Below are 57671 nucleotides of genomic sequence, written 5' to 3' on the forward strand. Positions count from 1 at the left end.
GACCAGGACGTCGTCGCGGTGGTGATCACCGGCTCAGGGCAGAAATCCTTCGTGGCCGGAGCCGATGTGAAGGAGATCCTGGACGCAGGGGAGGAGCGCACCGCCTTGATTACAAAGGGGCAGCATATTTTCTCGCGCATAAGGAATTCGAGTAAAGTGGTAATTGCGGCAATCAATGGCTATGCGCTCGGCGGGGGGCTGGAGCTCGCCCTTGCCTGCGATATAAGGATTGCTTCTCAGAATGCAAAGTTCGGCCTTCCTGAAGCGAAGCTCGGCCTTATGCCGGGCTATGGTGGAACACAGATGCTTTCACGGATCTGCGGTGTCGGCATGGCCAAGTGGATGATGTTCACGGGCACTATGCTGGGTGCCGCCGAAGCAGAGCAGTGCGGGCTTGTGCAGAAGGTGTGTGGTATGGAGTCTCTTGCAGAGGAGGCTGACGGTATAGCCAAGAAGATTGCACTTAACGGGCCATTTGCTCTGAAAGCCATCAAGAGGGCTGTCAATAGAGGGAGCGAGCTGGACATTGAAGAGGCAATGAAAGTGGAACTTGAGGAATACGACAAGGTGGCGCACTCGCAGGATGCGATCGCAGGGATTGAAGCCTTCTTTGCCAAGAAGAGTCCGGTTTTCAATGGCAAATGACTTCTTTCCGGCTATTGACGTCGTATTGGAAAGAACTCGAAATGAAACCTATTCTGAAATGTTCCTACAATCCCTCTGGGAGCAAAGAAGATTGTGGCAATCGTAATGGTGCCCAGAATCATGAGATTGAATCCGACGTAGTCGGAAAGGAATTGTTGAAGAAGCACAAAAATAATGCCTCCTACAACGGGCCCTTCCACCGTCCCCATACCGCCGATAATAACGATGAAGAGTAGCTTGACGGTCCAGCCGATACCGAACGCTTCAAAGGGTTGGATAAAGATTGTGTTAAGGTAGAGGACGCCCGCCGCGAGGCCCGTGACAAAGGCGCTGATCAGGAAACAGGCCAGTTTGCAGCGAAAGATATTGACGCCCACGGCCTCGGACGCACCATCGTCATCTCTAATAGCCATGAGTGCTAGACCAAGGTTAGAACGGAGGAGAAGATAGACAAGAAGGACAGAACAGACTCCGAGAATCACGGCGGCATAATAGATCGAGGGTATGGAAAGTTTATAGGCAGGTTGAATAAACAGCCCCATTCCGTATCTCACATACCCCCAGTTACTAAAGGTAATCCCAAGTGTCTCTGCAATGATCCATGTCCCAACCGCGAAATAGACCCCTCTCATTCTAGAGACCGGCCTCGAGATGACGAGAGCGAGGATGACAGAGACAACTCCCCCGGCAAGAACACTGAGAGAAATTGGAAATCCGTAATACATCGAAGATACAGCCAGCGTATATCCGCCAATGCCGATGAACATTTGCTGCCCTAGAGATATAAGCCCTGAATAACCGGCCAAAAGATTCCACATGGAGGCGATCGTCACATGGAGGCAAATGAGCATGACGACGGACACTACATAACGGGAACCCCATAAGGGAAGTGTAATCAACGCTATCAGAAATAACGTCAAAACTAAAAGACGCATCTGGCCGGTCGACATTTTATTTTCTCCCCAACAAGCCCTGAGGTCTTATGGTCAATACAATGAGAAGAATGAGGTAGCCCGAAAGAAGCTGAAATCCCGGTCCGAGGAATTGCCCGCCCATGAGCTGAGCAACGCCTAGGATGAGACCCCCGAGGAACGTACCCCAAAGACTCCCCATGCCACCGATAATCACGACGCCAAAGGCAACGATCAGATATTGAGTGCCGGAATGAGGATAAAAGGTGAACGTCATGCCGACGAGAACTCCAGACATCGCAGCCGTAACGGCCGCAATGCCCATTGCTATGGCATAAACCCTGGCGGTGTTGACACCCATGAGCTTGGATGTGGACAAGTCATCACCTGAAGCGCGGATCGCCCATCCAAGATAGCTCTTTTTCATGAAGAAGTGGAGAAGGCCGATCAGCACAATGCCTCCTGTGAAGTCGACGAGATAGATCACTGGCACGTGAAAAAGGCCGTACACATCAAGGCTCTGAATCGCAAGACTCGTCTTGAGCGAGCGAGCGTCCGGAGTGAATACTTTAAGCATGGCGTTTTGCAGAATGATGGATAGCCCAAAAGAGACCATGAGATAAGGCTCCATCCCCCTTCCAAGAACCCGGTTGAAAAGGTAAGTCTGGATCAGGTATCCGATGATAAAGAGGGATGGAAAAACAAGGCACAGCGTGAGCAACGGATGAAGGCCGAGTAGGCTGATGAAGACCAGGCTAAGGTAACTGGAAAGAATCATCAGCTCGCCATGCGCCAGGTTCACCTGTCTCATGATTCCGAAGGTCAGGGCGAGCCCTATACCTATGACCGCGTAAAGGCCCCCCAGAAGGATTCCATTGAGCAAAGGCTCCAGGGAAGTTAACATTGTGCAGTCCCTTCTCTCATCTATAGCCCGAAATAGGCCTCTTTCACCTCATTGTCTGTAAACCGTTTCGGATCTCCTTTCAGGCTCACCCTTCCCTCCTGCAGAATATACGCCAGCGAAGCAGCCTCGAGACTTCTTTTAACATCCTGCTCCACCAGGATGACGGTGACTCCCTCCCGGCCGATTTTCCTGATCGCTTCGTAAAGCATGGTCACCACCAAGGGACTCAGCCCGAGAGAAATCTCGTCGAAAATAATCAGACGGGGTTGTGACATTAGCGCTCGGCCTATGGCCAGCATCTGCTGTTCTCCCCCGCTCAAATTTGTTCCTATTACTTTTCGTCTCTCCTTGAGAGGCGGGAAAAGTTGGAAGATAGTATCGAGGATCTCTCTCCTGTGAGGGCGGGCCTTCGGGGTATAGGAGCCAATGAGAAGGTTTTCCAGGACGGTTAGGCTGGAAAAAATCCTACGGCCTTCTGGGACCAGAGAGATTCCCAGATTGACTATTTCATGGGGCTCGAGATGATTGATCTGCTGTCCGTCGAAGCGAATGGAACCAGAGCTGGCTTTCATGAGACCGACAATCGTTTTGAGCAGCGTCGACTTTCCTGCGCCATTGGCGCCGAGTATAGATACGATCTGCCCCTTCTCCACGTCCACGGTGACGTCCCAGAGTGCCTGGAACATCCCGTAGAAAACGTCTAGACTTTTTACTGACAGCATGAGGATCAGTTCTTCTCGGTCCCGAGATAGACCCTTTGAACTTCTTCTGACTCGAAAGCTTCTTCAGGCTTTCCAGAGAAGATTTCATGGCCAAGGTTCATCACGAGTAAACGGTCAGGTCCCTTCTTCATAGCCATCATGATGTGCTCCACCCACAAAATAGTCACCCCGTTCTTCCGCAACGCGTGGATAATCGAGAGAACCTCCTCCACCTCATGCTCGGTAAGGCCTCCTGCAACCTCGTCGATCAACAGAAGCGCGGGATTAGTCGACAGGGCCTTTGCCAGTTCCAGTCTCTTCCTGTCCAGGAGTGTCAAAGACCCCGCGAGCGCATTCCTCTTTGCTAACATGCCGGTCGTCGTCAAGACTTCTTCACATCTCAATCTTGCCTTCTTCCTGCCCAATCCCGCGCCGTATACTGCACCAACCAAAAGGTTCTCCAGAACCGTCATGTTTGAGAAGGGTCTCGGAATCTGGTAGGTGCGAGCCATCCCCATGCGGCATTTTTCATGGGTTCCGGCGTACGTTACATCCGTGTTGTTGAACATAATCCTTCCCCGGTGAGGTTTGATCTGACCAGCAATGAGGTTGAAAAGGGTGGTTTTTCCCGCACCATTTGGGCCGATGACGCCGAGTATCTCTTCACGATGCAGTTCAAGGCTGAGATCGTGAACAGCCATGAGATTTCCGAAGAATCTCGTTAATCTCTCGACGGTTAGGATGGACGGGGCCATAGTCTCTGGTGTCCTCAGGGGAGGAGCGAACCCATAAAAGGCAGGGTTCCTCCTCCGAGGCCTTGCTCTTTGGAGCTTGGCTGATTTACGATTTTGGGATCGGGAAGAGCATCTTCCCCGTCGTCGGGATCTTGGTGGCCTCTTTGTTGTAAACAACCTGGAGTTCCCAGGGCCACTTCTTACCTTTTACCCATTGTCCCCCCACGAGAGGGGTGAGGGAAAAATTCTTTTCATTAAATTTGATTGGGCCGACCACGGTGTCCAGATTCGTGCTGGCCAGGGCATCCCTGATCTTTTTCTTGTCCAGGGAACCTGCCCGCTTCAGCACATCAGCGGCAATCTCAAAGGCCGCATAATCAAAACCCATTGGTTGCGTCCATTGCCTCTTTGTCTTCGCGGTCCAGGAATCGGCCAGTTGCTGGCACGTTGCCCCTGTCAGGGATGATTTGAATGGATGCAGGGGCGTCCACCAGACCTCTGTTGTCAGGCCATTGGGTAAATTCCCGCCAAGAGCTTCGACGGCGGCCGGGAAAAGAAGCGCCTTTCCGACTGTTGCAAACTTGGGAACAAAGCCCTGCTGGTAACACTGCCGCCAGCACGTGGCCCAATCGGGCGGAACCGGTACGCCGGTAAGAATATCAACCTTTTCTTTTTTCCATGTGCTTATAAAAGCGCCGAAATCCTGCATGCCATAGGGAAACCTTCCCACATCCACCACGCGATATCCCATGGAACTCAACTTTTTCCCAAACTCCTGAGCCCACACTGTGCCGTCAGGATCATTCGGCCAGAAGCCTCCCACCACCTTCGTTGTCTGGTCTGCGAATTGATTCCACATGCCTGTGAAGACGGTGATGATCTGGTCGAGGTTCCAAAAGTAGTGAAAGGTCCATTTGTACGGACCGCCTGTTAACCACGGCTCGATGGGCGCCACTGAGGAGATGCACGGGACCTCATACCTTTCGCACGTGGCCCCTACCGGGTTGACGGTATCCGGAGTGTGCAGCACCACCATGAGATCAACCTTATCCTGTAGGATCAGCTTTGAAGCCACCTCGGCAGCCTTGGTGGGATTGCTTTCGGTGTCCACGGCCTTGATCCTGACAGGCAGTTTCCTGTTCAGCTCCTTAATGAAGATGCCGCCATCTTTGTTGATTTCTGCCGTAGCACGATCGTCCGCCCACGCAGAGGTTTCCCCAAAAGGCGCAATGGGCCCGGTGGCCGGCGTAGGGTGGCCGATCAGAATGTGATCCCTGGCTGCCCGAGAAGGTCTGGATAAGAACGAACTACCTGTAGCGGCGATGCCTGCAGCCCCAACCAGCTTGATAAAGTTTCGCCTCGTCACGCCATCCTGTCTGTCCTCTTTTTCCATAGTTCCTCCCCTTTTTGGTTTTAGCCCTCTTCGTCGGAGACCTGTTTCGTATTGGCAGCAACAACTCCTCTTGTTATCATAGCGTTGCAATTAATGAAACAAGTATCCGTTTAGTGAAATTGTAACAGAAAGTGCACTTTGATTGTCAAGAAAAAAATGTACGTGAAAAAATACACTATGTATGCCTGGGCTGTGGACTCAGCGTTTTCATTTTTTTCTTGACAAGGGAACGGGTATGTTTGCTAAAATTTCGATAAATGAATATGTATTTCGATAAATGAAATACATGACCACTCAATAAGCTGGAAGGTTGAACTGCCATGCTTTACAACAACAAGTCTCTTGAAAGGTCACTCCAGATTCTGAGCGCGTTTAACGCTGAACAGCCGAAGTTTAGCCTCGCCGAGCTGTCCGAGGCTGTACATCTACCGAAGGCTACGGTGCTGCGGCTCTGCTCGACCCTCGTACACTACGACTTCCTCATGCTCAACAAAGAGACGAGACAATACTCACTCGGACTTAAGCTCTTCGAGCTGGGCAGTGTCGTCTTCGCCTCGTTTTCACTCAGGAGGATTGCCGCTCCTTATCTGATTAATCTGCAGGCAAAACTGGGCAAGACGGTTTTTCTGGGAATACTCCAGGAAGGACAACTTGTCTATCTGGACAAAAAGGAGAACCCTTTAAACCTTATCAGATTTGGGTCACAAATAGGAACCAGGCGACCGCCTTTCTTCGGCATGCTGGGAAATGTCCTCATGGCGCACCTCTCGAGCGAAAAGGTGACTGAACTCTTGAAAAGGCATCCTCTCTCGCCACTCACGAAGAAGTCAATCACCAACGAGAGACGTTACAAGGAGAGGCTGGCCGTTATCCGATCGGAAGGGTATTGCGTGGATGAGGGAGAGGTTATCGAGGGCGTCACCGGTGTTGGTGCGCCAATCCGTGATTCTTCGAAAGAGGTGGTAGCAGCGGTTGGGGTCAGTTTTGTTTCCTCCTCGGAAGACGAGAAAGGCGTCGACAAGGTTATACGGGAGACTCGAAAAACAGCCGCCCTCATTTCCAAAGCCATGGGTTATAGAGACAATGGAGCTGGTCGTAATCCTGGCCTGTTCACCTGAAGAAATGGGTTGGGAATCTTGCAAAGGAGGGCTGGTGGTGAATGGGAGGAAAAAGGGGGTGATGGAAACAAGAGGCTCGCAAATAAATGCGGGCACATACATTGCGTTTCCGCAAGCTTTGTAGACAATCGATTAGCAAAAACAAATAAGAGAGGAGGAATTCATGGGACAAAGAACGGTCGATGTACATTGTCATTGGTATCCGATGGAGTATATGGAGTATCTCATCTCAAGAGGCAAGGACAAAACGCCTTACTGCATCCATGACAGCGGCACGCATTACCGCATGTATTTTAAGGGCGTGCCCGTGGCGCATATTGACAGGGCCGGCCATTATGATTTGGAGGCCAGAATACGTGACCTTGATGCAGCCGGCCTCGATACGCAGCTTCTGACTGTTACTATCCCCGGGCCGGAATCTCTTGAAAGGGATGCGGGTATTTACTGGGCCAAGAAGTGTAATGACCATCTTGCTGAGGCCGCGAGGAAATATCCGGGACGGTTCTATCACATGGCATCCCTGCCGTACCAGGATCCGGACGCAGCATGTGAAGAATTGGAGCGCTGCAAGAAAATGGGTGCTGTGGGCATCCAGATGTTCTCGAACGTGAATGGGGAGCCTGTTTTTCTGGAAAAGTTTCATCCCATCTACGAGATTGCCAATAAGTATGACATGCCTTTTCTGGTTCACCCTGCCGTTCCTCTCACAGCATCCGTCATGGATATGATGCGGCTGCCCTACCAGCTCTGGGGCTATACGCTAGACACGAGCATGGCGGTTATGAGCCTGATCTTCCAGGGTGTGTTTGCGAAATACCCAAAGCTCACCCTTGTCCATGGGCATCTGGGCGGCACGGTCCCCTATTTCGTGCGCCGGATACAGGATGCATATAAAGGCTATGGCAAGGAGTGGGGCATCGAGCTTAAGGAGCCGCCGGACGTTACGTACAAGAACAGGGTCTATCCTGATACCACCTCCTTTTACAAGCCGGCGATGAAATGCTGCCTCGAGTGGGTCGGTCCGCAGCAAATGATCATCGGGACAGACTATGCGCACCGGGTCGGTGATCCGGAAGGCGCTATCAGGGCGGTCAAGGAAGTGGGAGCTGAATATGGTCTTAAGTCGGATGAAGTAGATATGATTCTGGGTAAGAACGCAGAGAGGATCTTCCATCTGCCGCCTATGAAGAAATAGACAGAGAGTGTTACGAAGACGCGTGCCCGGTGCGGATGGCTCTCCTTCAACCATCCCACCGGGATCGTGTGCTTCACAGACGGCCCAGATCCCGTGAGGCAGTGATGCCTTCGATCGCGGGGCACCGAAACAGGCAACGAAGAGGGGTACTCGTGTCCAGCACGAGTTTATGCAGGAGGGCAGCCTGGCAGATCCGTAAAAAGAGAGGGAATGAATAAGGAGGTTACCATGTCCGACGAATGTAGCCTTGACGCCCATGATCGCAGCATTTCAAGTTTGAGGACGTTGCGTATGCCTGAGGACGGGGATATCTTCTGGTTCCGGGATGATCTCCACCAGCCCTACCCCATCTGTCCTTTGGGCATGACCACCATCCAGAAGCACCATGCCTGGGGCTACCACGTGGGTGCCGAGGTCACCAGGCTCCCTCCCTCCAAGGGTGGCCACGTAAAGATCTACAAGGGAAGAACCATGCTCGGGTTCGAAGCCCTTACCGACCCGGCCGAAGTCGCGCAACGGGCAGTCGAGTTTACGAAGCTCCTCGACTACGCGAGGCCCAACTGGGATACCTTCTACAATGGCTATATCGATGAGGTGAAACAGGGCCTTATCTATATGGCATCAGTCCATGACGGGTTTGCCGATACCGACCTCCACCAGGCCCTTCGCAGGAGTGAAGCCATCAACCGGAGGAACTGGGAGATCCACTTCATCCTCATGTATGTGGCAGATATGCTCTACTTCGGGTTTGAAGCCTTCTGCAAAGAACGCGGCCTTGCCGAAAAAGAGTTCGCGGTCATGCTGAAAGGCCTTGACACCATGGCCACGAGGACCGATACCGGCGTCTTTGAACTGGCCAAGCTTGCCGACACCTTGGGCATTGCCGATACTATCCTCTCCTCGGACGCCAAGGCCCTCCTCCCGGTCCTCGAGAAGGAACCAAAGGCTGTGCCCTGGCTCAGCGCCCTGCATGCCTTCCTTGATGCCTACGGTCACCGGATCACCGCCGGCCACCTGGATATCATCTTCCCCACCTGGATCGAGGAGCCCTCCCCTGTGCTGGATACGGTGAAGACCTACATCCCCAAAGTCCGCCAGGGCTGGGACATCAAGACTGAACGCCATGCTGCCCTCAAAGAAGCAGACCAGGCAGCCCAAGCCTTTATGGCGACCCTCACCCCCTCGGATCAGGACGCATTCACCAAGCAGCTCGCCATCGGCAGGAAGATCTACCGGTTTCAGGAGGACCACGGGTTCTATATCGACGGTGCCTCCACCGCAGGCCTCCACGATGTGGCCATGGCACTAGGCAGAAGGCTCACGCACTATGGCCTTTTTTCTGCTCCTGATGATGTTTTCTTCTTGAACTACTACGAGCTGGAAGAGACCCTTGCCCTGCTTGCCGAGAACAGAATCCCTGCCCTCTACCACTTCCACCGGCTCATACCTCCTCTTGTCAAAGAGCGGAGAAAGGGATGGGAATTGACTGCTACCCTCAAGGAAGCGCCTCTTACCCTGGGTAAGATCCCCGAGAAAGCAGAAGACCCTATTCTTGTCAAGGTCTTCGGCATGGTGGACGAGGTGCTCAAGGCCGGCAAGGTGGACGAGCTTCAGATGATGGATACCTTTGAAGGTTACCCCGGCTCGCCGGGTGTCGCCGAAGGGCTCGCCCGGGTGGTCACGAGCTTCGAAGCCTTCCCCACCCTCCAACCCGGGGAGATCCTCGTTTGCCCCTATACCGCCACTGCCTGGACCCCCCTCTTTCCCAAGATCAAGGCGGTCGTGACTGATACCGGCGGCATGCTCACCCACGCGGCCATCACCGCACGGGAATACCGCATCCCTGCGGTGGTGGGTACCTGGCGGGCAACCCGGTCGATCAAGGATGGGGACTACATACGGGTTGATGGGAACAGAGGGGTTGTGGAAGTGATGAAAAAAGCCTAAAATGTCTGTGTCTGTTTCGCAGTGCAAGTAAGGGGAGGCGAGCACTCCGGAAACAGGTTGCTGATCCGAGGGCATCGCCTCCTCTTTTCTCCGGTTTTTCAGGGACGACCAAGAGGAGATACTACTTTAGAGAAGGAGAAGAATGATGAAGTACGAGAAGCTTTTTCAACCGGTGACGATGCGAGGAGTGGTTTTTCCCAACCGGCTGCACCGCACGTCGATGGTCTCCGGATTGACAACGGAAAATGGTGATGTCACAGAGGATTTGATCACGCGATATCAGAGAGAGGCAAAAGGCGGTGTCGGGGCCATTGTTGTCGAGGCTGCAGTTATCATCCCGTCCAAGAGTCCTTACAACCTGCGAATCAGCGATGATAGCTTTGTGCCGGGCCTGACAAAGCTCGTCAAGGCCATTCGGGAAGTGAACAAGGAAACGAAAATAGGCGTGCAGATCATGCAGCACCTCAAGCTGGCCAGGTCAGGCTGGAGGCAGAAAGTGGAGGATTTCAAGCCTGAAGAGCTGCCCAAAATAGTCGAAGACCACGTTGCGGCGGCGAAGCGCGCACTCACGGCGGGCTTTGATTTTATAGAGGTCCACATGGCCCATGCCTATGTGCTCTCCTCTTTTCTTTCACGCTCCAACAAGCGCACAGACGGGTATGGTTCGACTTTACAGAACAGAATGAAACTGCCCATTGAAGTATTTCAAGCCGTGCGGAAGCTCGTCGGCGAGAACTACCCATTAGGAGTCAGGATAAACGGAGAAGATTTTGTTGTACAGGGAAACACCTCGGCCCAGAGCGGACGCATTGCTGCAAAATTCGCTGAACTCGGCGCTGATTACATCAGCGTTTCGGCAGGAAGCCGCTTTGAAGATGCCCTTACCCCTGCGGAAGGATACCCGCCGGATCCTATGTCTGGTTACAGCGGTCATCGCATGAGCCCATGGTTCTGGTGGCCGGACGGGTGCCACGTCTATCTGTCGGAGGCGATCAGGAAGAGTGTGCGTGGGGCAGGATTTCAGACGCCGGTCATCATAGCCGGCAAGATACGCGAGCCTGAGCACGCTGAAGAGATACTACGCGAGGAGAAGGCCGACATCATAGGACTTTGCAGGGCTCTTCTCTGCGACCCTGACTGGCCGATCAAGGCCAAAGAAGGAAGGGATAAAGAGATCGTACGCTGCGTAGCCTGCAACTGGTGCCTGGAGGCTGACTCGCGCTACGAAAAAGTGAACTGCGATCGGTGGCCGAAGCCGAGCATCGTTGCACCAGAGCCGTTCCTGCCGAGCACGGCAGGCGCCGGCACGTTCAAGAAAGAATACTTGTAAGAACAGGGCCCAAGGGGCCACGATTTCCGGGGCCTAACTGAAACAGTTAGATTGACAGTCACTATTGGCATTTGAACCCTCGTTGCCCTGAAGCGTCGGGCCCTCGAAACCTGGAACCCTGATTGGAGCAAAATAGGGCTAGCAAGCAACACCCCGCGAAAGGAGATAAGCATGAATCCTGCTGACATTCCAAACCACAACGAAAAAGATGCCGCACTCTACACGAAGTACCGCTGGTGGATGGAGTTGCCACTGGGAGATCTCGTGGACAGGGCTGCAGATGTATTTCCTCGAAAAGAAGCAGTCGTAGATGACAGAGTGCGCATCACCTACAGTGCGCTTCGGGAGGGCGTAGATAGACTGGCCGTGGCTCTCATGAAACTCGGGATCGACAAGGGCGATGCAGTGCTGCTACAGCTTCCCAACTGGGCAGAGTATGTGTACGCATATTTTGCTCTGCAGAAGATCGGTGGAATTCCCGTTGTTCTGATCTCCGGGTATAAACAGCTGGAGGTCGGCCATCTTGGGCTTCTCACCCAGGCAAAGGCGTGGATCGTGCCGAAGGTTTATCGCAAGATGGAGTACACGACGTTTATAGGTGACGTCAGGGAGAAGAATCCGCAACTGGCTCACGTGATCTCGGTGCGCTCTGACAAGGAAGGAGCCCCCTTCACGGCAAGTCTGGAGAAACTGATGGCGCAACCGATAAGCCCGGCCGACAGAGAGGCGCTTGCGGCCCGGAGGCCTGACCCGGGCGCGGTCGCTCACATCATTCCTTCCGGCGGCACAACCGGGCTTCCGAAGGGCATTCCCAGAACGCACAACGACTACCTCTGCAACGTGGAATATATGCACAAGGGATGGGAGATGAATACCGCGGATACGGCATTGATCGTCGTTCCTGTCGGTCACAATCTTGCGGTGCTCAACGTCGTTGGTTCGGTAATGTTCGGATTCAAGCTTGTTCTTCTTGACTCCACGCGGCCTGAAGATATCTGCGATGCTATTCAGACAGAAAAAGTGACGTACACGCCAATGGTGCCGAGCCTGACCAGAAGGATTCTCGAATCGGAGAAATTCGGCAGCTACGATTTGCACTCCCTGAAGAAAGTGTTGGGAGGCGGTGAACCGAGCACACCAGAGCTCGTGAGGGAGGTTTACAAAAAAATAGGTTGTACATACATAAACGAATTCGGCATGACGGAGGGGCTTGTCACCCGTACAGCGCTTGATGACGCCGTAGAAGTGATCTGCAACACCGTGGGAAGGCCGACCTGTCCTTACAACGACGTGAAGATTCTCGACGGCCACGGTAAGGAGTTGCCAAGAAACGTAGACGGCGAAATGGTCGTCAAAGGGCCAACGATCTTCGCCGGTTACGTCAAGAATCCGGAAGAAAACAAGAAGAGTTTCACTGCCGATGGTTATTTCAAGACGGGCGACATGGCACGGATCGACGATCAGGGAAACCTCAAGATCACGGGCCGCATAAAGGATCTCATCATCAGGGGAGGTGAGAACGTGAGCCCCGGGCAGGTAGAGGAACTGGTGGAGACGCATCCCTATGTCGCGGATGTCGCAGTTATCGGCATGCCCGATAAGGCCCTGGGCGAGAGAGTCTGCGCCTACGTGCGTTCCGTAACCGGTCAGACGCTGACCGAGAAGGAACTCCAGGCATTCATGGAGAGCAAGGGTGCCTCCAAGCTGCTTATTCCTGAGAAATTCGTTTTTGTTGACACGCTGCCCATGACTGAAGCGGGGAAGCACGACAAGAAAGCGTTGCGCGAGGACATAAAACGGAGAATAGCAGCCGGAGAGTAGAAGAGAAAAAGATTATAATGTAATTGTATAGAGGCCCTTTAACTATTAGAACAGAAGCAGCGGTTGTCCGGGCCGGAGTGGGAGGAAAACTATGTCAGGGCTGGCGCTCAAGAAGGGTAAATTATCATCCGCACTGCGGAAGAGATTAGATGAATATTACGCAAAGTGTACCGGTGTTGGCCCGTCATATATGGATGCGAAATGGCGACACTGGGCAGAGAGCCCAGACGTAATCGTATATCAGGTAAAGAACAGAGACAGCCTTGAGGGATGGATCGTGTACAACACGACCGCCAGCGCTGTGCTTGATATCGTCGCGGACATGGAGCAGCAGCCGACGCACGTGCTCTCAAACCTGATGGATGTGCTTGTGCGAGCTCAAACGCTTGTTTCCGCGGAAGTGCTCGTGTCTGACCAAGAGAAGTACGGGTGGCTCGTAGAGTATGGATTCCGTCCAACACGAACCCTCAGGACCGATGGATTCTCCTCTTTCAGAATGGATCTGAGCATACGCGTGCTCGCGGAAAAATTGAAAGGCCAGAAGCCGGTGAAGGCCTATCGAAAAAAGGAGAAGGTAGCTATCCAGCAGGTACCGCCTTCCCAGTGCTATGAAGAAATCAAAGCCGGACTGCAAGGTCTTCTGGACAAGCTTGGCGGCTTGAGGAAATTTGTCGCACCGGGGCAGCGGGTGGTCATCAAGCCCAACCTCGTGGCCGATCATGGGCTGATGAACGGTATCTACAAAGGTGGAGTTGTGACGGATGTACGGCTTGTCCGCGCGCTTATCGAACTTCTTCTTCCTGTTGCCGGCAAAGTGATCATTGCCGAAGGCTCTTCCATTAACCGCAGCGCGACTATGAAGATGTTTAACCTGTACGGATACGACAAATTAATAGACCTGGACCCGAAAAAGGTGAGTATCGTCGATCTGAACACTGATGACGCTGTCGCAAAAGCAGTGCCGGGCGGCAAGCGGATGCTCTCGAGAAGGGTGCCCGTCACCCTTGAGCAGGCGGATGTTATTATCAATATCCCGGTAATGAAGCTCCATTTCGCAGCGGTTGTCTCCCTCGCGGTCAAAAGCCTTCAGGGAACCATGCCTCCCCTTGAAAAATATATGAGCCATTTCTTTGGCCTGTGGCAGAACCTGATCAACATCCATCACCTGGTGAAACCAAGCCTGCACATCATAGACGGGCTTATTGCGCAGGAGGATTTCGGGCCGGTCTCAGGCATAGCCAAGCCGATGAACCTGTTGATCGCAGGGGCAAACCCCGTGGCTGTGGACGCCGTTACGATGCGCATTATGGGACTGGAGCCCTTAACTTCGCCACCGGTCTGGTTGGCCTACATGCAGGGCTTGGGGCCTGTGGAGCCGGAAAAGATAGAAACGGTGGGACCCCCGATCGATGGCCTGGTGAGCCCGTTCAAACAGCCGGAAATAAATCTTGCCAGCGGTCGGGATTTTGTTATCCATGCAGGCACGGCCTGTCCCGGTTGCGCGGGATACTTGCACTTTGCCGTTGCGAAACTGAGACGGCCTGACCCTGCTGACCCTTCGAGGCTGCTCATCGATCGTCCGTTCGAGCGCAAGGTGAATATCTACCTGGGTCCGACCACAGAGGATGGGATGAACCCGGATGAAACAAATGTCTTCCTCGGCATTTGCCAGCAGCACCATGCGCAGGACGGCAAGCATTTACCCGGGTGTCCGCCGCACGCGGAAGTGCTGCTCAATGGTATATTCAGCCTTTTTCCCGATGTAGAGCGGCCCAAGTATGCGGACAAGACCGAGGAGGCGAAGCTGGAGGAGATGCTAAAGGAAGTGCTCGCCTTACTCTAGGCGCAAATTCTGATGTCTAATTTCTAAATTCTAAACAATTTTCAAACATCGAATGCTCAAACCAGACCGGACCCCGATTACTTCTTGGAGGTCGATCATTTGGTTTTGTTTAGAGCTTAGACATTAGGATTTCGAATTTCTCCTCTTGTTTCAGGTTATGCAGAGGTCGGCCGGGAAGCACTCGGATGGTTCCTGGGGCGCGCATTCCTCTCCTTCTTTCTGAGCTTTTTGCCTTTTTCTTCTCACGGTGAGAGATTCGCCCGCCACGCCCCAATTATCGGTATCCACCTCGTCAATGACCACTGAGGTCATCTGAGGATCTTTTCCCAGGACATCAAAGAGTAATTTTGTCACTCCCTGGATCAAGGCCGCCTTCTGCTCGGCCGTAACGCCGTCTTTTGTTACTTTGATGTTGACATACGGCATGTTTCTCCTCCCTCACTTCAAGTTTCGTCAACGCTGACGCGCATAGAGAACTTAATGCTTCGATGCCTCTTTTGCAACCGTGCTCTGTGCACGTCTGCGCTTTGGCTCTGCTTCAAAAAGAAACCGCCGCTTGCGGGCGGCGGTTTCCCTATAGCATCAGGTTTGTCATGTCAATTCGAATTCAAGATGTAGACCGAGGCGGCAGCGAGGAGCCGACGCAGCGATAGCACAGCATCCTGTAAGGGCAACGAAAGTATACGCTTGAAGACGAATTGACATCTATGCTGCTTTGGAAATACGGCATAACAATGCCTTCATCTCTGTGTAGCCGGTGACGGGATCGCGCGGCTCAAGCTCGGTCAGAATGTTCGCATTTGCTTTCGACCAGCCGTGAGGAATGCTCAGTACACCGCGTGCCAGAGCTTCGGTAGTCTTTGCCTTTATGGTGATCTTGCCTTTCGTGGTCTCTACGGTCATCATGTCGCCATCGGCAACGCCATACTTTGCGGCGGTGTCCGGATGGATCTCAGCGAGAGGCTCCGGCGCAGTCTGCTGCACGTACGGCACGCCCCTCATCTGCGTGTGCGTATATTCGGGAATTCTTGCGCCTGTGGTCAGTATCACGGGATATTTGGCATAAATCTGAGGCGTGCTTACCGGGCTTTTGCTCGGCTCGACCGGCCGGGGCATGGGATCATACCCGTTCTCGGCCAGGGTCTGGGAATAGAGTTCGATCTTGCCCGAGGGCGTGTTGTAGCGCTTCGGCTGCTCGTACTTCAATTGTGTATAGAAAGCTCCTTCCGGGTGGTCATTGGTCAACTGCTCCCTGTTTAAGCCGCTTGGCTTCAGGAAGAAATCTATGATCTCCTCTTCCGTATTCCATGGGAAGAACTGCCCGTACCCCATTCTCCTGCCTATTTCCGTCCATATCTTCCAGTCGGGCCAGCACTCGCCGATCGGCTTAATGACCTGTTTGCGGACCATGGCGTACGGGATGCAGTTTGTCACGCCATAAACGTAGCCTACGCCGCTCTTCTCCAGGAATGAACACGCAGGCAGCACGATATCTGCAAGCGCTGCAGTTTCCGTCATGAACAACTCTGAAACAACAACGAAGTCGAGAGCCTTGATAGCCTCTTTGATGCGTTCCGAATCGGGCAGAGTAACGGCAGGGTTGCCGCCCGTGCAGATCAGGCCCTTGATCGCGTAAGGTTTGCCTTTCAGCACCGCGTCGGCAAAGAGCATCTGCTGGCCGTAAGGGGATGTCCTGCCCCAGAACCTCCGGAAGAGAGGATGTTCATCAGTGCCTATCGGATCGCTGATCTCGGTGACGCGCATGTCGCCGAGACGAATGAAGGGTATGTTCACCCACCCACCTGGAATGTCCATGTTGCCGGTGACCGCCTGCATGATAGCGTGCACACGATTCCCCTGGAAGCCGTTCACGTGCTGGTCGATAGAGCAGGTCCCGGGAACGACCGAAGCCGGCTTGAGCGTAGCGAACAGGCGGGCGACTCTCCTTATGTCCTCTGCGGGCACCCACGTGATCTCCGACATCTTTTCAGGCGTGTACTGTTTGACGTGCTCGGCCAACTTGTCAAAACCGATGCAGTTCTTCGCCACAAACTCCTTGTCGTAGAGATCTTCTCCTATAATGACGTTCAGCATGCCCAGGCAGAGCGCCGTATCCGTGCCCGGCCTGATCTGGAGGTGAATGCCTTTTTCCGCCATCGGGATCTTCTTGGGGTCAACGATGACAACGTGCTTGAGTGTGCCGGCCTCGATGGCCTTATATATCTTGCGCCCGACGGTTATCCTTGAGTTATCCATGTTCTGACCGAAGACGATGATGATCTTTGCGTTCCAGGGCTCCTCAATAGGATAGCCTCCAAACGTCATCTGGCGCGCCATGATTCGGGAGCGGAAACAGTTGCCTTCCACGGACAGGAGATTAGGGGTACCATAGACGCCGCGGAATCTCTGTGCGTACGCTGCCAGCTCTATATTCTCCGTTCCCAGCGAACCGGTATAGACGGCGAGTGCCTTCGCGCCGTACTTGTCCTTTATCTCCTGAAATTTCTGCGCGATGGTGTCAAGCGCGGTGTCCCAGGATATGCGCTCCCATCCGCCATCGGTCTTCTTGCGCATGGGATACGTGAGCCTGTCTTTTGAGTAGACCCATTGAGGCAGGGCTGCTCCCCTGGGGCACAACTCCCCCAGACTGATAGGGTGTTCTTTCATGCCCTCGACTTTTACAAGCTTTCCGTCCTCAACATACGCGTTTATGCCGCAGCTGTTGATGCACATGATGCAATCCGATTTCACTACTTTTGTTGCCATGACCTTTATCCTCCTTACGCATCATTAATTGAAACTGTTCAGCTTTTGATCGTTATGTTATTTGAGAAGCTCCTGCCCTCCTGATGGCGGCTATCGTGCCGACCTTCCCGCCTCATCAGATGACCGAACGCCTATCCCATTAAGAATGATATCGCTCACCTGCCCATAGTGCTGGATAATATCGTCTTTCTCTCCTTTCAATAGCCATCTCGTCACCACGTGCTCCAGTATGCCCAGGAGCAGGTGGCGGGCGAGGTATATGTCCACATCCTTCCGGATGATGCCGCGTTCCTGGCCCTCTCTCAGAATCTCCAGAGCCTGATTGGTGAACTTCTTGATACCCTTATAACTCGATGACTTGGCGAATGCCCTGCTTATCCTCATTTCGAGCATGAGGCTTCTCGCGTACGCAGGATTAGTGGTGAAGAAATAGAGATAGTACCAGACAAATTTCCGTATTTTGTCCCGTGTGTCAGATATTCCTTCAAGATACCCATCGAGCTTGCTTGTAAAGACTTTCGTCTTTTCCCGGGGAATCGAAAAAAAGAGGTCTTGCTTATTCTTGAAGTACTGGTAGATCGTTCCTTCTGCCACGCCTGCCCGGCGGGCTATTTCAGAGATGCTGGCATCCTCAAAGTTGCTCCTGCCGAATGCTTCTACCGCCGCCTGGAGGATCTGTTGTTTTTTTGCGGCTTTTTTATCCATGGTTGACACAAAATTGAACGACGTTCAAAATATTATAATGCCTACTGCCGCAACTACTTATGCCATAAATGGCATAATAAAGATTGAATTTCGTTCAATATTGTACGAACTTAACCCGTTTCTTGTCAAGCCCTGAATTTGTGGCCTATATTTACGAAACGCTCAGCCTCTTTCTATGATACCCTTTTGCCTTGACAACTCGGGAAGATAGCCTGTATATTCAACCTTTAAAGACCTTGTCTCACACGCGCCATCTAAAAAGCATGGTACGGGCAAAAACTGAGGAAGGAGGAGAGCGATGGAAATAAAAAAACTCGGCGTCTTGGGATGTGGACAGATGGGCGCAGGTATCGTGCAGGTGTTTGCCTCTGCAGGTTATGACGTGGTGGCGTGCGACACAGTCCCTGCCATGATCGATAAGGGCATCAAGGGCATCGAGAAGAGGCTGTCGGGCCGCGTGGAAAAAGGCAAGATGACACAAGACGAACTAAAGGCCGTTATAGCGAGAATAAAGCCGAGCAGCAAGATCGAAGACCTCGCCGACTGTGATATCATCGAGGAGGCGATACCTGAAGACCTCGAACTGAAGAAGAAGACATTCGCGCAGCTGGATAAGATATGCAAGCCCGAAACTATTTTCGGCACCAACACGTCAGGTCTTTCCGTTACCGATATGGCCGTGGCTACAAAGAGGGGAGACAAGCTTCTGGGCATGCACTTTCACAACCCCGCGCCTGTCATGCAGCTTCTTGAGCTGGTTCGCACCATCATGACAAGCCAGGAGACCATCGATACCGTTAAGAAATGGGGAGCAACACTGGGGAAGACCGTGGTGGTGGCACCCGATGTCGGCGGTTTCATCGTGACCAGGCTTTTTACGCCGTTCCTCCTTGGTGCGGTTCGCATGCTGGAAGCAGGTATAGCAACCCGGGACGAAATCGACATTTCGATGAAGCTCGCGGTGAACCATCCCATGGGACCACTGGAAGTCGTGGATTTCATAGGCCTTGACACCGAGCTTTCGATTGCAGAAAGTCTCTATGAAGAGACCAAAGAGGCGAAGTATGCGCCACCCCTGCTGCTCAGAAAGATGGTGACTGCCGGCTGGCTGGGCAGAAAGACAGGCAAGGGATTTTACGACTACAACAAGTGAGTAATTGAAGGAGAATGTTAGACAGGTCCCATCCTGCGCCGATGTCCAGATGTCGGCGCAGGATGGGATTCTTTTCGCTGTCATGAATGCAGGAGAGATCTATGAGTACGGTTAATGTCCCGATTGTCAGGTTTAGTAATCAGCAAGTCAGCCGTGAAGATGACCTGGTGGTTATGGAGGAGCCTCTGGAGATCTACGTGGATGACGAGCCCTATTACGTGACGATGAGGCTGCCGGGTGAAGAACTTCCTCTTGCCCTCGGTCTATGCCATTCCGAGGGCATCATAGATTCCATCGACGATACGATAAGCGTCAACTATTGCCAGGATATAGCCAGCAACAGAATCAATGTCTACCTTGCTCCTTCGCGAAAAGAGGCAGCTGCGGCCAAGTTGAAGAAGAAGAGAAGCACAGCCTATTCCAGTTGTGGCATATGCGGCAAGGAGATTGTAGACGACATTGCCGTCTCACTGAAGCCGGTCGCGGCAACCATAAGCGTGGAGTTCGCCTTTTTGCGACAACTGCAGGACGTAGCGCGCGAGAGCCAGCAGCTCTTCCATGCCACCGGTGGAACGCACGCAGCAGCAATCTTCGACAAGGCCGGAGGGCTTCTTGCCTTCTCCGAAGATGTGGGACGTCACAATGCACTCGATAAAGCGATCGGCAAAGTGCTGTTTGCCCGCAAAAGAGATGATGCGGCTATCTGCATATTGAGTTCACGACTGAGCTACGAGATGGTGCAGAAAGCAGCCCGGCTGGGAATAGAAATGATTGCCGGCGCATCTGCGCCCACCAAGCTTGCAATTGATCTGGCCAAGGCGATCAACGTGACGCTGATCGGTTTTCTCCGGAAAGAACGCTGCAATATCTATTCGTGTCCGGAGAGAATGGCCTTATAAACCACAGAGCGCTTTACGGATTGCGTGCCTCGTTACGAGTTGAACCCACACGCAATAACGAGTTCACGATGAAGGGGCAAAATGAAGATATGGCCTGATTGTGTTCCCTGTATCGAAAAAATGGCCCTGGGAATCTGCCGCGTCGCCCTCAAAGACGAAAAGAAAGTAAGAGCGTGCATGACAGACGTAATGAAGCTGGGCCCTTTGCGAGGAGAAGAGTGGAACGTGATCTCACCAGTGGTCCTGCTCGCGGTCTGGCGTATTCTTGTCGATCACGCGGGCGCAAGCGACCTTATGAGAGAGGTCAAGAGCGCGCAGAACCGAAAAGCCATGGAAATGTACGCTGCGGCAAAAGAGCTGGTGCTGAGAAGCCCTGAGCCCCTCCTCGCAGCGCTCAAGCTGGCAATAGCAGGAAACGAACTGGATGCGATGGTCAGCGTGGTGGAGGATGGCGCCCGGGGCATACTGAAGAAGTTGGATAACCTTTTTCTTGAAAGTCAAAGCTTTGAAGAATTGAAGGTCCGATTGGACAGGGCGAGTACGATTACGTATTTTCTCGACAACTGTGGCGAAATCGTATTCGACAAGCTTCTCATCGAAACGCTCCTTTCGCGTAAGCAAGCCGACATCACGATCGTTACCAGGGGCGTGCCGATTCTCAATGACGCGACGCTGGATGAGGCACGGTCGGTAGGCCTTCAGGATGTCGCGCGCCTCATCGATAACGGGACCGGGGAGCCTGTTGCGGGAACGGTGTATTCGATGGTCTCCCCCGAAGTCAAGGCCCTGATGGAGGAATCAGACCTTCTGATAGCGAAAGGGGTCGGCAATTACGATGCTCTTACTGAAGAAAAGTGGTTGAAGGGAAGGCTTACCATGCTCTATCACGGGAAGTGCCGTCCTTGCTGCAGCGCTGTGGGGGCGAATATCGGCGACCTTATCATCTACAATTTTTGATGTCAATCTTCCTCTTTATCTTCATATCTCCATTTTCTTCGCCATAACGAACGGACGAAGCCTGCCACGGTAAGAAGTGCAGCGGCGAAAAAGAGTATCTCGTACAGATGTGTGCTTACATAGAGGAGCCACGTCTCGCGCTTCCTCAATGAACGCTGCCATGCAACTTCCAGCTCCGCAACACTGATGCCGAGGCTCTCATCCATCGCCACACTGAGAGTGCTGCCGCGGCGCAGTTGATTCAACAGCAAAAGAACTTTGTCTGCACCATACTTTTCGGAAATATATGTCACGACACTCTGGCTCTGCTCGTATGCGAGTAGTAGTGAACGGTCCTCCGGAGGAAAATGGCCGGTCAACCGGGACAGCGGCAGAAGCCCTCCCGAGAGCGCGGCTTGATCAAGAATTGAAACTTTTTTCTCCATGATAATCTCGGCTATGCCGTTGCTTACCCACTGGCAGACGCCCTCGTCCAGCCATTTCGGCAGCTCATTTTCTGGTATGTACTGGTGCAGGAGCAGATGACAAAGTTCATGTTTCATCGTTGTTTCCAGAACGAACGCATGCCGGGACATCTTTGAAACATCGAGAAGGATCAGATTGCGGTGCGGCACAGCTAAGGCTGTGACAAGGGGGGACTCAGTCATCTTCTCCAATACACCTTCCGTGAGGAGGACGAAAGTTGGACTGAACTCAACGGGCCAGCCGATGGTTTTCTGAAGCTCTGTGCGTACCTCAGCGTAGAGGCGCAGCACTTCCCTCGCAGCAGCCTCCTGCGGAGCATCGTACCGAACCAAAACTCCTTCCTCTTGCATGGATAGAGAGGGTGAGGCATAAGCGAAGCCGTTCACGACAAAAGAAATTGCGATTGCGAACAAAAGAAGGATTCGCAGTGAAGCTGTTCTTGGCAGGATGTAATATAGCGCGCATACCAGCTTGCTTACGAAAATAGAGCTAGGCGACAAGGCGGATAGCGACGGAGGCGTACTGATAGTACGTCGTAGTCGTGCCGCCGCAGGCAACGAAGCTATATGAACGAATGCAAGCCGGTATGTCACCTATACTTGATCTTCAGCGTGAGCAGGGTAAAAGTCAATACCGAGCTGATAAAATTCGGGAGAATAATCGGCAAAGAGCGCACGCAAAGGCCGTAAATGAACCAAAGGAAAATGCCTGTTGAGGTGAGACTTACCATTCCCAGTGAAATGTCATGTGTGGATTTTGTGCGCGCTGCTTTTACTACCTGAGGGAAAAAGGCAACAGTGGTCAAACCGCCTGCAACGAAACCTAAAATAGAGACTGCATCTACAGCAAAAACCATTTCTATATTCCTCGCATGCAAGAGCTGCTACACACAAAATGTTATCGCTTGTCCTGCTCATTACTCAAGGATCACTGCTCACTTGAGCGGTTGTTCTTATATAGCATATTCGGCTGAAATAATCTGGAAGTGAGGCCTTGCAATGTTATACCCAAGCTGCTTTAATAGGCTATGAGCGGCGAGCCTGTGCGGCCCGAGAGGGCGGCAAGCACCGAAAGTGACTCCGTAAGGACGACCCAAAAAGTCGCCCTTATTGTCACCACGATTGCGAATTTTTCCTGGCCTTTCATGGCTGCTTCCGTCAGCATAGCGCTGCCCTCGATCGAGAGAGAGTTCCACATTGACGCCGTACTGCTGACCTGGGTGGCGATGTCCTTCACGCTTGCCACAGCGTCGCTCCTCGTGCCCTTCAGCAGGATCTCCGACATCTACGGGAGAAAAAGGGTCTTCCTTTGCGGGGTGGCGGTATTCACCGTTGCTTCTTTTCTCGCCTCTATTGCAACATCGGTTCCCATGCTCATCGCATGCCGGACTCTGCAGGGGGTGGGCGGGGCGATGAGCTTTGGTACTTCGGTTGCCATCATTACATCGCTCTATGCGCCGCACGAGCGAGGAAAGCCCATGGGTATAGCTATTGGAGCCGTCTATCTTGGCATCTCGTGCGGTCCGGTGATCGGCGGTTTCCTTACGCAGCATTTGGGGTGGAGAAGCATATTTCTGGCCAATATCCCCTTCGGGATCTTGGTGGTTGTGCTCGGGCTGCTCAAATTGAAAGGCGAATGGGCCGAGTCGCGCGGGGAGAGGTTTGATCTCGCAGGCTCGGTTATCTGTTCGGCTTCGCTGATATGTCTGATTGTGGGGCTCTCGATGTTACCCGGGTCAAACGGGTGGTTGGCCGTCATTCTCAGCTTCTTCGGATTCCTTCTGTTTGTCAGGTGGGAGCGCGGAAGAACAAATCCTGTCGTCAATCTCGCCCTTTTTCGGAATAACAGGGTCTTCGCCCTTTCAAACGTGGCTGCGCTTATTCATTACAGCGCCACAAATGCAGTCACGTTCATGATGAGCCTCTACCTGCAGTACGTGAAGGGCATGAGCCCGCAGGGCGCTGGATTGCTGCTTGTGGCCCAACCCATAGTACAAGCAGTCGTAGCGACCTGGGCCGGCAGGCTTTCGGATCGTGCACAGCCGCGCCTGGTGGCGACCGCGGGCATGGCCATAACGGCACTATGCCTTTTCCTGCTCTCGATTATTGATGAGAGGACGAGCCCTTATGTTATTGTGGCAAAGTTGGCCCTCCTGGGATTCGGGTTTGCCCTGTTCACATCACCCAATACCATAGCCGTCATGAACTCGGTGGAAAAGAAATCCTACGGTGTGGCATCGGGCATACTTTCCACCATGCGCGCCGTTGGCCAGGTTTCGAGTCTGGCCATAGCCCTACTGCTGCTTTCACTCTATGTCGGGAGGGTCCGTATAAGTCCCTACTACTTCCCTTTTTTCCTCAAAAGCATTCGGCTGACATTCCTGATTTGTGCACTGCTCTGTGTCGGGGGGATCTTCGCATCCATCGCCAGGGGTAAGACACAATGATCAGGTCTGCGCTACGGGCGGGCTGGATGGGGATGCCGAGAGCGGCGTGCCGCAATTTCCCTTGACCTTGATGTTGATCTGTTTTATTCCTTATTAAAAAGCGGGGGTGCTCGGATGCTCAAAGAGTTCAAAGAATTTGCCATGAAGGGCAATGTTCTGGATATGGCTGTTGGTATCGTTATCGGCGCAGCTTTTGGCACCATTGTCGCTTCGTTCGTCGCGGATGTTCTGATGCCGCCGATCGGACTTCTCCTCGGCAATGTGGATTTCACAAGCATCTTCTCGGTTCTTAAAGATGGTAAGGTCGCGGGTCCCTATGCGACACCGGCTGCGGCCAAGGCCGCGGGAGCGATCACCATAAACTGGGGTATTTTCATCAATACGATCATCAATTTCGTGATTGTGGCCTTCGCGATCTTTTTGCTGGTGAAAGGCGTCAACCAGATGCGCAAAGAGAAAGAAGCGCCCCCTGCCGAACCCACAACGAAAGAGTGCCCGTATTGCATTTCGGCGATTCCCATCAAGGCGACGCGCTGTCCTCACTGCACGTCTGAAGTAAAGGCAGCGTAACGGACGACCGTACGTTCAGGACCTACGTACAGAGAGCTATCCGCCAGAGCCATGTATCATGGTCGATAAGCGCCGCATCCTCCTGCTGAATGGCCGCATTAGAAGCCCCGGTCCGGTCACCTACTGGATGAGCAGGGATCAGCGGGTTCAGGATAATTGGGCACTCCTCTTTGCCCAGGAACTAGCCCTGGAACAGAAACAACCGATGGTCGTGCTTTTCTGCCTTGTCCCTCAGTTCCTCGGCGCGACCTGGCGCCACTATGATTTCATGATCCAGGGTCTGCGGGAAATTGAAAAAGACTTATCTAGAAAAAACGTTCCGTTCTTCCTGAAGGCAGGCGATCCGGAAGAAGAGATTCAGCGCTTCGTTTCGGAACATAACATCGGCGCGGTCGTTACCGATTTTGATCCGTTACGGATAAAGCGGGAATGGAAGCATGCCGTTGCGGATCGATTGAATGTCGCATTCTACGAAGTAGACGCCCACAACATAGTCCCGTGCTGGGTTGCCTCTCCAAAACAGGAGGTAGGGGCACGCACGTTTCGTCCGAAAATAAGAGCGCGTCTTCCTGAATTTCTCAAGCCCATGCCGAGTTTGCAGAAGCATCCATTTCAATGGAAGAGAGGGGTGCTGCCGGTTGATTGGGATCGTGTGGTGCGGACTGTCCGGTGCGACGCAATCCCTCCGGTAACATGGATGATACCCGGAGAAAAACAGTCGCTCAAGGCTCTTCGTCGTTTCATAGACTCACGACTTGCCTCCTATGCCGAAGCAAGAAATGATCCAGCCACGAGAGGCCTCTCTGACCTCTCTCCGTATCTCCATTTCGGCCAGCTGTCAGCGCAGCGGGTCGCACTCGACGTGTGCACAGTGAGAATCGCCGGCGAATCTAAAGAAGCTTTTCTCGAGCAACTTATCGTGAGGCGTGAACTGGCGGATAATTTCTGCTACTACAACACAGGATACGATTCCGTTAAAGGATTCCCTGCCTGGGCGGCGAAAAGCCTTGCCGAACACGTTCGCGACAGAAAACTGTACCGGTACACGCGCGAAGAGCTGGAACAGGCCGAGACCCACGATCAACTCTGGAACGCTGCTCAGTTGGAGATGGTGCGCCGTGGAAAGATGCACGGCTACCTGCGCATGTACTGGGGCAAGAAGATTCTCGAGTGGACGCGGTACCCGGAAGAAGCATTGCAGATCGCGATCTATCTCAACGACCGGTATGAGTTGGATGGACGTGATCCTAACGGCTATACGGGGATTGCGTGGTCCATCGGAGGAGTGCACGACAGGCCATGGCCTGTCCGACCTATCTTCGGCACTATCCGCTACATGAGCTACAACGGCGCCAGATCGAAATTTGATATAGAGGCGTATATAGAATCTGTCCCGGGCAAACCCAGTACTGACGGCCCTTCTGCAAAATTTTCTTGACATAAATTTTCCCGCGAACTAAAAGAGAAGAAGGGGGAGTAATGTCTGTTCGCGAACAGACACATCGCTGCACTTCCGGCCAAACGGCCGGCCCGCTGGTATCTTGCCAAATTCACGGCAACTGTGTATTCACAAAAATACGATCGTCCCTTCGCGCGGAGGAAGAGCATGCCCGAAACCATCCAAGCAGTGCTGCAGAAGCATCTTCGGAAGTCCGAGAACCTTATCCCGATCCTTCAGGATGTCCAGAAAGAATTCGGCTATGTTTCGGTGGAATCCATAAAAGAGATATCGCGCTACCTGCGCATCTCTGAGAATCAGATATACGGCGTCTCCTCGTTTTACGCCCAGTTCCGGTTCACCAAGCCCGGCCTCCACTCTATCAAGGTTTGCCTGGGTACGGCGTGCCACGTGCGCGGGGGAGGTACCCTGCTTGAGACGCTGGAGCGTGGACTGGAAATCAAATGCGGTGAAACAACAGCGGATGGCAAGTATGACCTTGACCGGGTTGCCTGTCTGGGGTGCTGTGCTCTTTCTCCGGTGGTGCAGATAGACCGGGACATCTATAGCCGGGTCACGGTGAGCAAACTAACACAATTAAGGGCCAGCTATGAATAACTTGCACGAGAAGAGAGATGCGGCAAAAAACAAATGGGAGAACAGGTACAAAAGTGCGGTGCCGGTCATTTATGTGGGAGCGGCATCGTGCGGGAGGGCAGCGGGCGCGCTGGATGCGCTGGCACAGATCAATGCTTTCACCACGGAAAACGGGATCACCGCAAACCTGGTGCAGGTGGGCTGTATTGGCCCTTGCTACCTGGAGCCGCTCGTGGACATCCAGCTGCCGGGTAAGCCCAGGGTAAGTTACGGCAACGTGAATGAAAAGACGCTCGCCACCATACTGAAGTCCCACCTCCTGGAAGAGAAGCCCCACCCGAAGCTTGCAATCGGTCGTTTCGGAAACGGCGCCTACGCAGATATGCCCTCCTTCTGGAATCTGCCGATGCTCAAGGGACAGGTGAGAATCGTGCTGCGAAACTGCGGCATGATTGACCCCGAGGAGATCGACGAGTACCTTGCGGTCGACGGCTACGCGGGATTTGTCAATGCGCTGCAGCAATCGCCCGAAGAGGTAATCGGGGTGGTGCGGCAGGCGGGTCTGCGGGGCAGAGGCGGCGCAGGTTTCCCCACGTACAAGAAATGGACATTCTGCAGAAGCGCGCCGGGTGAGCAGAAATACCTGATCTGTAATGCTGACGAGGGCGACCCCGGAGCCTTCATGAACAGGTCTTTGATCGAATCTGACCCCCACGCGGTGCTTGAAGGAATGCTCATCGCGGGTTACGCCATCGGGGCGAGCAAGGGCATCATCTACATCCGTGCTGAATATCCTCTTGCCATCGAGCGCCTCAAGAACGCGCTCGATCAAATGCGTGCATACGGCCTATTGGGAGATGAGATACTGGGCTCGCCGTTCAGCTTTGATATCAAGATCAAGGAAGGAGCCGGTGCTTTTGTCTGTGGAGAAGAGACGGCCCTTATCGGCTCCATCGAAGGCAAGCGCGGCATGCCCAAGTCCCGTCCTCCATTCCCGGCCCTCTCAGGACTTTTCGGATGCCCCACCATCATAAATAACGTCGAGACACTGGGTACGCTCCCGAACATTTTGAGAAACGGACCGGAGTGGTACGCGAAGCATGGAAAGGAAGGCAACCGGGGCACCAAGACCTTCTCCCTCGTCGGCAAGGTTAGGAGGCCCGGTCTTATCGAAGTACCGCTGGGGACCACGTTGCGGGAGATCATCTTCGACATCGGTGGAGGAGTTCAGAAAACCTTCAAGGCCATACAGACGGGCGGACCTTCGGGAGGATGTCTGTCGGAGGAGTTCCTGGATCTGCCGGTCGATTACGAGTCGCTGGCTGCAGCAGGCTCAATCATGGGCTCGGGCGGTCTCATTATCATGGACGAAGATACGTGTACGGTTGACGTAGCAAAATACTTTCTCGATTTCACGCAGAAAGAATCGTGCGGCAAATGTGTGCCTTGCCGCGTGGGAACGCGCCACATGGTCGAACTCCTCGAGAAGATAACCAACGGTGAGGGCGCGATGGAAGATCTTCTTGCATTGAGGACGCTTGGTGACACGATCAAGAAGACTGCGCTCTGCGGGCTCGGTCAGACTGCTCCGAATCCTGTGTTGACAACGCTTCGCTACTTCAGGAACGAGTACCTGGAGCACATCAGGGATCACCGTTGCCGTGCAGTCGTCTGTAAGTCTCTCCTTGAGTACCGGGTGATCAAGGAGAAATGCACGGGCTGCCAGTCGTGTGTGCGCGTCTGCCCGACTGGAGCAATCTCCGGGCCGCGCTCAGAGCCGCACAACCTCGACAAGACCAAATGTATCAAGTGCCGCTCCTGCTACGAGATATGCAGGTTTGACGCTATAGCCGGTGACGCTATCGTGATTGCCAGCGGGGAGGCCAGACCATGACGCGCGAGAAGACGCTGAGCCTGACCATTGACAACAAACCGGTGGAGGTGCGTTCAGGCCTCACCATACTGCAGGCTGCCAGGGCTCACAACATCTACATCCCAACGCTCTGCGCTCTCGAGCAGCTGCCTTCCTACGGAAGCTGCAGGCTCTGCATGGTGGAAGTGGACGGCCTGCGCGGCTTTCCTACGTCATGCACGACGCCTGCAGAGGGAGGGATGGTTATACGAACCGAGACTGCAGAACTGAAAAGTTTGCGACAGGAGGTTCTGCGACTACTGCTGAGCGAGCACCCGGCGAGCTGCCTTTTCTGCACCGAAGCAGAGGAGTGCAAGAACTACCAGGGCACCATCCGCAAAGCAGGCATGACTACGGGGTGCCGGTACTGCCCCAACGACAGCCGTTGCGACCTCCAGGAGCTGACCGAGCGCGTGGGCATCGGGGAAACATCCTATCCTGTCCGTTATCGAAATTACAGCGTGGAGAAGCTGGATCCCTTTTATGACCGTGACTACAATCTCTGCATTCTTTGTGGCAGGTGTGTGCGCGTCTGCAACGATGTGCGCCTTAACGCGACACTCAGCTTTAAACAGCGCGGCAAACAGACCACAATCGGTCCTGCCTTTGACCGCACGCACCTGGAGGCCGGGTGCGAGTTCTGCGGAGCCTGCGTGGACGCGTGCCCCACAGGAGCACTTTCTGCAAAGGTTTCAAAGTGGTCCGGCAAGCCGGACAAGGAAGTTGGGACCACGTGCGTCTACTGCTCTGTCGGCTGTCAGCTCCGCGTCCAGATAAAGAACAACACGGTAATCGATGTGCTCCCAGATTACACATCGCCCGTTGATCACGGCCTGATCTGCGTCAAGGGACGGTTTGCGGTGCCTGAATACGTGCATAGTCCGGCCCGTTTCACTAATCCAAGAGAGCGCACGTCCATGGGATACAACGATATTCCCTGGGAAGAGGCTATAGCGCTGGCTGCCGAAAAATTGAAAGACCTGAGCCCCGATGACTGCCTGCTCATGGTCTCTCCGGAGTTGTCGAACGAAGACCTGTTTGCAGCCCAGCAGTTCGCGAGACAGGCGCTCGGTACGGAGAATATCGCATCATCGCTGCTTATCGAATTGGGCGACGACCTTATGCCTTTCCTTGATCTTGCCACGCGCACGGTCCCAATTTCTGCGATCGGGGAGGCAGAAGCGATACTGGCACTGGGATTCGATTCTACGTACGGCTACTCGCCTATCGGCATTGCAGTAAAAAGCGTAACGCGACGAGGCGCCTTTTTTGCCACGATCAATTCATGCGAGTCGAATCTCGAAATGCTCTCAGAGGCGTCGTGCAGTGCACCCGAGGAGAACTGGGCTACCATCCTCGACGGCATACGCACGGGCGCTTCATGGTCAGGTGCGGCAGGCCCCTCTTTCGGCGGAACGTCCCAATGGAGTGAAGAAGAGAAAATCATCGCGCGGTCCCTTGGAAAGTCAAAGAACAGTCTCCTCATCGCCGGGCCCCAGGTCCTTGCGTCTGAAGCCAGACATGACGTGTTGAAGGCCCTGATTACCATAAGAGATGAGTTGGGCTGGAAGGTCATGATCGCACACCCGTACACCAATATATGCGGCATGGTGGCAGTAGGTGCGCTGCCGGGCCTTGAGCCCGGCCAGATCGTGCGAAAGCAGGCGTCCGAGGGAACGCTGCCGTATGCACCGGAACCGATAGATTTCAAGCGACCTCGTAAGGTGATCTACCTTATCGGAGAGGCGCCTGCAGCAGAACTCCCGCCGTGCGACTATCTGATATACCAGAATGCATTCCCTATGGACTCTTCTCGCCAGCCTGACCTGATTCTTTCTTCTGCCTTGTTCACGGAATGCGCGGGAACAGTGATAAATGCTGAAGGACGCATCCTGCATCTGCAGCAGGCCGTGACACCGTCGGAGGATGTAAAGCCCGACTGGTGGATAGTGAGCAGGATCGCAGAAAAACTCAACAAGGGGAAAATGAAGTACACCACGGTTTCAGCCTTACAGCAGGAGCTCAAAAAACAGGTGAAGGGCATCTCCGACTCGAGAAAGAAAGTTGAGTTTGAAAAGATCGGCTACCCGATCACAAGCGAAAGCGGACGCGTGACGCGCACCTCTTCCCATTGCTGGAACGGACGGGGCGAGAGCCACCGCGGCATTCTGCTCAGCGAGGTGGTTACGGGCATGAAGGTGCTAAAGGAGAAACGATGAACAGGGTCGTCCAGAGCGAAATGCTTGTGCCCAATATGCATCTCTTGGAAATAGAGGCCCCGGAAATTGCGTCCAAGATCAAGCCGGGCCAGTTCGTCATCCTGCGGTCAGAGGAGGAAGGCGAGCGCATTCCTCTATCAGTGGCGGACTGGGACAAGGATAAAGGCACCATAACTATCGTGTTCATGGAAGCGGGTGCGTCGACCGGCCGTCTTGCCGCACTCGCCCCCGGGGCCAGCGTAGCGACGTGTGTGGGCCCGCTGGGCAATGCGACGGAGATTGCGCGCTTCGGCACGGTAATGGTGGTGGCCGGCTGTTACGGCATCGGGAGCATATATCCGGTCGTGCGCGAGTTGAAGAATCATGGGAACACCGTGGTGACGGTCATGGAAGCGCGCAGTTCGTACCTTCTGTACTGGACAAACAGATTCGTCGGCCTGTCGGATAAGATCATTCCCATCACCCGTGATGGAAGCCGCGGTTACAAGGGGCACGTGACGCGCCTTCAGGACGTGATCAATGGATTATCGAGCCCACCCGACAGAATCATCGTCAATGGATGTACCTACCTGATGGCGCGCACCTCCGAGATCACGAAGGGCATGGGCATACCCACGGTCGTCAATCTCAATCCGATCATGATCGACGGAACCGGCATGTGCGGCGTGTGCCGTGTGACCGTGACAGGAAAGATGAAGTTCGCCTGCGTGGATGGACCGGAGTTCGACGGCCACGAAGTCGATTGGAAAGAGTTCCTGGCGCGCAGAAAGCAATACATGGACGAAGAGGCGCTTTATTTCAAGCGGAGCGAACCGGCGCCTGTAATCGCCAAGGCGCTCCATAAAGAGGGGAAGTGCCAAGCATGAGCACAGAAGAACGTCCGAAGAAACTCGATCTTAACCGCAACGATATGCCAAGGCAGCCTCCGGAAATCAGGCGTCACAACTTCAGCGAGGTGGCTCTCGGCTACACGCAGGATCTGGTCATGGCCGAGGCGAAACGGTGCATGCAGTGCAAGAAGCCGCGCTGTGTCACAGGGTGCCCGGTGGAGATTGATATCCCCGGGTTCGTCTCCTTCGTCACCAAGGGCGATTTCGCTTCAGGCATCAAGAAACTGAAGGAGAAGAACTGTCTACCCGCGGTGTGCGGCCGCGTGTGCCCCCAGGAGAGCCAGTGCGAGTCGCAATGTATTCTCAAGAATAAAGGGGCGGAAGTTGCAATAGGAAGGATCGAGCGCTTTCTTGCCGACTGGGAAGCGGCGGAGGGTGTTGTCGAAATCCCGCCCCGGCCAAAGCCGACAGGCAAGAAGATTGCCGTGGTCGGGTCTGGGCCTGCAGGCATCACCGTTGCGGGTGATCTTATTCTGCTCGGCCACGAAGTCACCGTTTTCGAGGCATTGCACAGGGCGGGCGGCGTTCTCACGTACGGGATTCCGGAATTCCGACTCCCGAAGAGAATTGTGGCGCGGGAAGTGGATTACGTGCAGAAGCTGGGAGTGAATGTCGTGACCGACTTCGTCGTAGGGAAGACCCGCACGGTTGATGAGCTGCTCGAAGAATACGACGCGATATTTATCGGTACAGGTGCAGGCCTGCCGTGGTTCATGAACATTCCCGGAGAGAACCTGAACGGCGTTTACTCGGCGAACGAATATCTGACCAGGATGAACCTCATGCAGGGGTATAAATTCCCGAACTCGTCGACCCCCGTGAAAAGACACACACGCGTTGCTGTGGTCGGCGGTGGCAACGTTGCCATGGATTCGGCGCGCACTGCGCTGCGCAGAGGGGCGAAAGAGGTACACATTATCTATCGTCGCTCTATGAACGAGCTTCCTGCGCGCCATGAAGAGGTAGAGAATGCCGAAGAAGAGGGAGTGATTTTTTCAGTGTTGACACTTCCGCTCCGCTACATAGGCGATGAGGATGGATGGTTGCAAGAGATCGAGTGCATGAAAATGGAGCTGGGTGAACCCGATGCCTCAGGGAGGCGTTCACCTGTCGAGATCGAGGGTTCCAATTTCACAGTGAAGTTCGACGCACTTGTGTGCGCAATAGGTAACAGCCCGAATCCCCTCATTCCTTCGACGACTGCAGGGCTCCAGACAACAAAAAGGGGCACGCTCGTTGCCGATCCGGAAACAGGAAAGACGACACGGGACCGCATCTGGGCAGGGGGCGATATAGTGACAGGGGCAGCGACCGTTATTCTCGCGATGGGGGCGGGTAGAAAGGCGGCGCGCTCCATACACGCGTACCTTAGCTAGGGGGCGGGCAGCGGCGTCAAAAGCCCATCTCTTTTGTCGCCTTTCACCTGTCTGTGCTCGACGTGCTTCTAGTACGCCTGCGTCCGCTGGGGACCAGACCCATGGATAGTGCAAGTTGCAAAAGAGCATTTTGCCGCAACTGTCGGATTGCCGCTTGCCGCTATCGCCTCAATCTGCGTTGTGCTTCTCCTCAAGTACACGACCGGCCCTATCGAGTTTAAGGTGCTCGGCTTTGAATTTCACGGCGCATCTGGACCGATAGTTTTATGGGTTATGTGCCTCTTGGCTATCACTCTCGGCATAAAACTTTTGTGGTGAGTGCTCGCGCTTCTATCAGTGGGGCTCGCGTCCTGCCGCTTTGTTTCTTGAGGACTTTTGACTTTTCGTGCTAAAATATTCGCCCTCAGATGGGCGGGAGCTGAGGACCGCACTATAATAACTTCGCCTACTTAGCTCGAGGGATTGCCAGTCTGAGGCGAATAGAAAGATTCGTAACAGGGGGGCGTCGTGAACCTTAAGGAATGTCATTGCAGGCCGGTTTTTGAACTTGCCAAAGAGCTCGAAACGCATATTGATGAGGGCTTGACCCAGGCGGAAGCAGACGCCAGAATGCAGAAACTGGGGCCTAACGAGCTGGACGAACGTCCGCGGCCCGGCTTTTTGCGCATGCTCCTTGACCAGTTCAACAACTTCCTGGTGATCATCCTTATCATTGCCGCTGTTGTCTCTCTCCTTCTCGGGGAATATGTAGATGCCCTGGCCATCATGGTGATCGTGATACTAAACGCCATTGTGGGAGTCGTTCAGGAATCAAAAGCCGAGCAGTCCCTGGCGGCCCTCAAGAAAATGGCTGCACCGAATGCACAGGTCATCCGCGATGGACACCAGAAAGCCATCCCATCGCGGGAACTGGTTCCCGGCGACGTCGTTCTGGTTGAGGCGGGCAACTACATCCCGGCGGATCTTCGTCTGGTGGAAAGCGCCAACCTGAAGATAGAGGAAGCCTCACTGACCGGCGAGTCAGTCCCGGTCGATAAAGTCGCTTCAGAAGTGCTGGACAAAGAGATCCCTATCGGCGACCGGAAGAATTCCGCCTTCATGAGCACCATGGTCACGTACGGACGGGGGAAGGGGATGGTGGTTGCCACGGGTATGCACACGGAGATCGGTCTCATCGCGCAGATGCTCCAATCGTACGAAAGCGAATCGACACCGCTGCAACTCAAGCTCGATCAGCTTGCCAAGTGGCTGGGCACCGCATGCCTTATCATCTGCGGGATTATTTTTGTGTATGGCATCCTCCGGGATACAAACCTTTCGGCCTTCATCAAAAATGGTCTTGTGGCCTATTTCAAGGCTGAGGAGAAGGATATAGTAAACCTCTTCATGACCTCCGTGAGTCTAGCCATTGCCGCCATACCGGAAGGGTTGCCGGCCGTGGTGACGATCTGCCTGGCAATCGGCATGCAGAGGATGATCAAGCGCCACGCGCTGATCCGTAAGTTGCCTGCCGTGGAGACACTCGGCTGCGCGACTGTGATCTGTTCTGACAAGACGGGCACGTTGACCCAGAACCAGATGACCGTTCTCCAGGGCTGGGTGGGCGGCAAGAGATTCAAAGTAACGGGAGAGGGCTATAATCCTACCGGGCAGTTCTTCCAGGGCGATGATGCCTTTAATCCGATGAGAACTTCAGAGACGTCTCTCTTGCTTCACGGCGGAGTGCTTTGCAACGATGCCCTTCTCGAGACTGCAGACGGCGCTAAAGGCGAAGCAAACTGGCGTATTGTCGGCGATCCGACGGAAGGGGCCTTGCTTGTGGCGGGTGCCAAGGCCGGACTTTGGCGCAAGGAAGTAGAGCGGGAATTACCGCGTGTGCAGGAGATCCCCTTCGATTCCGACCGTAAGCGTATGACCACGATCCACGAGGCTAACGGGAGGGCGGAACTGGAGGCCAAATTATGTTTCCCTTGTCCGCCTATCGTGGCCTTTGTGAAAGGCGCGCCCGACGTTGTACTCGATCTGTGCGATCATGTTTTCGAAAACAATACTCAAGTTCCCATTTCGGACGAAAAGAAGAAGGCTGTACTCGAAGCTGTGCACGACATGGCCGGCCAGGCCCTGAGGGTAATGGGCGTAGCGTATCGTCCGCTGGACAAGGTGCCCGATGACTGTAGCAGCGAGACCGTGGAGCGCGAACTCACGTTTGTGGGCCTCCTTGGCATAATCGACCCGGCGAGGCCTGAAGTGAAGGAAGCGGTAAAGATAGCAAAACGGGCCGGGCTGAAAAGCGTGATGGTCACCGGTGACTATAAAGACACCGCGGTGGCCATTGCGAGAGAAATAGGATTCTCGACCCCCGGCGGAAAGATCTTTACAGGGGCGCAGCTTGATAAGATGAGTGAAGCGGAACTGGCAGCCGAAGTGGATAAGCTTGATGTCTGCTGCCGTGTTTCTCCTCAACACAAAACAAAGATCGTGGATGCGTTCAAGGCGAGAGGACACGTTGTGGCCATGACCGGGGACGGCGTGAATGACGCGCCGGCGCTGAAGAGAGCGAACATAGGCGTAGCCATGGGCATCTCCGGCACCGATGTTTCGAAAGAAACAGCAGACATGGTGCTGACCGATGATAATTACGCGAGTATTGTCTCTGCCATAGAAGAGGGACGCGTCATCTACTCGAATATCCGCAAGTTCGTTTACTACCTTATCTCCTGCAACATAGGGGAGATTCTGATCATCTTCCTCGCCATGCTTGTTGGCGTTCCCATACCGCTGAGGCCAGTTCAGTTGCTGCTCCTCAACCTGGTGACCGACGGTGCACCGGCGCTCGCGCTGGGGCTTGAAAAGGGAGATACGGACATCATGGAGCGTCCTCCGCGCCCTGTAAAGGAGCCCATCATCAACTGGGAGATGCAGGTAGGCACGATTGTCCAGGCGGTTGTCATGACTGCTGCAGTGTTGCTCAGCTACTACTGGGCGCTCAATCGGTATCCGGGAGAGCTGGAAAAGGCACAGACCGTGGCCTTCACCACACTCTGTATGTCCGAACTATTAAGGGCCTTTACGGCGCGCTCCGAGCACCACGGAATATTTTCGATCGGTCTTTTTACGAACCGGTGGATGCTCTGGGCTGTGGGCGGCTCAAGCATGCTGGTCCTGCTCGCAGTCTATGTCCCGTTCCTGAGGCCCTTCTTCGGCACGACTTTCCTGGATCTGACGGACTGGGTCGTTATGCTCCCGTTTATGATGATGGCGTCCGTGGCCGCAGAGGTGACAAAGGTTTTCATCCGGCGGCACGCTGCAAAGCTGCAACACAGGATGGCAGTAGAGTAGTCACCCTATACTTGGGGTAGAAATCTATTCCTGGGGCGCTCGCGTCGCCCCCTCCAGTGGCAAAGCCACGTGGAGCCTCCCTCTCTCGCGAGCCGTGTTCGCTAGATAAATCCCACGGGCGGCGTCAAGCCAGCAGAGGACTACGCCATCTATTTTACGGCACGGCCGTGGGGAACGTCACTACCGGTTTCTGTTCGCGCCCGGTTATTTTTGCTATTGAAGCATCATACGTGAGCATCCGCTTTATGCCGTAGGTTTTCTCTCCGCTGGCCACGCTCGTCCCGTAAAAATGCTCTATGGGTTTGGACTCCAGCGTCCGGACGATGTCCTCGGTCTTTACGCTATGCGCGAGCGTGACTGCACTGACGTACGCCGCCAGGTGGTTGGCGCACCACGCAAATGAATCACCAAACGTGAGGTCTGTACCGTGCTTATCCTTCCATGCTTTGCGGATGCGATTAGCCATATCCTTGAACTTGGGAGATGTTTTCGGTGAATCCCAGGGGGCGCATCCCGACGTGTACGCATACTGCGATCCTTCGTATCCGGCTATCTTGATGAATTCTCCCACGTCAGTCAGGTTCGGTACCGTCACGATGGGGACCTTGAGTCCCATCTCATAGGACTGCTTGGCGATCATGGCGAGGTTCGGGACAGTGGCCGACGCTGCAAAAATGAGATCTGCTTTTTTCGCTAAGGCAGCAATCTTCGAGAGCCATGGGGTCATGTCTTGAGCTGTTATAGGGAAGACATCATCGTAGACCATCTCCAAACCATACTTGGCCTGCCACTCCTGCTTCAGGCCTTTTATCTGCTCTGCCATGGTGCGACCAAGCGTGTCATCTTTACATATAAGCGCATATGTTTTTACGTTCGGCAGTGCGGCGGCTTTCAGCTTGGGAATATAGACCTTGATGCCCTCAATCTGTGCCCAGCCTACGTCGAACATGATGGGGTATTTTGGTGAAACCACCTCAATACCTTTGGCTTCGCGCACCATGTGCAGCACGGGTATATTGGCTGCGGTGCCGTCCCGCCCCATGATGGTGGCCAGCGCGGGCATCCATCCTCCTATTACCGCATTCACCTTTTCCGTGTTGATGAGCCTGTCGGCCGATGTCCTTATGCCGTCCGGAGAGGCTTTATCATCCGACACAATAAATTCTAGTCTGTACGTTGTGTCGCCTGCGGTAAGGCCTCCGTCTTTATTTAAGAGGTCAGCATAAATGGCCGTTACTTCCGACTCCGGAATCCCCCACGGGGACATGGGTCCGCTGAGGGGCATTGACGATCCTATTTTGAGTACACCTGTCTTGGTCGCTTTCTTTGGCTCTGCTGTCAAGGCGAGGGTGGACAGCACCATGAGGAAGGCAACTACGAGACAGATGCCTGAAAACAATCTCCTGGATTTCATCTTTCTCCTCCATGCTTTTATATTTCAACGGGCTGTAGAGATGTTGTTAGATAATAGATTGCCTCGTCTGACGCGTCAAGCAAAACCCGAAGAATAGAATTGCTTCAATAGTTCGGCGGTTCCCGAATGCATCTTGACACAGCGTGCCGATTAAGCCTATGTTTGAGGTCGAAGCGGAGCCTCTTCACAGCGAGGCCTGTGTGGAAAATGAGAGAAAGGCAAGCACGCACAGATTCGACAGGAGGGTAAATGTCCATCTCGCATCAGAAAGCGATTGTCCGGCGCTATTTTGAAGAAGTGCTTGACAAGAGAAAGATCGAACTTCTTGGTGATCTGTTTGCCGCTGATTGCATCATCCATCGGCCTGAAATGGCAGAACCTATCAAGGGGATTGAAGCGTTCAGGCAAGTCCTTGCCCGTATTCTCGACGTGTACAGCGGATTCTCGACAACAATCCACGATCTGATAGAAGAAGATGATCGTGTGGCATGCAGGCTGAGCCACAAGGCTGTTAATCGTGGCGAGTGGGCCAGCCGCATCGGCCGTCACGCGGTGGCCGGTAAGGAGGTCGCCTGGCAGGCTATCGCAATCTTTCGATTTGAAGAGGGAAAGATTGCTGAAGAATGGGTGAGCAGGGATGAACTCGGTATGCTAATCCAGCTGGGTGTTCTGGCGTGAAAGAACCACGTATTCAGGAACATCGCATACCAACGCCGGGCAGCAGACCTTACATCATTGCACTCGGACCGGTCGGGAATCTCTGGTTCTGCGAAAACGGTGCCTCCAGGATTGCCCGGCTTTCTCCGGATGACGGAACGTTTGCCGAATTTATTATTCCTACGCCCGAGAGCGAACCGGTCGGCATTATTGCCGGTGCGGACGGTAATCTCTGGTTTACAGAACACTCGGGTCACAAGATCGGTAGAATCACACCTTCCGGGATCATAACCGAGTTCCCGTTACCTACTCCGCATGCAGGACCCGACGGGATCATACTCGGGCCCGACGGCAATATCTGGTTTTCAGAAGCAGACGCAGCGCAGATTGGAAAAATCACACCGGACGGCATTATAACCGAATATGCCAGAGGCATCACTCCCGGAAGCAAGCCGCTTGCACTTGTCGCGGCAGGCGGAGACGTGTGGTTCAGCGAAGCAGACGGGAACCGCATAGGCAAGATCACCATGGACGGAGTAGTCACCGAGTACCCTGCTCCGAGTCCTCGCAGTGGGCCTCGGGCCATAATACTCGGGCCGGACAACCATCTCTGGTTTGTCGAGAGCGTCGGCAATGCGATCGGTCGAATGGATCTGAAAGGCAATAGTGGTGCTTTTCCCCTACCGCGACCGAATGCCAGCCCCCGCAGTATCGCCTTCGCCTCAGGCGGTGAGTTCTGGATCACCGAGAATGGCGTCAATGTGGTCGCCCGCATGGCAGTGACGGGTCAGCTCTTGGCCGAATACCCGGTGCCCACACCTGGCAGCGGACTGAGGGCGATGCTGGCGATTCCCGATGGACGCCTCTTTTTTTCCGAGCACGATGCGGGACAGATAGGTGAGATTATTCCGGACCGATGATAATTCGAAGAGGGCTATACGGCAAACATTCGTGTACAAATATGTCTGGCCGTTCCGCTTGCTGTCGACAAACTTGTCGAATTACCCGTGAAGGCTCAGGCCCCATAAACGGTAAGCTCTTACAATGAAACATATTTCCTCTAGTATGCGGCTTGGCATTGAGTATGCACAAGGTGGAGATATGAGGCAAACTACTAAGAGGTGGAACATGAAATTCTCTCACCCGCGATTAATTTCGAGAGTGTGCCGGGAGGAGTTGATGTATCGATGTTTGACGGTGATGACAGCGATTATCATGGTAACCGCCAGCATCGTGGCAGCGCCTGCACAGCAGCTGTCTCAGGCGCCGGCTAGCGTTTACAATCAGTCGGCTCCTGGACCCTACGCGGTGCCGCAACCCTTCAGCCAGGAACAGCTGGATCAGATGCTCGCCCCCATCGCGCTCTATCCGGATGAGCTTCTGGCGCAGGTGTTGATGGCAGCTACATACCCGGCTGAGGTTGTCCAGGCGGCACGGTGGGTTCAACTTAACGCGCGACTGACTGGGGACCAGCTTGCATGGGCCCTGGAAGAACAGCCGTGGGACCCGAGTGTCAAATCGCTCGTCAATTTCCCCTCGGTCTTGCAGATGATGAACGATAGACTCGACTGGACGCAGCAGCTGGGAGATGCCTTTCTGGCTCAGGAAGAGCAGGTGATGGCAACGGTCCAGCAACTCAGGCAGCGGGCCTGGGCTCAAGGGTATCTCGCGAACACGAGTGAGCAAACAGTCTTTGTCGATCCGCAGACGCAGCAGATCGTCATCCAACCGGTAGTCCCGCAGATCATCTACGTGCCGGTATATGACCCAATGGTAGTTTACGGCCCGTGGTGGTGGCCCGCGTACCGACCTTATTACTATCACCCCCGGGGAGTGGTCATCAGAGGTGTCTTCGGCTTCGGTCTCGGAATCCGGATTGGCGTGGCGTGGGGCTATGCATGGGGCGGCTTTGACTGGCATCGTCATAACGTCATCATCAACGCTGAACAGAACATACGCATCAATAACCATATCGACATAAACAGGTATGTAACCCGCGCGACGGTCGAAGGCAGGGATAGGGGCACGTGGAAACATGACCCTGTGCACAGACAAGGAGTGGCCTACCGGACTCCGGCCGTCGCTGAGAAGTATGGTCGAGGACCTCGCCCGGGAGCCGATACTCGACGCGACTACAGAGGCTTTGAGCAACCCCGTGGATCAGCCGCTCCTCAGGCCAGGCTCGAGCCACCGCACGGGGCACCAGCTCCTCAAGCGCAGCAGCCGCGAGTCACACCATCCCCTGTTGCCAAGCCTGAGCCGCCGAGAGTTCAGACTCCTCCTGCCCAGGAACCGCGTGTTGCGCGGCCCCCTGCGGCTAAGCCAGAGGTGGCGCGGCCTGCGCCTGCGCAACCGGCGCAACCGGCACCAGCTCCGCCTGCTGTGCGGACTGAGCCTCCGCGGCCGTTGGCAAGTACCACTCGTGCTACACAGGGAACACAAGGACCCATGCCGTTTGGTGGGCCCGGTTCGAAAGCTGAGATACGGCAGTTCAGTAACAGGGGCCGCGAAAGCCTCGGCAGCACGCCTCCGGCAGGAGCGCCGCAGCCCGCAGGTGGCAGCGGCGGCCCGCACGGCGGAATTACCACGGGGGGCGCTCCACAAAGCCCACCTCGTGGTGGAGGTCCGGGTGGCGGCGCGCCCCAGGGCGCTCCTCATGGAAGCGCCACGGGTGGTGGCGCTCGACCCGCAGGTGGCAGCGGCGGCCCGCACGGCGGGCACTGAGTTTTGCATATGAAACTCCTTATGGAGGGATAGTGATGCTGGGATCTGAAAATAGAAAAGAAAAAAATTCTCGCGGAAAGATAGAGCTTCTCATGATTCTGCTGCTTCTTGGTAGTCTCCTCACGTGCGGCGACGCCTACGCGAAAATTTCCACTCAGAAGATTTTTTCCTCCCCGCAGGATGCAGTCAACGCACTGATCAAAGCGGTCAAGGAGGCTGACACGAAATCACTGCTGGCGATATTTGGTCCTGGGAGCAGGCACATAGTCCTCTCGGGCGATCCGGTAGAAGACAGGAAAGGCCGCGAGTGGTTCATCACGCGTTATGAACAGAAAAGCAGACTCGAAGAAGAAACACCGGGCACGTTCGTGCTTCACGTGGGAGAAGAGGAGTGGCCTCTACCCTTTCCAATAGTCAAGGCCGGGAACGGCTGGAGGTTCGACATAAAGGCAGGTAGAGAGGAGATAGTGGCACGCAGAATCGGCAGAAATGAATTGAGTGCGATCCAGGTGTGCCTTGCTTACGTCGACGCACAGAAGGAATACGCGTCGAGGAGGGCTCACCAGGGAGAGGGACTTCTTGAATATGCGCAACGCTTCGTGAGTGAGCCCGGCACGGAGGATGGCCTCTATTGGGAGACTGCAGAAGGTCAAGAGCAAAGCCCCATCGGGCCTCTCTTTGCGGCTGCACGCGAAGAGGGCTACGGCGAAAAACCCCTGGGTGGGAAGCCTGCGCCGTATCATGGGTATCTTTACAGGATTATCAAGGCCCAGGGCAAGAACGCACCCGGCGGCGCTCACGATTACGTGGTGCAGGGAAAGATGATCGGCGGTTTCGCACTGATAGCCTATCCCGCACATTATCGCGCTTCTGGCGTTATGACATTCATTGTCAATCAGGATGGCGTGGTTTACCAGAAGGACCTTGGGAAGAACACCAGAAGCGTAGCCCGCTCGATGCAAGCATTCGACCCGGACTCCACATGGACCCGCGCACCCGAATGAGCGTACAAGGGACCCGGCAGCGTCGTGAATTGAATTTAGTTGACAAGTTAATTTGCTGAGCTATTATTTCCTTAGCCGTAGATTGCATAAACAAACTACATCTCGAAAGGGGAGGTCCTCATGGAAGGCAGCGTGTATAACATCATCGAATTAGTAGGCACAAGTAAAACCTCGTGGGAAGAGGCTGCAAAGAATGCAGTCGAAACAGCGTCCAAGACCCTCGAAGACTTGAGGGTTGCCGAAGTAATCAAGCTCGACGTAACTGTAGAAAACGGTAAGGTAACGGGTTACCGGGTGAGACTGAACCTCTCCTTTAAATATCACCAGAAGAAATAGAGTTTCGTCAAAAAAAGGAAACGCCGCCGTGCGAGGTCAACCCTGCCTCAACAGGTCGGCCGGCGTTTCCTGAAGAAATCTTTCCTTTCTCCGCAGGAGTCATACTTATCAGGCCAATGGACCTGGTGACCTCGCCAACGGCGACGGCAGGGGCTTTGCGTTCTTGCACTCGCGCAGATTCGAGAGTAGAATTAGGGCGATTTTTACTACGGATTTTTGAAGGAGTTGTTGGCATGAAAAAGCCGTGTCTTATCCTGGTCTCGTTGGTTATAGCAACTGGATTTGTGGCCTCGGGGTGCGGAGGGCTGAAGGTCACCATAGGGCCGGATTCGAAGGAACCCCTCAAAGAATATACCCTCGAAGGCAAGGAAAGGGGAAAGGTGCTCATTATCCCTGTGAGAGGATTCTTATCGGATGCTCCTGGCAAGAGTCTTCTTGGTGAGCGGCCCGGTACTGTTCAGGAGGTCGTGGCGCAGCTTCGGAAGGCAGAGAAGGATGATGAGATCAAAGCCGTGCTCCTGGAGGTCAATTCACCCGGTGGTTCTATTACAGCAAGCGATATCCTCTATCACGAGATCATGGCGTTCAAAGAACGGACGAAGGCAAAGATTGTGGCGGGACTTATGGATGTGGCGACATCTGGAGGTTATTACATTTCCTTGCCTGCAGACAGGATCGTTGCACATCCTACTACTATTACCGGGTCGGTGGGGGTAATTTTTGTTAATCCCAAAGTGATGGGTCTTATGGATAAGCTTGGGGTGGCGGTTGAGGTGAATAAGTCGGGCAAAGAAAAGGACATAGGCTCGCCTTTTCGCCCCTCCACTCCCGAGGAGCAGAAGATTTTTCAGGAACTCATCGATAGGATGGCGAAGAGGTTCCTTGATCTTGTTGCTAAACACCGCATGATGGACCAGACGTTGCTTTCTTCTGTTTCCACCGCCCGTATTTATTCGGCAGAAGAGGCGTTGCGGCTGAAGCTTGTAGATCGCGTCGGCTATATGAGCGATGCCATAGCCGAGGCGAAAGATATGTCAGGGCTTTCGAAGGATGCCAGGGTAGTGGTCTATCGTCGCACTAAGTACGCCAACGACACATACTATAATACCTCAACTACCTTGTTCAATGGACAGAGCCCGTCTCTTATCGATTTAAATCTTGCGGAAATTGTCCCTGCACTGGGCCCCGGATTCTATTACCTCTGGGCACCCGGGCTCGCCGGCAATTAGCATGCAACGGCAAGAGGCGGATGCCTGCCGGCAGGCGTTCGCATTATTGCGTCTTCTGTAGCGTGACCGTGACAACGTACAACTTGGTCGCAACATCTACCTTTGGTCTCGAGTCTGTGGTGGCAGATGAACTCAAGCTCCTGGGTTACACCGGCCTCAAGGTGGAGAACGGAAAGGTCTCGTTTCAGGGAGATGCCCATGCCATCGCACGGTGCAATATCTGGCTCAGGACTGCGGACAGGGTGCTGATCAGGATGGCCGAGTTTGCTGCTACAGATTTCGGCCAGCTTTTTGACCGCACCCTTGCAATCCCGTGGGAGGAACTGATTCCTGAAAACGGCCGCATGCATGTGGTCGGTAAATCGGTCAGGTCAACCCTCTTCAGCGTGCCCGATTGCCAGTCGATTGTGAAGAAAGCCGTGGTCGAAGCGATGAAAAGAAAACACCGTCGCAGTTGGTTCGATGAAAGCGGGCCGACATACAAGATTGAAGTCGCGTTGCTCAAGGACCACGTAACGTTAACTGTGGACACCAGCGGAGCAGGGCTTCACAAGAGAGGTTACCGGAAGGCGGCCGGAGAAGCTCCCATCAAAGAAACGCTTGCTGCCGGCCTGGTTCTGCTCTCCAGGTGGAAGCCGTCGAGGATTCTGGCAGATCTGTTTTGCGGTTCAGGTACAATAGCAGTAGAAGCGGCGCTGATCGGCAGGAACATGGCTCCCGGCCTCAACAGGCAGTTTGCTGCTGAAAGATGGCCGCACCTGCCGGAGAAGGTCTGGGCAGATGTAAGAGATGAAGCGCGCAGAGTGTCTTCGCGTGATCCTCTCGCCATACTTGCTTCAGATGTTGATCCAGCAGTGCTGGGGACCGCACGAAAGAATGCGAGGGATGCGGGTGTGAGCGACTGTATAACCTTCCGAGAGGTTGCAATGGAGAAGTTCACGTCCCGCGAGAAATTCGGATGCATCGTCTGCAACCCGCCGTACGGAGAAAGAACAGGGGAGACGACGCAGGTTGAAAAGCTCTGTAAGAATCTAGGCCATATGTTCACGCGCCTGGATGGCTGGTCCATGTTTGTCCTCTCAGCGTACCCCCACTTTGAAAAGTTTTTCGGCAGGCAGGCTGACAGGAAGAGGAAGTTGTATAACGGCACGATCCAATGTTATCTCTACCAGTACTTCGGACCTATCCCTCCAAAAACACATTGACACAAGACGCTCCCTTGCAGCCAAGCTAATGAGTTCTTATCTTAATGAACGGATTTAGTGGACACCTCCGACGAACAGGCAAGAACCAAAGAAAGGGGGATCGAGATGAAAAGAGTTCTGATTGCGTATCTCAGCAAAACCGGTACCACTGAAACAATGGCGCAGTATATTGCCGAAGGCGTGAGGATTGGCGGTCACGCGGCGGACCTGAAAAAGGTCTCAGACATCAAGAGCGAAAAAGACCTGTTGGGCTATGACGCTTATATTTTCGGATGTCCTACCTACTTTCTGGACATGCCAGAGAGTTTCGTAAAGTTTCTCGGTATAGCCGGCAAGGCGAGCCTGGAAGGAAAGATCGGCGGTGCCTTCAGTTCGCGGGCTCATCCATCGAGTGGCGAGGGCATCGGCCCTGCGAAAAGCATTTTTCAGACGATGGAATCGCAGTTTAGGATGAGGATGACGAATCTCGGCCCGTTCGATCTCCAAGGGGGGCTGACTGAACACGAGCATGATATGCACACGTGCCAGGATTACGGGAAGGCGGTCGCCGCAATGCTGGGGGCGTAGCGCCGATTGCCTTGGGGCGAGCGCGCTGATTCTTGCTGCCCTGCTTTTTTTCTGCAGTTCCATTCCATCAGGATTGCCGCTTACGCTACGCTATGGGAATTCCACTGTTGCTGGCTGTTCGCTGTGGGAGGTCTCAATGTAGTAATGGCCGGTTCCTCACATAGGTTAGAAGTACCTGCGATTCGTTGACTTTCGAATTTTGGTTACTGTAAGATAAACTAGGGAGTAAACCGACACAGAATGGCGCAGGTGCTTACAGAAAAGTCTCATTTGATACCGCGTCGAAGAGAGCATGTCCCTACCATAGAAATCAGTCATAAGAAGTGTCGCCGCTGTTTCTTTTGCATCCAGATATGTCCCGCCAAGGCTATCAAGCTGGAGAAGGAAACGCTCAGGGTTCTTCCTGAGCGCTGTGTTTTCTGTGGAAGCTGTCTGAAAGCCTGCCCGCAACAGGCGCTCTATTATTACAGCGGATGTGACAAGGTGAGAGAGTTTCTCGCCGATAAGAGGAAAACTGTTGCCATTCTGGACCCCTCATTTCCTGCTGTTTTCGAGGGGGCGTCGCCCAGGCAGCTTGTCACGATACTCAAAAATGTGGGCTTTACCGAAGTGTGGGAAGGAGCTTTTGGCGCGGACCTCGTGAGTCGCGCGTATCTCAAGCAGCTCACACTTGATGGGCTCTTGCGGGAGCATCCTGAATACGAAGAGGTATATAAACCCCTCATATCAACCTTTTGCCCTGTTATTGTCTTCTACGTACAGAAGTACTTTACGCACCTTATACCGAGCCTGGCGCCGATCGTCTCTCCGATGATTGCAGCGGGAAGGGTGGCTCGCCGCATAAGGCCTGCATGGAAGGTAGTTTACGTTACCTCCTGCTTTGCCCAGATGAGAGAGGTGCGTTCGCCTGAGGTGGCGGGTGCGATCGACGAGGTGATTACCATCAGGGAAGTGAACGAGCTGATCGAGGAGACTCGTGGCAGTCGCCGAAAGATGGAGGAGTGCGATTTCGATGGTCCGAGGCCGTATCTTGGCCGGGTCGTGCCGATGGTTGGCGGATTCTACCGGTCTATGGGCAGCACTTTCGATGTCATGATGGATGATGTCAGCGTGACTGGTGGGCCTAAGCGGGCCGTGGGCGCGCTGGGCCAACTGGCCACCGGTCACATCAAGGCCAAGTTCCTGGACGTCGTCTACTGCGAGGGCTGTATAGATGGCCCTTTCGTAGAGCGCGAACTCTTCCTCCTGGGGCGCCGACAGATAATCGCTCGGTATGCGGAAAGCGAATTGGGAAAGACAAACGTTCCGAAGATCATGATTGAGCTTGATCAATTCGCAGACATTGATCTGCATCGCACGTTCCTCAACATGGAGGAGCAGCTACCAACGCCGACAGAAGAGCAGATACGGACCATTCTCAAGAAAATAGACAAACTTCCACCCAACCATAACCTGGACTGCCGGGCCTGCGGTTATCCTACGTGCCGTGACAAGGCCATAGCCGTGGCGCAGGGGATAGCAGAAGCCGACATGTGCATGCCGTATCTCCTCGAGCAGAGTAAGAGGATTTACCAGCAGCTTGAAAAATCACACCGGGAGTTGCAACTGTCGCATCAGGAACTGGAGCAGGCGCAAACTCAACTCATCAGAACAGAAAAGCTGGCCTCATTGGGACAATTGGCCGCAGGCGTTGCGCACGAGATTAATAATCCGCTGGGTACCATAACAATTTATGCGCACCTTCTCTTGAAGAGCATGGACAAGGACGATCCGCGGCGGGAGGACGTGGAACTGATAGTGAGTGAAGGGAACCGCGCCAAGGAGATAGTACAGGGGCTGCTCAGCTTCGCGAGAGAGAGGAAGCTCAGGCCTGGTCCTGTCAATCTCAACGATCTCCTGGACGACGTACTGGGCTTGGTGGTAAATCAGTCTCTGTTCCAGAACATCAAGATCAAGAAATCGCTTTTACAGGATTTGCCCACGATAGTGGCTGATGAGACCCAGCTGAAACAGGTTTTTCTCAATATTATTCTCAACGCGGCGCAGGCCATGGAGGGCAACGGAAGGCTCTCGATAACCACTGGCACCGAAAGGAAACAGATAAGAGTCAAGATACGGGATACAGGACCGGGCATTCCTCCGGAAGTCAGGAAGAATATTTTTTCTCCTTTTTTTACGACAAAGGAGAAGGGAACTGGATTGGGACTTGCTATTTCTTACGGTATTATAGAGCGGCACAATGGGAAGATCGATGTTGAAACAGAGCTGGGGAAGGGAAGCACCTTCATTATTTCTCTGCCCACCTCGACAGGGGAGGAGCAGAGAACTGAAGACGTAGGTACAAGTAATATGGGCGTTCAAAACACAACTTCAGGGAGAAGAGACTATGGTGAACAAAACCAAGATTCTACTGGTAGATGACGATGTTGATTTCATAGACCTGAATAAGGCCGTGCTCGAAAATCAGGGTTTTGAGGTGTCTTCTGCCTTCTCCGGTCGGGAGGCGATGGACAAGGTGAGGTTCGAGAAACCTGACCTCATTGTACTCGACCTTATGATGGAGAAACATGACAGTGGTTTCATTTTCGCTAAGGCGGTTAAAGCTGATCCGCTCTACAGGAATATTCCGATTTTGATGCTGACAGCGGTTGCATCAGAGACTGGATTTGATTTTTCCCAGGAGATGGATGGCTACTGGATGAAGACCGATGATTATGCGGCCAAGCCGCTATTGCCCGACGAACTGATCAAGAGAGTCACTGCTTTGCTGGAGAGGGCAAAGAAGGAGTCTGAATAGGCTGGAGACTTCAGGGACGTTATGAGTGAAGCAGCCAATATACTTGTGGTGGACGACGAACGGGGAATCCGGGAAGGTTGCCGGAGAATTTTGTCTGCCGAAGGTTTTTCTGTAGATGTCGCCGGAAACGGTAAGGAGGGTTGGGATCTGGTGCGCTCCGGCAAAGCTTACGATCTTCTGCTTGTTGACCTCATGATGCCGGTCATGGGCGGCCTGGAGCTGATGGACGAAGTAACCCGATTCGACCCCGAGGTAATCATGATCGTGATCACAGGGTTTGCGACTATCGAAACGGCTGTGGAGGCTATGAAACACGGCGCGTACGATTACGTTCCGAAGCCGTTTACGCCTGATCACCTGATGGCCGTTGTGAACCGGGGTCTGGAGAAACGCCGCTTGCGCATACAGGCGCAGCGGCTCATGGAGGAACGGGATCAGAAACTCCTCGAGGTTGCAAAGGAGGAAACAAAACTTCGCGCGATTGTCGACTCCATGGCAGACGGCATTCTGGTGACCAACAACGAACGGCAGATAGTGCTGTGGAACCCTGCTGCCACAAGGATGCTCAACCTGCACGAGAAGCTTGAATCCGGGAAAGATATACATGAGGTGGTCCCGCAAAAAGAACTTATGGAGCTGATTGACAAAGCATTCACTCCTGACGCATCACAGTATACGGCTGTATCAGAAGAGATTGAACTTAATGTGCCCGAGCCACGCACGCTGATGGTGAACGTTTCAGCGGTCAGAGACAATGATGGGCAGGGGCTCGGCGTGGTAAGCGTGCTGCGCGACATTACGGTGCTCTCGGAAATCAATCAGGTGAAGACGCAGTTTGTTACTATGGTCACTCATGAATTGCGTGCACCGTTGGCAGCGATCGAAGGGTATCTGGCCGCATACCTGCAGGGTCTCGCGGGCACTGATCCGCAGGCAACTCGGCAGATGCTGGAGCGGGCTAAGCAGCGTGCTCATGCGCTCCTCGACATGGTTAACGATCTCCTGGAATTCAGTCGACTGGAAGCAAAGAAAACGGTGAGAAGAAAAGAACTGCTTGACCTCGCAAGCATCATCACCAATACTGTTGAGCTCTTGAAGGGGCAGGGCGAGCCAAAGGGAATTGAATTCCAGGTAGATGTGGCGGAGCCTCTCCCCTTGATAGAGGGGGACAGGTGCGAGATGGAGCAATTGCTCACCAACCTCATATCAAACGCCGTCAAGTATAATATCAAACGCGGCAGGGTAATGGTCAGTGCGAAAAAGAGCAATCACGCGCTCAACATCAGCGTGGCAGATACCGGTATCGGCATAGCCGCAGAGCACCTGCCCCACATATTTGAAGAGTTCTACAGGGTGTCGGGACCGGAAACGAGGTACACTACAGGTACGGGATTGGGCCTTTCAATAGTCAAAAAGATTGTCGAATCCCATTTCGGCCGTATTGAAGTAGAGAGCAAGCCCGACAAAGGCACAGTTTTTACAGTCAAGCTTCCCATTAAAGAGCAACGCAGGTGAACTCACTGTTGAAACTGTGTTCAGCATTCTTACAAAAAAGGAGACAGCATGGCGACCGCGAGTAAAGTCAAGCAGCCCACGGAAGAAGAAAAAGGATTGCAGCTGAATGAAATAGTTGAGAAGCGTGAATTAGCCCCCTCGATAACCCTGTTTAAGCTTTACGTGCCGGACATTGCAGCGCGGGTGAAACCCGGGCAGTTCGTGGTGTTGCGGGCCGATGACAGGGCCGAGCGAATTCCGCTGACTGTTGCCGATTTCGATCGCGAGCGGGGGTTGATAACAACCATCTTTCAGGCCGTAGGCGCATCGACGCAGAGAATGGCAAAACTGGAACAGGGCGAACGTATCCTCGATGTGGTGGGTCCTCTAGGCAGGCCGAGCCACATCGAAAAATTCGGCACCGTTGTCTGCGTGGGAGGCGGTGTCGGCGTGGCCCCTGTCTACCCGATAGCCAAGGCTTTGCACCAGATAGGCAATCGTGTCATCTCGATCATTGGTGCACGGACAAAAGAGATGCTGATCCTTGAAGAGGAAATGAAGGCAATCAGCGAGACCCTGCTCGTCACCACGGACGATGGTACGTACGGCCACCACGGGTTTGTAACTGATGAACTGAAGCGCCTGATACAGGAAAAGACGCAGATAGATCTGGTCATAGGAATCGGGCCGGTCATTATGATGAGGGCTGTGGCAGAGGTGACGAGACCGCATACCATAAAGACGGTGGTAAGCCTCAACACGATCATGGTCGACGGTACGGGCATGTGCGGATGCTGCCGGGCAACTATCGGCGGCGAAACCAAGTTCGTGTGCGTGGACGGCCCGGAATTTGACGGACACCAGGTGGACTTCAAAGAGTTGATGCTGAGGCAGCAGATGTATACGCGGGAGGAGCGCCGCGCAGCCTGGGATCATAAGTGCAAGTTGGAGGCTGCCGCTGCAAAACTGAAGAAGTCCAAAGTCCGCGAGAAGATGCCGGAACAGGATCCGAGGATAAGAGTGCAAAACTTCAACGAGGTGGCTCTCGGCTACACTCGCGAGAATGCCTTGAGGGAAGCCTCGCGGTGCCTGGGGTGCAAGAATATGCCCTGCGTAGAGGGTTGCCCGGTAGGTGTTGTGATCCCGGCGTTCATCAAGAAGATAAAAGAGGGTGATTTCATAGGCGCCATCCGTGAAATAAAAAATACCAATAGCCTGCCGGCAGTTTGCGGCAGGGTTTGTCCGCAGGAATCACAGTGTGAGTCGAAATGCGTGCTGGGCAAAAAGGGGCAGTCCGTTGCCATAGGGCGGTTGGAAAGGTTTGCGGCGGACTACGAATTGAGTCTCGGCGACGTGCGCGCCCCTGAAATAGCGCCTCCCACGGGGAAGAAGGTGGCTGTTGTGGGTGCGGGTCCCGGAGGCTTGACCGTGGCCGGTGAACTGGCAAAGAAGGGGCACGACGTGACTATTTTTGAGGCACTTCATAAGGCTGGCGGGGTGCTGGTGTATGGTATTCCGGAGTTTCGTCTGCCGAAGAGCATTGTGCAACGCGAGGTAGACTACGTGTCAAAACTGGGTGCAAAGGTTAAAGTCGATACAATCATCGGCCAGACTATGACGCTGGATCAGCTTTTTGAGCACGGATTCGACGCAATCTACGTCGGCACAGGAGCGGGTCTGCCGTATTTTCTGAACATTCCGGGCGAGAATTTGAACGGGGTCTATTCGGCCAATGAGTTTTTGACGCGGGCAAATCTGATGAAAGCATACCTTTTCCCTGAGTACGATACCCCGGTACGCGTCGGCAGCAGAGTTGCAGTAATCGGTGGTGGAAATGTCGCGATGGATTCGGCGAGAGTTGCCCGGCGTTTGGGCGCCGAGCATGTGTATCTCATTTATCGCCGGTCCCGGGCTGAAATGCCGGCTCGTGCGGAGGAGGCCCACCATGCCGAGGAGGAAGGCATCGATTTCAGGTTACTTACAAACCCAGTGAGGATCGTTGGTGATGAGAGAAACTGGGTTAAAGGCATTGAATGCGTAACAATGGAGCTTGGCGAGGCTGATGCTTCCGGCAGAAGGAGACCCGTTGAGAAGAAAGGGTCCGAGCACATCATCGATGTTGATGTCGTAGTTGTTGCTATCGGTCAGGGTCCAAATCCGATCCTAACACAGGATGCCCCGGGACTTAAATTGCGCAAGCCCGGATACATCGAGGCTGATCCGGAAACAGGCAAAACGACAAGAAAGGGTGTTTTTGCGGGCGGAGATATTGTAACAGGTGCTGCGACGGTTATCCTCGCAATGGGCGCTGGAAAAAAAGCTGCAGCCGCGATGGATGAGTATCTCAAGACCGGCAAGTGGTGATTAAGGGCGGGGTCACGGGTCACCGCTTAGAGTCAAGAGCCGAGAGGCAGTATCTAATCTGACATCTTCATGGCCGCGTAGTCCCTGACGACGCGGCCTTTTCCTTACATCATTATTACCCATCCCTGCTCTTTTCGTGTCCCATGACCCCTCCATTGTTAATGCTTAAGTTTGCATGGCTATAAGCCGATAAGCTTAGTAAACATGGTTTACAGGGAGGAGCTATGAAGATTCTTATTCACTTGGGGAATCACCTGATAGCGGAAGCGATCTCACAGCTTCTGGTCAGGAACGGCTATGAGAGTGTGATCACAAGCAGTAATTCCCGATCCACTAATTTCAAACCGGACACGGTCATGGTCGACATACAGACACTGGATCAGCAATTCCTTTCTCAATTCCCTGATGCAAAGGTTTTTCTTATCGATACCGGCTTGGAGAAGGAACGCATTATAGCTGCATTACTTTCCTACAAGATACATGGAGTCCTGTCGCCACGCACAGAGCTTGAACTCTTTAAGAAAGCTCTCACCGTCGTGAGTCAGGGACAGATATGGGTTGATAACAGCACGGTAGTGGCTTTCTTGCACGAGTCCGGAACTTTAAGCAAGAGCGGGCGAATCGGAAGCATAACGCTCAGAGAACGGGAGATCATAGACTATGTGTGCCAGGGGTACAGTAATAACGAGATTGCGGATGCTCTCGCGCTCAGCAGGCATACTATAAAGGCTCATCTCAATCGCATATTTAAGAAATTGAACGTAAATGGCAGGCGCAAGCTTATATCGCTGGCGCTCAATAATCACCAACTAGGAGGTACTCAGAAGTCTGTGGCGCGATAGCTGCCTTTCCAAAGGGAAAGGAGTCTCTTTTCTCCAGTCCTCGGGTACACATTCCTGGGCACCGCCTCTTTACCTCGGCTGGCGGTGATCTCACGTCTTAACTCCTTGTTACTAACAAAAATAGCTCAATGACCGATTGATTCTCGTCTTGGCCAAGGACTATAGTAATGTCACGGGACAGGGAGCGCAATACCTGCGCGACAGATGTGGGTCGCATGCAGCGCGGAGGAGAGACACGTGGCCAAGACGAAGATCAACATACGGGAAGTTCTGAGCCTTAATTTCCTGCACAGGCGAGAGACACTGGTCATCTCCGGTAGTGTCGATTCGGACGCGAACGCATTAGCTCACGCGCTCGGAATGAAGGCCGAGAGAGATGGTGTGAGCGTTATGACGATCAACGCTGGTATGCTTGACGAGGAATTCGTTGAGGGTGAAGCAGGAGAGTTTTCTGCTGTGCGGCTCATTGGAATCGCCAGGCCTAAGTTACTTATTATAGAAAATCTCGGAGTGAAGAAACTTGCACCATCTCAGGCGAAGGTCCTTGCCCGCCTCATCAGCGAGCGCATCAGTAAAGCGTCCACCATCATCACCAGCCCATATCCATTATCGATCATGACCATTCAACTGGGGGCTTCAACAGGAGTGAAGAGCCTTCTTAATTCCTTATCGGCTCACGCCGGGCAAGTAATCATCGGCATCAAGAATGAATCCGCTACAAAACGTGACGCAGAAATAAGAAAGCCTGCACCGTCACTGAAAACGGTGCAGGCTCAGTAAACGAACACCTCCCCGCATCTCAGGCGTCCGCCGGCCGAAGCCCCGGACGGGCGATGCAGGGGTCTGCCGAATCAGGCCACGCCTTTCATCTTCTCCTGCAGGTTGGCGGTGAACTCCTTCTCCACATCCTTTGCCTTGCTCTTCATGATCCGATCGCCGAACATGGCAAGCTTGCCCACCATGGAGACGTCAGATTTGTAGGAGACCTCGACCTCACCGTTTCCCACGTCCTTCAGGTCTACAACAGTCTTCTGCCTGATATGACCCAGCTTCGTGACGTCCTCGCCCTCACCATCCATCTCCAGATGTGTGGGCGGCTGAATGTTCGTCAGCTTGTTGCGGAACGCAAGTTTTACCTTGATGATGCCCACCTTCTGTTTCACGACCGCATCATAGGTCGTATCATCAATCTTCTCAACTTTTTCCGCTCCGGGCAGGCATGCAGCCAGCGTTTCAGGCTGTAATAACATGTCCCACAGCTTCTGAATGGGTGCTTTCACCTTAAAGCCGCCTTCGATTATCATCTCGCCTCCTCCTACTTTATATCCTTCTGCGCTTTCTCTACGTACCCGCCGACCAGTTCGTACGACTTGTTGCCGGGCTGTGTGGCCTGATCTAAGAGCAGGTCTATAAAAGAAAGGCCCTGGGCATCAAACCACGCCCTGTGGGGTTTATCGCCGGTACCGAACATGTGCCTGGCGCAGTCAACGGGATTCTTCTTTACTTTTTTGCAAACTGGACAGATCACGCTCACGGTAGCCTCCTTTACTTTTTCTTCTCGTTCTTTTTCTGCTGCTGTTTTTCCTTCCATGCTTTTGCGATGGCTTCCGCACGGATAGGAGCCTCTTTCATCTGAAGACCGGTCGCATAGTAGATCGCGTTACCCAGCGCTGCGGCGTGCGGGTTAGTAAGGCCCTCGCCTGCCTCTTTCGCGCCGTACGGTCCTTCAGGCTCGTAGGTGTCGATTTCGATAACCTGGCAGGCTGGCATCTCCGGAGCACGGATCAGCTTGTAGTCAACCAGGTTCGGGTTCATGACCTTGCCGTCTTCCACCGGCAGGTACTCGTAGTAGCCGAAGCCGATAGCCATGGAGGCTGCGCCTTCGAGCTGGCCGATGAGGCCCAGGGTGTTGATCGGCTGGCCGCAGTCGTGCGCCGTTACGCTCTCGTGGATTTTCAGATACCCGGTCTCAGGATCGATCTCCACATCAAGACCCTGCACCATGTAGCTGTACGCAGGGGAGATCATACCCTTTCTGCGCGGGGTGTAGAAGCCCCTGCCGATTATGCGCTGTCCTTCCTTGCCGCGCAGCGCTTCCTTGCAGAGGTCGTAGTAGCTCATGCCCCGCTCCGGCCGTGCCACATTGTAGACCCAACCCTGCTTGATGTCCAGATCGTAGATGATGTTGAATCCGAGTTTTGCGTTGGCGAATTCAAGAAGTTGCCTTTTTGCATCCTCTGCCGCCATCTTGGTTGCATTGCCGGCCATCAGGGTCTGCCTTGAGCCCCAGGCACCGAGGTCAGCCGGGGAGTGGTCGGTATCGCCCATATGCACCTTGACATCCTCAAGTTTCACACCAAGCGCTTCTGCACAGATCATGGCCATGGTGGTGCTTGAGCCCTGGCCGATTTCCTGCGCGCCCACGTGGAGCTCCACCGTGCCGTCATAGTTGATGGTGATGACCGCGGACGAGAAAGAATAGGGTGAGTCAAACCAGTTGAAGATACCGCCTGACATGAAGCCGGCTGCAGAGATGCCGATAGCTCTGTTCGCCGGGAGCTTGCCTTTTGACTTCTTCCATTCCTGGATCTTGGTGAGCGCCTCATCCAGACCGCAGCTTGCGATCGTGGCCTGGCCGGGAACTTCATAACCTTCGTAGTGGCCGTTCTTACGGCGCATCTCGATCGGGTCGAGACCGAGGTCATTGGCTATCCACTCGATCTGCTGCTCGGAGCAGAACATGGCCTGAGGAGCGCCGAAACCGCGCATCGAGGTGGAGGGCAGGCTGTTCGTGTAGACTCTGTACCCATCATAACGATAGGCTTTCCAACGATAGGGGAATGAGTGGAAAAAGCCGGTGAGGTACAACGCCGTGGCGCCCATGCCGGTGTACGCGCCGCCGTTGGTGAACACTTTCGCTTCGCGTGCGCAGAAGGTGCCGTCCTTCTTGACGCCGGTGCGCACGTAGTAATACATCGGGGTACGGCGCTTTGAAGCAATAAAATCTTCTTCGCGGGTAAAGATGACCTTCACGGGTTTGCAGCACTTCATCGAGAGAATCGATGCGCAGAACTGCGCGCCGTCGAGCTCGAACTTTCCGCCGAAGCCGCCGCCCACGTAGGGTGCGATCACGCGGATGTTGCCCTCGCGCAGGCCGAGAACGCCGGCAAGAAGTGCCTGGTGATAATACGCAGACTGCGTCGAGGTATAGATCGTCAGTTTCCCGTCCGGCGTGTAGGCCGCCACTGCTGCGCGTGTCTCCATGCACATGTGATGCTGACCGCCCAGCTTGAACCAGTCTTCCCGGACGTACTCCGCCTCCTCCATGGCGTCTTCGAGATCGCCCCAGGCAATCTGGCGCGTCACGTTCACGTTCCTCTCGAAGCCTTCATGGATCAAGGGCGCTTCTTTTTTGATGGCTTCCATAGGGTCATCAACAAACGGAAGCACTTCATAATCAACGTTAATAAGATCGAGTGCCTTCTCCGCGATCTCCTCTGTCACAGCCGCAACTGCAGCAACGGGCTCGCCGATGTAACGCACTTTGTCAACCGTGAGAATCGCTTCGTCGCAGAGATCTTTATAACGCCGCCAGATGCCCTGCCTGACGCCCAGTGTATCTTCCTTGCCGGTAACGACGGTTATGACACCCGGAAGTTTCAGTGCTTCGCTATAATCGATATTGAGTATCTTTGCGTGAGGGTGCGGGCTCCGGAGGATCTTCCCGTAGAGCATGCCGGGCAGCGTCACGTCGAACGTATACGTTGCCCGTCCCGTTACCTTGGCGTAACCGTCTACATTGTGAACCCTTGTATTAAGGACAGAATATTTATTCTCGCTCATTTCTTGTCCTCCTTATATTCGCCTTTCGCCACTCTGTCAATTGCCCTGATGATGGCGTTGTAGCCGGTGCACCGGCAGAGGTTGCCCTCCATGCCGCGCCTGATTTCCATCTCATCTTTGGGCTTCGGCGTCTCATTCAGGAAGGCTCTCGCTGACATGAGCATGCCGGACGTGCAGAAACCGCACTGAAAGGCGCCTTCGTCGAGGAATGCCGTTTGAATCGGATCGAGCTTGCCATTCGTCTCCAGACCCTCCACCGTGGTGACTTTCTTCCCTTCTACCTGCATGGCAAGAATAGAGCAACCCTTTACTGCCATACCCTCCACCATAACGGTGCAGGCGCCGCAGGAGACCGTCTCACAGCCCCTCTTGGTCCCGGTGAGGCCGATATGATCTCTGATCGCTTCGACCAGAAGCGTTTTCGGATTTATGTATATCTCATAGGGTGACTCATTTACGGTGAACTTCAATAGCTTCTTTTCCATAGTATCCGACCTCCTTTCTAATAATGGGGCTCACGTCGCCCCCTCCCGTGGCAGAAGCCACAGGGAGCCTCCCCCTCTCGCGAGCCGTACTCGCTGGTGAGGAGTTAGCTCTTCTTGGCCTGTTCAAAGGCCGCCTTTGCCATTCTCTTCGTAAGTACACCGACCAGATGGCGTCTGTACTCTTCGGATGCGTGGATATCGCCGACCGGCTCGCATTCTTCTGAGGCAGCTTCGCCCGCTTTCTCGAAGAGCGCATCAGTCAGTTTTTTGCCGACAAGCACGCTTTCCGCTTTCTTTGCGCGTACCGATGTGGGTGCCGCGTTACCGAGGACGACTCGAGCGTCTTTGCAGGTGTCTCCATCGAGCGTGATTGAGACAGCGACGGCAACAATGCCCTGATCACTTTCCAGCAGATTGAACTTCTTGTACGCAGTTG

General features: G+C 54.0%; 49 protein-coding genes (1 of these 49 running past the window's edge). 33 read left to right on the forward strand and 16 right to left on the reverse strand.

The features are described 5' to 3' along the window. Positions 1 to 645, forward strand: a 645-nt coding sequence (locus VMT71_01605) for an enoyl-CoA hydratase-related protein (GenBank protein HVN22638.1), incomplete at its 5' end; no start/stop codon positions are given. Positions 646 to 656: 11 nt separating this feature from the next. Here the strand turns inward: VMT71_01605 and VMT71_01610 are convergent. From VMT71_01610 to VMT71_01630, 5 genes are all read right to left on the reverse strand, one after another. Next, entirely contained in the window at positions 657 to 1595 is a 939-nt protein-coding gene (locus VMT71_01610; GenBank protein ID HVN22639.1) for a branched-chain amino acid ABC transporter permease, read from the reverse strand. A gap of 1 nt (position 1596) precedes the next feature. Beyond that, positions 1597 to 2460 (reverse strand): branched-chain amino acid ABC transporter permease, encoded by an 864-nt coding sequence (locus tag VMT71_01615; GenBank protein HVN22640.1) that lies wholly within the window; start codon positions 2458 to 2460, stop codon positions 1597 to 1599. A gap of 20 nt (positions 2461 to 2480) precedes the next feature. Beyond that, positions 2481 to 3182: an ABC transporter ATP-binding protein gene (locus VMT71_01620; GenBank protein HVN22641.1), complete on the reverse strand. Its 702-nt coding sequence runs from the start codon at positions 3180 to 3182 to the stop codon at positions 2481 to 2483. A gap of 5 nt (positions 3183 to 3187) precedes the next feature. Continuing rightward, positions 3188 to 3916, reverse strand: a complete 729-nt coding sequence (locus VMT71_01625; GenBank protein ID HVN22642.1) for an ATP-binding cassette domain-containing protein — start codon at positions 3914 to 3916, stop codon at positions 3188 to 3190. Positions 3917 to 4001: 85 nt separating this feature from the next. Further along, a complete protein-coding gene (locus VMT71_01630; protein ID HVN22643.1) occupies positions 4002 to 5288 on the reverse strand; it encodes an ABC transporter substrate-binding protein in 1287 nt (428 codons plus the stop codon). Between the two features lie 320 nt (positions 5289 to 5608). Between VMT71_01630 and VMT71_01635 the strand changes: the two genes are divergently transcribed. The 6 genes from VMT71_01635 (at position 5609) to VMT71_01660 (ending at position 14542) form a co-directional block, all read left to right on the forward strand. After that, on the forward strand, positions 5609 to 6406 hold the full coding sequence (locus tag VMT71_01635; GenBank protein ID HVN22644.1) for an IclR family transcriptional regulator: 798 nt from the start codon (positions 5609 to 5611) through the stop codon (positions 6404 to 6406). 163 nt (positions 6407 to 6569) lie between these two features. Further along, positions 6570 to 7601, forward strand: a complete 1032-nt coding sequence (locus tag VMT71_01640; GenBank protein HVN22645.1) for an amidohydrolase family protein — start codon at positions 6570 to 6572, stop codon at positions 7599 to 7601. A 228-nt stretch (positions 7602 to 7829) separates the two neighbouring features. Next, a complete protein-coding gene (locus VMT71_01645; GenBank protein ID HVN22646.1) occupies positions 7830 to 9548 on the forward strand; it encodes a PEP-utilizing enzyme in 1719 nt (572 codons plus the stop codon). A gap of 142 nt (positions 9549 to 9690) precedes the next feature. Then, the gene (locus VMT71_01650) at positions 9691 to 10878 is read left to right on the forward strand and encodes an NADH:flavin oxidoreductase (protein ID HVN22647.1); all 1188 of its coding nucleotides are present in this window, start codon (positions 9691 to 9693) and stop codon (positions 10876 to 10878) included. Between the two features lie 171 nt (positions 10879 to 11049). Further along, positions 11050 to 12699, forward strand: a complete 1650-nt coding sequence (locus VMT71_01655) for an AMP-binding protein (protein HVN22648.1) — start codon at positions 11050 to 11052, stop codon at positions 12697 to 12699. Positions 12700 to 12790: 91 nt separating this feature from the next. Further along, positions 12791 to 14542, forward strand: coding sequence for a DUF362 domain-containing protein (locus VMT71_01660; GenBank protein ID HVN22649.1), 1752 nt, complete (start codon positions 12791 to 12793; stop codon positions 14540 to 14542). Positions 14543 to 14692: 150 nt separating this feature from the next. Here VMT71_01660 and VMT71_01665 read toward each other — a convergent pair whose 3' ends face one another. From VMT71_01665 to VMT71_01675, 3 genes are all read right to left on the reverse strand, one after another. Next, positions 14693 to 14968, reverse strand: a complete 276-nt coding sequence (locus VMT71_01665; GenBank protein HVN22650.1) for a 4-oxalocrotonate tautomerase family protein — start codon at positions 14966 to 14968, stop codon at positions 14693 to 14695. Between the two features lie 279 nt (positions 14969 to 15247). Then, positions 15248 to 17308, reverse strand: a complete 2061-nt coding sequence (locus VMT71_01670; GenBank protein ID HVN22651.1) for a molybdopterin-dependent oxidoreductase — start codon at positions 17306 to 17308, stop codon at positions 15248 to 15250. Positions 17309 to 17398: 90 nt separating this feature from the next. Next, complete coding sequence (locus tag VMT71_01675; GenBank protein HVN22652.1) at positions 17399 to 18013, reverse strand: TetR/AcrR family transcriptional regulator; 615 nt, start codon at positions 18011 to 18013, stop codon at positions 17399 to 17401. A 298-nt stretch (positions 18014 to 18311) separates the two neighbouring features. On the opposite strand from VMT71_01675, the gene VMT71_01680 reads away from it, so the two are divergent. The 3 genes from VMT71_01680 (at position 18312) to VMT71_01690 (ending at position 21022) form a co-directional block, all read left to right on the forward strand. After that, complete coding sequence (locus tag VMT71_01680) at positions 18312 to 19166, forward strand: 3-hydroxyacyl-CoA dehydrogenase family protein (GenBank protein ID HVN22653.1); 855 nt, start codon at positions 18312 to 18314, stop codon at positions 19164 to 19166. A 101-nt stretch (positions 19167 to 19267) separates the two neighbouring features. Beyond that, complete coding sequence (gene fdhD / locus VMT71_01685; protein ID HVN22654.1) at positions 19268 to 20065, forward strand: formate dehydrogenase accessory sulfurtransferase FdhD; 798 nt, start codon at positions 19268 to 19270, stop codon at positions 20063 to 20065. An 81-nt stretch (positions 20066 to 20146) separates the two neighbouring features. Further along, a complete protein-coding gene (locus VMT71_01690; protein ID HVN22655.1) occupies positions 20147 to 21022 on the forward strand; it encodes an ARMT1-like domain-containing protein in 876 nt (291 codons plus the stop codon). A 2-nt stretch (positions 21023 to 21024) separates the two neighbouring features. On the opposite strand, the gene VMT71_01695 is transcribed toward VMT71_01690, so the two are convergent. Both VMT71_01695 and VMT71_01700 read right to left on the reverse strand, forming a co-directional pair. Further along, positions 21025 to 21819, reverse strand: a complete 795-nt coding sequence (locus VMT71_01695) for a peptidase MA family metallohydrolase (GenBank protein HVN22656.1) — start codon at positions 21817 to 21819, stop codon at positions 21025 to 21027. Positions 21820 to 22076: 257 nt separating this feature from the next. Then, the gene (locus VMT71_01700) at positions 22077 to 22343 is read right to left on the reverse strand and encodes a SemiSWEET transporter (protein ID HVN22657.1); all 267 of its coding nucleotides are present in this window, start codon (positions 22341 to 22343) and stop codon (positions 22077 to 22079) included. 171 nt (positions 22344 to 22514) lie between these two features. On the opposite strand from VMT71_01700, the gene VMT71_01705 reads away from it, so the two are divergent. From VMT71_01705 to VMT71_01745, 9 genes are all read left to right on the forward strand, one after another. Further along, positions 22515 to 23933, forward strand: coding sequence for an MFS transporter (locus tag VMT71_01705; GenBank protein HVN22658.1), 1419 nt, complete (start codon positions 22515 to 22517; stop codon positions 23931 to 23933). Between the two features lie 114 nt (positions 23934 to 24047). Further along, complete coding sequence (gene mscL / locus VMT71_01710; protein ID HVN22659.1) at positions 24048 to 24503, forward strand: large-conductance mechanosensitive channel protein MscL; 456 nt, start codon at positions 24048 to 24050, stop codon at positions 24501 to 24503. A gap of 58 nt (positions 24504 to 24561) precedes the next feature. Continuing rightward, a complete protein-coding gene (locus VMT71_01715) occupies positions 24562 to 25941 on the forward strand; it encodes a deoxyribodipyrimidine photo-lyase (GenBank protein ID HVN22660.1) in 1380 nt (459 codons plus the stop codon). A 168-nt stretch (positions 25942 to 26109) separates the two neighbouring features. Further along, entirely contained in the window at positions 26110 to 26559 is a 450-nt protein-coding gene (locus tag VMT71_01720) for an NAD(P)H-dependent oxidoreductase subunit E (GenBank protein HVN22661.1), read from the forward strand. After that, the gene (locus tag VMT71_01725; GenBank protein HVN22662.1) at positions 26552 to 28432 is read left to right on the forward strand and encodes an NADH-ubiquinone oxidoreductase-F iron-sulfur binding region domain-containing protein; all 1881 of its coding nucleotides are present in this window, start codon (positions 26552 to 26554) and stop codon (positions 28430 to 28432) included. Before VMT71_01720 ends, VMT71_01725 begins: the two co-directional genes overlap by 8 nt. Beyond that, on the forward strand, positions 28429 to 30669 hold the full coding sequence (locus VMT71_01730; GenBank protein HVN22663.1) for a 2Fe-2S iron-sulfur cluster-binding protein: 2241 nt from the start codon (positions 28429 to 28431) through the stop codon (positions 30667 to 30669). The genes VMT71_01725 and VMT71_01730 overlap by 4 nt, the downstream gene beginning before the upstream one ends. Further along, the gene (locus tag VMT71_01735; GenBank protein HVN22664.1) at positions 30666 to 31535 is read left to right on the forward strand and encodes a sulfide/dihydroorotate dehydrogenase-like FAD/NAD-binding protein; all 870 of its coding nucleotides are present in this window, start codon (positions 30666 to 30668) and stop codon (positions 31533 to 31535) included. Before VMT71_01730 ends, VMT71_01735 begins: the two co-directional genes overlap by 4 nt. Further along, on the forward strand, positions 31532 to 32935 hold the full coding sequence (gene gltA / locus VMT71_01740; GenBank protein ID HVN22665.1) for an NADPH-dependent glutamate synthase: 1404 nt from the start codon (positions 31532 to 31534) through the stop codon (positions 32933 to 32935). Before VMT71_01735 ends, gltA begins: the two co-directional genes overlap by 4 nt. A 507-nt stretch (positions 32936 to 33442) precedes the next feature. Further along, positions 33443 to 36274 carry a cation-translocating P-type ATPase gene (locus VMT71_01745; GenBank protein HVN22666.1) on the forward strand — a complete coding sequence of 944 codons (2832 nt, stop codon included), beginning with the start codon at positions 33443 to 33445 and terminating at the stop codon, positions 36272 to 36274. Positions 36275 to 36428: 154 nt separating this feature from the next. Here the strand turns inward: VMT71_01745 and VMT71_01750 are convergent, their stop codons facing one another. After that, positions 36429 to 37688 (reverse strand): ABC transporter substrate-binding protein, encoded by a 1260-nt coding sequence (locus VMT71_01750; GenBank protein HVN22667.1) that lies wholly within the window; start codon positions 37686 to 37688, stop codon positions 36429 to 36431. Between the two features lie 249 nt (positions 37689 to 37937). On the opposite strand from VMT71_01750, the gene VMT71_01755 reads away from it, so the two are divergent. The 14 genes from VMT71_01755 to VMT71_01820 all read left to right on the forward strand — a co-directional run bounded on the left by VMT71_01755 (position 37938) and on the right by VMT71_01820 (position 53687). Beyond that, the gene (locus VMT71_01755; protein ID HVN22668.1) at positions 37938 to 38366 is read left to right on the forward strand and encodes an ester cyclase; all 429 of its coding nucleotides are present in this window, start codon (positions 37938 to 37940) and stop codon (positions 38364 to 38366) included. Next, positions 38363 to 39265 carry a hypothetical protein gene (locus VMT71_01760; GenBank protein ID HVN22669.1) on the forward strand — a complete coding sequence of 301 codons (903 nt, stop codon included), beginning with the start codon at positions 38363 to 38365 and terminating at the stop codon, positions 39263 to 39265. Before VMT71_01755 ends, VMT71_01760 begins: the two co-directional genes overlap by 4 nt. A 259-nt stretch (positions 39266 to 39524) precedes the next feature. Beyond that, the gene (locus VMT71_01765; protein HVN22670.1) at positions 39525 to 41069 is read left to right on the forward strand and encodes a DUF3300 domain-containing protein; all 1545 of its coding nucleotides are present in this window, start codon (positions 39525 to 39527) and stop codon (positions 41067 to 41069) included. Between the two features lie 35 nt (positions 41070 to 41104). Then, positions 41105 to 42073 carry a DUF2950 domain-containing protein gene (locus VMT71_01770; GenBank protein ID HVN22671.1) on the forward strand — a complete coding sequence of 323 codons (969 nt, stop codon included), beginning with the start codon at positions 41105 to 41107 and terminating at the stop codon, positions 42071 to 42073. A 120-nt stretch (positions 42074 to 42193) separates the two neighbouring features. Beyond that, the gene (locus VMT71_01775; protein HVN22672.1) at positions 42194 to 42409 is read left to right on the forward strand and encodes a dodecin family protein; all 216 of its coding nucleotides are present in this window, start codon (positions 42194 to 42196) and stop codon (positions 42407 to 42409) included. A gap of 233 nt (positions 42410 to 42642) precedes the next feature. Next, positions 42643 to 43638, forward strand: a complete 996-nt coding sequence (sppA, locus tag VMT71_01780; protein HVN22673.1) for a signal peptide peptidase SppA — start codon at positions 42643 to 42645, stop codon at positions 43636 to 43638. Positions 43639 to 43706: 68 nt separating this feature from the next. Then, positions 43707 to 44843 (forward strand): class I SAM-dependent RNA methyltransferase, encoded by a 1137-nt coding sequence (locus VMT71_01785; protein ID HVN22674.1) that lies wholly within the window; start codon positions 43707 to 43709, stop codon positions 44841 to 44843. A 105-nt stretch (positions 44844 to 44948) separates the two neighbouring features. Further along, positions 44949 to 45410 carry a flavodoxin domain-containing protein gene (locus tag VMT71_01790; protein HVN22675.1) on the forward strand — a complete coding sequence of 154 codons (462 nt, stop codon included), beginning with the start codon at positions 44949 to 44951 and terminating at the stop codon, positions 45408 to 45410. A 249-nt stretch (positions 45411 to 45659) separates the two neighbouring features. Further along, entirely contained in the window at positions 45660 to 47831 is a 2172-nt protein-coding gene (locus VMT71_01795; protein HVN22676.1) for a [Fe-Fe] hydrogenase large subunit C-terminal domain-containing protein, read from the forward strand. Then, a complete protein-coding gene (locus tag VMT71_01800) occupies positions 47797 to 48207 on the forward strand; it encodes a response regulator (GenBank protein HVN22677.1) in 411 nt (136 codons plus the stop codon). Before VMT71_01795 ends, VMT71_01800 begins: the two co-directional genes overlap by 35 nt. Positions 48208 to 48228: 21 nt before the next feature. Continuing rightward, a complete protein-coding gene (locus VMT71_01805) occupies positions 48229 to 49722 on the forward strand; it encodes an ATP-binding protein (protein ID HVN22678.1) in 1494 nt (497 codons plus the stop codon). A gap of 48 nt (positions 49723 to 49770) precedes the next feature. Beyond that, positions 49771 to 52065 (forward strand): bifunctional dihydroorotate dehydrogenase B NAD binding subunit/NADPH-dependent glutamate synthase, encoded by a 2295-nt coding sequence (locus tag VMT71_01810; GenBank protein ID HVN22679.1) that lies wholly within the window; start codon positions 49771 to 49773, stop codon positions 52063 to 52065. A 224-nt stretch (positions 52066 to 52289) separates the two neighbouring features. Beyond that, positions 52290 to 52907 (forward strand): response regulator transcription factor, encoded by a 618-nt coding sequence (locus tag VMT71_01815; protein ID HVN22680.1) that lies wholly within the window; start codon positions 52290 to 52292, stop codon positions 52905 to 52907. Between the two features lie 237 nt (positions 52908 to 53144). Then, positions 53145 to 53687, forward strand: coding sequence for an ATP-binding protein (locus VMT71_01820; protein ID HVN22681.1), 543 nt, complete (start codon positions 53145 to 53147; stop codon positions 53685 to 53687). A gap of 71 nt (positions 53688 to 53758) precedes the next feature. On the opposite strand, the gene VMT71_01825 is transcribed toward VMT71_01820, so the two are convergent. The 5 genes from VMT71_01825 to VMT71_01845 all read right to left on the reverse strand — a co-directional run. Beyond that, entirely contained in the window at positions 53759 to 54211 is a 453-nt protein-coding gene (locus VMT71_01825) for a carbon monoxide dehydrogenase subunit G (protein ID HVN22682.1), read from the reverse strand. An 11-nt stretch (positions 54212 to 54222) separates the two neighbouring features. After that, positions 54223 to 54441 carry a hypothetical protein gene (locus VMT71_01830; GenBank protein ID HVN22683.1) on the reverse strand — a complete coding sequence of 73 codons (219 nt, stop codon included), beginning with the start codon at positions 54439 to 54441 and terminating at the stop codon, positions 54223 to 54225. A gap of 11 nt (positions 54442 to 54452) precedes the next feature. Next, positions 54453 to 56750, reverse strand: coding sequence for a molybdopterin cofactor-binding domain-containing protein (locus tag VMT71_01835; protein HVN22684.1), 2298 nt, complete (start codon positions 56748 to 56750; stop codon positions 54453 to 54455). After that, positions 56747 to 57235: a (2Fe-2S)-binding protein gene (locus VMT71_01840; protein HVN22685.1), complete on the reverse strand. Its 489-nt coding sequence runs from the start codon at positions 57233 to 57235 to the stop codon at positions 56747 to 56749. Before VMT71_01840 ends, VMT71_01835 begins: the two co-directional genes overlap by 4 nt. Positions 57236 to 57339: 104 nt before the next feature. Beyond that, positions 57340 to 57671, reverse strand: part of the annotated coding region (locus VMT71_01845; GenBank protein ID HVN22686.1) for a xanthine dehydrogenase family protein subunit M (this coding region is incomplete at its 5' end). 529 nt of the annotated region lie beyond the right edge of the window; 332 of its 861 annotated nt are in view.

It is taken from the genome of Syntrophorhabdales bacterium (assembly GCA_035541455.1).
Taxonomy (GTDB): Bacteria; Desulfobacterota; Syntrophorhabdia; order Syntrophorhabdales; family WCHB1-27; genus JADGQN01.

Excerpts from the sequence above, each read along its gene's own strand:
- VMT71_01835 (HVN22684.1), bottom strand. The coding sequence starts at position 56,750 with ATGAGCGAGAATAAATATTCTGTCCTTAATACAAGGGTTCACAATGTA.
- VMT71_01635 (HVN22644.1), top strand. The coding sequence starts at position 5,609 with ATGCTTTACAACAACAAGTCTCTTGAAAGGTCACTCCAGATTCTGAGC.
- VMT71_01765 (HVN22670.1), top strand. The coding sequence starts at position 39,525 with ATGTATCGATGTTTGACGGTGATGACAGCGATTATCATGGTAACCGCC.
- VMT71_01720 (HVN22661.1), top strand. The coding sequence starts at position 26,110 with ATGCCCGAAACCATCCAAGCAGTGCTGCAGAAGCATCTTCGGAAGTCC.
- VMT71_01700 (HVN22657.1), bottom strand. The coding sequence starts at position 22,343 with ATGGTTTTTGCTGTAGATGCAGTCTCTATTTTAGGTTTCGTTGCAGGC.
- VMT71_01660 (HVN22649.1), top strand. The coding sequence starts at position 12,791 with ATGTCAGGGCTGGCGCTCAAGAAGGGTAAATTATCATCCGCACTGCGG.
- VMT71_01815 (HVN22680.1), top strand. The coding sequence starts at position 52,290 with ATGAAGATTCTTATTCACTTGGGGAATCACCTGATAGCGGAAGCGATC.
- VMT71_01625 (HVN22642.1), bottom strand. The coding sequence starts at position 3,916 with ATGGCCCCGTCCATCCTAACCGTCGAGAGATTAACGAGATTCTTCGGA.
- VMT71_01645 (HVN22646.1), top strand. The coding sequence starts at position 7,830 with ATGTCCGACGAATGTAGCCTTGACGCCCATGATCGCAGCATTTCAAGT.
- VMT71_01775 (HVN22672.1), top strand. The coding sequence starts at position 42,194 with ATGGAAGGCAGCGTGTATAACATCATCGAATTAGTAGGCACAAGTAAA.
- VMT71_01750 (HVN22667.1), bottom strand. The coding sequence starts at position 37,688 with ATGAAATCCAGGAGATTGTTTTCAGGCATCTGTCTCGTAGTTGCCTTC.
- VMT71_01810 (HVN22679.1), top strand. The coding sequence starts at position 49,771 with ATGGCGACCGCGAGTAAAGTCAAGCAGCCCACGGAAGAAGAAAAAGGA.
- VMT71_01670 (HVN22651.1), bottom strand. The coding sequence starts at position 17,308 with ATGGCAACAAAAGTAGTGAAATCGGATTGCATCATGTGCATCAACAGC.
- VMT71_01755 (HVN22668.1), top strand. The coding sequence starts at position 37,938 with ATGTCCATCTCGCATCAGAAAGCGATTGTCCGGCGCTATTTTGAAGAA.
- VMT71_01735 (HVN22664.1), top strand. The coding sequence starts at position 30,666 with ATGAACAGGGTCGTCCAGAGCGAAATGCTTGTGCCCAATATGCATCTC.
- VMT71_01840 (HVN22685.1), bottom strand. The coding sequence starts at position 57,235 with ATGGAAAAGAAGCTATTGAAGTTCACCGTAAATGAGTCACCCTATGAG.
- VMT71_01665 (HVN22650.1), bottom strand. The coding sequence starts at position 14,968 with ATGCCGTATGTCAACATCAAAGTAACAAAAGACGGCGTTACGGCCGAG.
- VMT71_01770 (HVN22671.1), top strand. The coding sequence starts at position 41,105 with ATGCTGGGATCTGAAAATAGAAAAGAAAAAAATTCTCGCGGAAAGATA.
- VMT71_01650 (HVN22647.1), top strand. The coding sequence starts at position 9,691 with ATGATGAAGTACGAGAAGCTTTTTCAACCGGTGACGATGCGAGGAGTG.
- VMT71_01640 (HVN22645.1), top strand. The coding sequence starts at position 6,570 with ATGGGACAAAGAACGGTCGATGTACATTGTCATTGGTATCCGATGGAG.
- VMT71_01730 (HVN22663.1), top strand. The coding sequence starts at position 28,429 with ATGACGCGCGAGAAGACGCTGAGCCTGACCATTGACAACAAACCGGTG.
- VMT71_01620 (HVN22641.1), bottom strand. The coding sequence starts at position 3,182 with ATGCTGTCAGTAAAAAGTCTAGACGTTTTCTACGGGATGTTCCAGGCA.
- VMT71_01800 (HVN22677.1), top strand. The coding sequence starts at position 47,797 with ATGGTGAACAAAACCAAGATTCTACTGGTAGATGACGATGTTGATTTC.
- VMT71_01690 (HVN22655.1), top strand. The coding sequence starts at position 20,147 with ATGAAGATATGGCCTGATTGTGTTCCCTGTATCGAAAAAATGGCCCTG.
- VMT71_01675 (HVN22652.1), bottom strand. The coding sequence starts at position 18,013 with ATGGATAAAAAAGCCGCAAAAAAACAACAGATCCTCCAGGCGGCGGTA.
- VMT71_01655 (HVN22648.1), top strand. The coding sequence starts at position 11,050 with ATGAATCCTGCTGACATTCCAAACCACAACGAAAAAGATGCCGCACTC.
- VMT71_01615 (HVN22640.1), bottom strand. The coding sequence starts at position 2,460 with ATGTTAACTTCCCTGGAGCCTTTGCTCAATGGAATCCTTCTGGGGGGC.
- fdhD (HVN22654.1), top strand. The coding sequence starts at position 19,268 with ATGAGTACGGTTAATGTCCCGATTGTCAGGTTTAGTAATCAGCAAGTC.
- VMT71_01715 (HVN22660.1), top strand. The coding sequence starts at position 24,562 with ATGGTCGATAAGCGCCGCATCCTCCTGCTGAATGGCCGCATTAGAAGC.
- VMT71_01805 (HVN22678.1), top strand. The coding sequence starts at position 48,229 with ATGAGTGAAGCAGCCAATATACTTGTGGTGGACGACGAACGGGGAATC.
- VMT71_01680 (HVN22653.1), top strand. The coding sequence starts at position 18,312 with ATGGAAATAAAAAAACTCGGCGTCTTGGGATGTGGACAGATGGGCGCA.
- VMT71_01725 (HVN22662.1), top strand. The coding sequence starts at position 26,552 with ATGAATAACTTGCACGAGAAGAGAGATGCGGCAAAAAACAAATGGGAG.
- VMT71_01630 (HVN22643.1), bottom strand. The coding sequence starts at position 5,288 with ATGGAAAAAGAGGACAGACAGGATGGCGTGACGAGGCGAAACTTTATC.
- VMT71_01610 (HVN22639.1), bottom strand. The coding sequence starts at position 1,595 with ATGTCGACCGGCCAGATGCGTCTTTTAGTTTTGACGTTATTTCTGATA.
- gltA (HVN22665.1), top strand. The coding sequence starts at position 31,532 with ATGAGCACAGAAGAACGTCCGAAGAAACTCGATCTTAACCGCAACGAT.
- sppA (HVN22673.1), top strand. The coding sequence starts at position 42,643 with ATGAAAAAGCCGTGTCTTATCCTGGTCTCGTTGGTTATAGCAACTGGA.
- mscL (HVN22659.1), top strand. The coding sequence starts at position 24,048 with ATGCTCAAAGAGTTCAAAGAATTTGCCATGAAGGGCAATGTTCTGGAT.
- VMT71_01825 (HVN22682.1), bottom strand. The coding sequence starts at position 54,211 with ATGATAATCGAAGGCGGCTTTAAGGTGAAAGCACCCATTCAGAAGCTG.
- VMT71_01705 (HVN22658.1), top strand. The coding sequence starts at position 22,515 with ATGAGCGGCGAGCCTGTGCGGCCCGAGAGGGCGGCAAGCACCGAAAGT.
- VMT71_01790 (HVN22675.1), top strand. The coding sequence starts at position 44,949 with ATGAAAAGAGTTCTGATTGCGTATCTCAGCAAAACCGGTACCACTGAA.